Here is a 57,508-nt window from a genome sequence, read left to right on the forward strand (position 1 = left end):
CATCAGCTGGTTTCACCAGTGACCATGCCAGCCATTATTACTCTCAGAGAATGGGGAAAGACAGGAAGAGTTTCCTTAAGAGACCGGTATATCTGCTGACACTAAAAGCCAGTTAATTCTGGTATGCAAAATCAGCAAAACCCCAGTGCACGATGTCAAGCGTGCACGAACCTAGCTGAAAAACACTAACAGAGCTAGGGCCAGCAACACCTAGATTGTGGAAGGGATATGATTCAGAGGATATTCACAAACTTGTGCGGGAAGAACCAGGGTCAAAGTCAGTATGGAGAGGAGGTCAATCAAAGAAAATACCGAAACCAACTCAAAGAAACCCGGATAAAACTCATTATATACAACATAGATAGACATATGAAACAAAGTATTTAATTTATGCTGGGAGGATCTCTACGGAGCCAAATTACCCACTAAGACCTACTAAGGCGCTGTATAGCTAATTTTCTTCAGCCACCCAGGTATAGGCTCAATAATTTTTTCAACAGGTTCTGCAAGCCCTGTATTCAGCAGGGAACCCGGAGCCTTTAGAGTAATCCATAATGCACAGCGAACCTCTTCTCACAGAAGTAGCTGCATTGGTTCCGTCATTCAATTTTTCTTTTGATAGATTAAGATAAGGTAATACTGGGGCTGCATAGCTCTTATAAATGAATATCATAAACTTTGTGAATGGTACAGACCATTCAGGTATTCTTAATGTGGATAGAATGAGGTTATCTTTCCCATTAAAGTCAGCGATATTATGACAGACCGCTGCTGCAAGCAAGCTACAGCATAGAATGCTACCATCCATCCCTGGCTGCCTCCTGCTAGGGCTACTTTTCCTCCAAACCGCTTTTTTGCATAATCAATCACTGCAAGCATATCATCAACAATCTCATTTATGGTATAATCTCCTCCTGAACCGGTGCTGCAGCCGTGTCCATATGTATTTGGAATCCATTTGAATCAATATAGTCCTCTTCTATGGGATTGACATTGATTCCCAATCCTGTGAAGAAGCACTGGTCAATAAACCCGGGGGCATGTCGGTTTAAAAACATGGCTTTGAAAACTTTTTATTACTTCTTCATCAGGAGGTTTTTGAGCCGTGATCAGACGGCTGGTTATATACTAAAAAATGTGAAATAGCACAGCAGCAGGGATGATGAATAACAAGATAGTTCTTTCATAAAAGAGCCGCCTCACATGTTATCACTCTATTATTTAACTTTCCCTATATAAGTATGAATCAAATCATTCGAAGGTCAAGTAAGCTAATAAGAAAAGCTAATAAGAAGGAAATGCATAGAAACATAAGAATGTAAAGAGAGATGTAGGTCTTTGGATTATGGGGGGCCAATATACCTAAGATTTTTTAGTTTTTGATATCCAGATAGAGCAATAAAGCACGGACTGAATAAAAAAGAGGTGGGGATCAGATTAAGCAGTCTATAATCTCTATAATAATACTGGTAATCTTCTTAATCCTGCTCTCTTCATGCGGCTGTATTGCACCTCCGCATGACGATAGCAGTGAAAAAATGAAGGTTGCCGTGAGCATACCTCCTCTCGCAGAATTCGTGGAAAAGGTGGGTGGAGATAAAGTTAAAGTAACCATTCTTATACCTCCTTGTATAAATAAATTGAGTAGGAATTATGAATGTCGGAAAAATAGATCTTAAAAATCCGTTAATTTTGGCATCTGGGATTTTAGGAAGCACAGGATCGTCTCTTAATCGCATTGCTAAATTAGGAGCTGGAGCAGTAGTGACAAAATCGATAGGGGCCACACCAAGAGAGGGGCATCCTGGTCCTGTATTAATAAAAACAGATACAGGATTTTTAAATGCCATCGGATTACCAAACCCATCATACAAATATTTTATAGAAGAACTGAACGATTTTAATAGGTATTGTCCTTTAATAATAAGTGTATTTGGGGCGAATAGATCGGAATTAGTAAAGATCTTGAAGAATCTTGAAGAATATGCAGACGCTTTCGAGCTGAACTTAAGCTGTCCTAACGTGAAAGGTTACGGTATGGATATAGGAAAAGATCCTATCTTCGTTGAAAATATCACCAGAGAGATCAAAAAAATTACTAATAAGCCATTATGGGTAAAACTGACTTCTAACGTGGAGGATATAACAAAAATAGGAGTTGCTGCTGAGAATGGTGGCGCAGATGCCGTTGTTGCTATAAATACAGTAAAAGGATTGGGTATAGATACAGAATCTGGTTATCCTCTGCTTGGAAACGTTTATGGAGGTTTATCTGGAAGAATGATCAGACCAATAGGTCTGATCTCTGTATATTCGCTTTATAAAAAATTAAAGATACCTATAATTGGTGTAGGTGGTATTGAAAATTATAAAGATGCTATAGAATACTTTATGGCAGGTGCAAGAGCGGTGGAGATAGGAAGCGGTGTTTATAATAACATAAACATATTTAATGAAATAAAATCAGAGCTCGATCTGTATCTAAATAAAAAAGGTATAAAATTGGAGGAATTAATTGGATTGGCACATAGAAGAGAGACCGAAGAATGTAATAATCAAAAAAGTGAAGAACGAGAACAAAGATATTAAGACGTTCTTCTTCGATAAAGATACCGCTTTAGGCTCTCCCGGTCAATATCTGATGGTCTGGATAAGAGGTATAGATGAGATACCAATATCTCTCTCTTATAAAAACGCGATAACGATTGAAAAGATTGGATCAGCAACAAGTACTTTGTTTAACCTTGATAAAAATGATTCTTTAGGATTAAGGGGACCTTTCGGGAATGGATTTGAGATTATAAAAGAATCTAAAGTTCTATTAATAGGTGGCGGGATAGGATTGGCTCCTTTATTATATTTGGCAAACGTTTTAAAAGATAATAATAACGATATAACCGTCTTGATTGGATCAAAGAATAAAAGAAAAATTTTTTTTGATAATGAATTTAGAAAGATGGCAAAGGTACATATATCTACAGAAGACGGATCCTTTGGAGTAAAGGGTAATGTTTTGGACTTATTAAAAGGATCGGTAGAAAATGTTAATATTTATGATATGATATATGCATGTGGACCGGATAAAATGATACGATCTCTCTTAGATTTTTTTAATATGGAAAATATATTAGAAAAGACACAGTTCAGTGTATCTAGGATTATAAAATGCGGCCTTGGTATATGCGGGTCTTGTTCTATAGATCCAAAGGGACTTAGAGTCTGCAGAGACGGTCCCGTCTTTTATGGTACAGATATCATAGATTCAGAGATAGGAATCTATAAAAGAAACCACGCCGGAATAAGGTACAAACTTTGATAACAAAAATAAAAAATATTATAAATAAAGGATAGATTATACGTTGGAAGAGTGATTGAATATGGATATCAAACAAGACGATAATGGGGATTTTTATTACAAATTGCCTTTTTCTTTCGATAATTTGAGGCATCCTTACGCGAATTATCATGCTAGGCCTACGTTTGGAGCTATATCTATAGATATGACTAATTCAGATTTATATAAAAAAAAAATGGCTGAAAAATACAAGAGAGATATCACATTCACATCTTTAATTATAAGATCTGCAGCACTGGCATTGAAGAATTATCCCGTATTGGCTGGTGTATGGGAGGGAAAAGACAAAATTAGATATACAAATCCCGATGAGATTAGCATTGTGGGGCCTGTCGAGGTAGGCGAGCAAGGCAGTTTTTTTTTGATAGAGAATGCCAATAAAAAAACGATTTTAGAGATTGCAGATGAATTGAGAGAACAGGTATCAGAGATAAAATCTAAAGGGATAGTAGGGTATCCTTGGCCTAAAGATAAAAAGGGAAGGTTCAGACCATTATTTGAGATAACAAATCCGGGTATGATGGGGGTTGAGTTTGGATTTACCGTTCCACGGCCTATTGCTACTAGTCTCATGATCGTATGTGCAATAAAAGAGAGACCTGTGGCAAAATCTGGTAAGGTCGTCATTAGAAAGATGATGAACTGTATTCTCTCGATAGATCATTATGCCATGTTGGCAAAGATTCCTACAAATTTTATGAATGAATTTAAAAACAATCTGGAAGATCCGTTCAATATGTTATGAAAAAATCACAGGTTTATTAATTATCTCTTCCAGAATGCCGGCATAAATAGTACCAAGACGATGAACAATTCTAACCTACCTGCAAGCATACTAAATATTAGCAACAGTTTTGCAATAGGATTAAAGAATGCAAAATTCTCAAATGGTCCTATTCTACCTAAACCAGGCCCGCAATTCTCCATAGTAGTAGCAACAGCCGAAAGAGATGTTGCTGGATCATATCCCATTAGCATCAAGATAAAGCTTATAGATACAAACAAAAGTAGATAAAGCAATACGAAACTAAAGATCTTGTTTATTATACCGTCCGATATTACCCGCCCGTTGTACTTTAATGGAATAACTGCGTTTGGATGAAGAATATGTTTAAATTCTCTGGCAATAAATTTAAATGTAAGATATACTCTCCCTGCTTTTATACCACCAGATGTAGAGCCCGTACATCCACCCAAAAGCATTAAAATCAGTAAGATAAACATAGATGAATGTGTCCAGAACGTTGTACTGGAAAAATCAACCGTACTAAAACCGGTTGCTGTTACTATACTGATAACATTGAAGGATACATACCTAAGAGATACTAAAAAATCACCGTTATTAATCTTTAATGCCAGGTTAATCGTGGTTATACCTATCGATAGTAAAACAACCGATAAATAAAATCTGAACTCTTCATCTTTAATAAAATCTTTGATTCTGCCGTTTAATGCTCTATAATGCAACGCAAAGTTTATAGACGAGAGGAACATAAAGACCATCACTATAATCTCTACAGTCAGATTATTGTAATATGCGATACTTTCCGCTCTTGGATGAAAACCGCCTGTGGATACCGTAGTAAATGTCGTACATAGAGCATCATAGAGAGGTAATCCACAGAAGAGCAATAATATAGTCTCTATAACAGTAAATAGCATATAAATCCCACAGAATATTCTGGCTGTATCCCTTATTCTTGGCCTTATCTTTTCTATAGTCATGAAAGATGCCTCTTTCTTGATAAGATGCAGACTACTTGGGGATATACTAGGAAGAACAGTAAAAAAAAAGACTATTATTCCCATTCCACCGAGCCACTGGGTCATATTTCTCCAAAAAAGCAGACCTCGAGAATAAGATTCGATATCTAACAATATTGTCGATCCGGTAGTAGTAAAACCAGACATAGCCTCGAATAACGCGTCCAATGGGGAAACAGATGCAAAAAGGTATGGCATGGATCCAAAGATCGATGCAGAAAGCCATCCTATGACAACTATAATTATAGCTTCTTTATCATAAAAACTCTCTTTATTTTGCCTATTTTTAAAAAATAAGATTAAAAATGATCCTGTTATAATAGATATTAGAATAGGGATCACAAAATATTTAATATCCTCTTTATAGTACACGCTTACAAGCAGAGGACATAACATAAATAGACCTATCATGAATATTACATATCCAAGGTCACTGAAGATTACCTTATAATTCATCCTAAAAACCTTCGGTTCTTTTCAAATCTTCGATTTGCAACAGTGTAAAACTGGATTGCATAGTGCAGACAGAAGGTGCTACGAATCTGATGATCCCTCTCAATTTTCTCAATGAATGATATTTTAATTTTTATATATAGTTTGTTATTCTCATCTAAGTAAAGATATATAAGAAAATACCTGGAATGCTCTATATTACAATAGATAACTTTCAGATCTACTAGACTTTTTGTTAAGTCTTAATAGTTAAAAAGAAATACTTATTTAAATGGATGAAAAATAATTAAAAATCGATTTATCTCTCTGATTAACGGCATTTTTAATCCTTTCACACGTCTTCCACGATGTTCTGACTATTTCTGGAAAAGTATTATATTTTTTATAAAAATCAGTCAAAAATTTGATTGTTTTAGGATCAGATGGATACCCGCTTCCAAAATCTCCATATACTCTTTTTAAATCTGCAATATGTCTCTCTCTCCATACTTTAGCTACTATGGATGCTGCGGCAACTAGTGGATATGTCTCATCTGCTTTATGTTTAGATATAATCTTTAAATCTGGTTTTACAAACTTTTCAATCAGCTTTTTTACATACATACCAAATCTATCTTCGTTAACATCCGAAGCATCCAGATAAATCACATCAGCCTCTCTCTCAAATTTTCTAATCAATCCTGCATGAGCTATCACCATAATCTCATTCATGGTATATTTGGTTCTTAATTTATCTATCTCGCTAGCAGATATCTCATAAACTTCTATTTTTGCAAAATCTTTAAATATATTATAAAACTCTTCTCTTTTTTTATTTTTTATCTTTTTAGAATCATTAAAACTGTTTTTTCCAATAAGGAGCTCCTCTATCTTTAGATAATTTATCTTATTGATCAACACTCCACCGATAAACATTGACCCCATTACAGGTCCTTTTCCTGCCTCATCGACACCTAAATAATTCATTTGTATAAACCACTTGCCATTGTACTTTTCTTATGATTATTTATAATTTTTTATACAAAAGATTATATTGTCCAAAAGTTATATTAGACGATTGTATTATCTTCAATCAGTCTTGATATGAATATTATTATAATTGGTGCGGGGTTGGTTGGTAGTTCTCTGGCAGAAGAATTAAGTGAGGATAACGATGTAGTGTTGATAGATACAGATTATGATCTCTGTAATAAACTGGACAATAGATTGGATGTTAAGGTGATAAATGGGAACGGGGCAAACATTGATGTGTTGAACGAGGCAAAAGTGAACGAAGCGGACTTTGTTATATGCACGACGAATAACAATGAGTTAAACATTTTATTATCTATAATTGCAAGATCATTCGGTGCAAAAAAGACTATTGCAAGGGTAAAAGACGTAGAATATACATCGTTGTTTATGAATAAAAAAAGGAGTACCAGCATAGATGCAATAATAAATCCGGAAATAATCACCGCGTATAAGATAATACAACTTCTTTTTATTCCAAATTCGAAGAACTTTACTCTTCTTGCATCCGACCTGATTGGTTTTTTTGAAATAACTCTCTCTAAAGATAACGATTTTGTGGGAAAAGCAATAAAAGATTGTATTTTCCCTAAATACACAATTATAGCAACAATTGGAAGAAAAGATCAGATTATGGTACCCACAGGAGATGATGTCCTACATGAAGGAGATAAACTTATCTTGATGGGCAAAAGGGATAACATCTTTGAAATAATAAAAAACATGGGTCTATTCGATCTTAAAAAAATCTTGATAATAGGCGGCGGAACGGTTGGTTTCTACCTGGCAAAGTATTTAGAAGAGAGCCATATAGATGTAAAACTTATAGAAAAAAATGAACAAAGATGCGAACTTATTGCTTCTAAACTGAATAATACAATTGTGATAAATGGGGATGGAACCGATCTTGATTTGTTAAAACAAGAAAATGCTTTTGATTACGATGTAATAATATCTGTAACGGACAATGATGAGACAAATCTGATATCTTCCCTTTTAATAAAAAAGATGGGGGCTAAAAAAGCCATAGTAAGAACCAATAAGTATAGTTACACAAATCTTTATAAGATACTTGATATAGATTTCGATGTTAGTCCAAAATTAGAAACTATACGTGCCATCAAATTCTATATAACTACGGAATTTAACTCCATTGTTAATATAAACAATAATGTAGAAGTTGTAGATTTTATCGCCAATGAAACTATGCCTATTGTGAAAGATAAATTAAAAGATTTGAAATTACCTGCGAGAATGATTGTTGGTGCGATTATTAGGAAAGGACAAATCATAATACCGAGAGGAAGCGATAAGATAAATGCTGGTGATGAAGTAATTATCTTTACAAATATAGACGAGTTTGAACAGGTTAAAAAGTTTATAAAAGGATAAAATGAATATTAATTTTAGAGAGATCGACAAAAGGCTGACGGAACTAAAGATAAAAGATAAGGATTTAGAATCGCGCAAGATTTGGGAGAGCGTATTAGATGAGAGAACCATTGTAACATTATTTAAGCTCTTAAAACGTGGTTTAATATCTTCTGTAGGTGGACCCATCTCTACCGGGAAAGAGGCAAATCTATTCCATGGGTATGGTGAAGATGATAAAGAGATTGCGATAAAGATATACCGAATAGAGACGGGGGATTTTAGAGATATGTATAAGTATATAATCGGTGATCCAAGGTTTGAAAAGGTAAAGAAATCAAGAGATGGTTTGATATATTTGTGGACGAAAAAAGAGCATAAGAATCTTAAACGAGCTTTTGAAAATGGTGTACGCGTTCCAAAACCGATAGCGTTTATGAATAATATTCTTCTAATGGAATTTATAGGAAATAATGAAAAACCTGCTCCTAAAATTAAAGATATTGAATTGAGTGAGACGGAGTTAGAGAAATCTTTTAGAAAAATAATCGATTATATGAGAACCTTATACCAAGATGCTAAGCTTGTTCATGCTGATCTGAGCGAGTATAACATCTTGTATTATAAGGGTCCTGTTTTAATAGATATGGGTCAGTCCGTTCTGAATTCTCATTTTAATGCAATTAAGTTTTTAAGACGAGATATTAAAAATATAACGCGTTTTTTTAATGATAGTGGATTGAAGAGCCCAGACGAAGAAGAGTTGCTTAAAATAATTATAGGAGAATAAAGATGGAAGCATATAACGTAACAAGTATCAAAATCCCTCTCGATAGAGTCGGAGTAGTGATCGGAAAGAATGGTGAGACTAAAAAGATGATAGAAGATCGGATGAATGTAAAATTAGAGATAGATAGTAACGATGGGATGATAAAAATATTTTATAAGGAAGGAGATCTTAATTTTTTAAAAGCAAGGGATTTTATCTATGCAATAGGAAGAGGTTTTTCGCCTACAAGAGCAATAAGGATACTTGATGACGATATGGTTATGTATGACACCATCAATCTGAGTCACCTATCTAAAAAAAATATTATGCGTATAAAAGGAAGAATAATAGGAAAGAATGGTAGCATGAGGTCTTACATCGAGAATGTGACCGGAGCTATGATATCTGTGTATGGTAGTACCATCCTTATAATCGGCTATCCACAGGAGATAAACACGGCTAAAAAAGCGATAAGTATGTTGATAGAAGGAATGCCACATGGTGTGGTATATAAATTTTTAGATAATGAGAAAATTAGGCTTAGAAAGATTAATATAGAACAGTAGCCATCTTATTTTGAGTCTGGTGCAGCAGGAACAGACATTCTCCAGTAGATGCGCATCGCTCCCTCCTATCTTTGCTAATCAAGGATCATTTTTTTTAAAGCTCACCTGATCTCAGCCCCATCTTCTATCTCTGCGATTATCTGCGCACCGTCCTCTGTTTTTAAAGGAATGTTAAAGGACAAAACCCTTCCCTTCTCTACATGCAAACCTTTCTCTTTGAGCTCTTCTATTCCAACACTTTTCTTCAGTCCAAAATAACCTACTCCAACCCTTGTACCGGGCTTCTTCTCATTCTCCGGATGAATAAGCACAACCTTGTTACTTTTCTCTGCATCTGCAGCAAGCAGCATGCCCTGTGACTCTATGCCTCTAAGCTTTGCATGCTTTAGATTTGATACTAAAACTATGCTTTTACCCAGGAGCTCTTCTGCGCTCAAATAATCCTTAAGACCTGCTACGATCTGTCTTTTTTCGTTGCCTATATTTACTTTTAAAATATATAGCTTGTCAGCCTGTGGGTGATCCTTTACCTCTTCAATTTTACCAACAACGAGCTCTATCCCCTCTAATGAGAACTTTTTATCCTCTATCTTCTTAAACAGGATCTCTGGCTTTTCGAGCGTAAAATCTTCCTTTCTCTCTTCGCAAAATTCAAATCTATCAACATCCCTTATCCCCAGCATCCTTCTTATCTTTCTGGAAGTGAATGGCAGGTAGGGTGCAAGGAGAATAGAGAGAGCATTAACTATCTGCACAGCATTGTAGATTGTATTAGCGCACTCATCTTTATCCTCTTTTATCTTCTTCCATGGCTCCTTTTCGTAAAAGTATAGATTACCGAAAGAGCTGAGAGCCATTATTCTTCTTATCCCCTCCTTAAAATGGAAGGTATCTATACTTTTTTGTACATCCTCAAATGCTTTATCTATCTCCTCTTTTACCCTTAGCTCAAGAAAACCGGAAGGCACGGATCCAAAATTCGATTTGGCAAATGTCAAAACTCTATGCACAAAGTTGCCGAGATTCGCCACAAGTTCGTTGTTGTTCTTGCTTATAAAATCTTCAAAATTAAACTCACTATCCTTTTCTTCAGGCATGTTTGATGAGAGGTAGTAGCGTATGACATCCGGCTCATATACCTTTAAAAGATCCTTTACATTTATGCTTATGCCCCTAGATTTTGATAACTTCTCCCCGCTTGCCAAGAGATACTCATTTGCAGGAACATTATCTGGAAGCTTTAGCCCTCCATGAGCTATAAGCATTCCCGGCCATATTATCGTATGAAAAGGAATGTTGTCTTTGCCAACGAAGTAATAATGTTTTGCATCCTTATCCTTCCAGTACCGCCCCCAATCTCCCCACTCTACAGCTGCTGATAGATAACCTAACACAGCCTCAAACCAGACGTATATGCGCTTATCCTCATAGCCCTCGAGATGCACTTCAATGCCCCAGTTTATATCCCTTGTTATCGCCCTGTCCTTTAACCCTGAACGCAGAAAATTTATTGTGAAATTGTAGACGTTTGGCTTTAGATCTCTCTTTATCGATTCGATGTAATCTATCAATCTCTTTTCAAGAGCACTCAGCCTGAAAAATAGATGCTTGCTCTGTCTTATCTCTGGCGTGCCTCCACAGATCCTACATCTAGGCTTTATAAGATCCTTTGGATCTAAAAGCTTACCACAGTTATCACACTGATCCCCTCTTGCACTTTCATAACTGCAGTAAGGGCATGTGCCTTCAACATAACGATCGGGCAAAAATCGATCTTCGTTTGTGCAGTAGGGCTCATCCATAAAATCCTCATAAGTGTAGCCATTTTCAATGAGCTTTTTTAAAAAATCCTGAACAACTCTTTTATGGTTCTCTGTTGATGTTTCAGTGAAAAGATCAAAGCCGATGTCTAAAGCTTCCATGACCATCGAATTCTCTCTGTGATAGAATTTAGCAACCTCGCTAGGTTTTTTACCCTCTTTTTCTGCTGTTACCATTATCGGTGTACCATGCTCGTCTGACCCGCTTACCATTAAAACATCGTTTCCTTTAAGCCTCTGATATTTAGCGAATATGCTGGCAGGTAGATAAGCTCCGGCTATGTGCCCTAGATGAAGATACGAGTTTGCGTAAGGCCAAGCAACACCTATAAACACTTTCATAGGAACGAAGATGATTTTTGTTTTATTTATAAATTCTGGCTGTTATTTATTTTTGTCGATATTTTTTAAATAAGTGGTTAGCATGGAATTAAACATTCTGCCATGGTTCGGATATCTCAGATGGAGTAGTTCGTGTAAAATTACTTTGAACCTCGCTTCTTTTGGCTCATCGAGTAATTTTTTATCGAATGTTAGTCTGCCTCTGCTTGAACAACTACCCCATTTCTTTTTCATTACACGTATATGAATCTCCTTTGGTTCAATGCCCACCTCTTTAGCCAATGTTAGAACATCTTCCTTGAACTCTGTAGGCGTTACCATTCTCCAACATCACCTCTCAAGAGTTTTATTACATTTTGGACGATCTCTGGTGCTTTATCTGTGTCAGTGAGACCATATTTAAATAAAACCTCGTAAAGTTTGGATCTAATTTTGCTCTCCTGTTTTTCGCTCTTTCGCCAATGTGGATATTTCTTTAACACCTCCAGCATCTGGTTTGCCATGGTTTCTGCAGCCTCAAAACCTTCATTTTTTAAGACCCAGTAAACTGTAAATATGTCCTCAGACATATCTTTTCTAGCCTGTTCCTTCCTATCCGAATTGATCTCCTCGATCATCTTCTTTAGCTCTTCCAGTGTTTCTAGCGTGTTTTTCTGTCTGTTTTCGTATAGTTTTACTATGTGCTCAGCTTTTTCCGCGATCGATATAAGATAGGGAGATTCTTTAGCCCATTGCTCCGCTGCCTTTTCAATACTCTTTAAAAGATTGAATATCTTCTCTATATCTGAGGCTTTACTCTCTTCAAGTTTTCTTAATGTCTCTTCATTGATTTCATAGATATCTATGGTAGGTTTTATCTCCCCGCTCTTAGTATATTCTTGGACTAATTTAGCTGTCTTTCTGGTAAATTCTTTATCAATTGAGATCCCTCTCTCATAACTTTCTTTAAGGATTCTATATATTCTTGCAAGTGTCTCATAGTCTTTGATATAAGGTCTTAAGAACGCATCGGGCGAAATAATCTCGTACATGCTTGATAATTCTTTGAAGAATTTGTAATATTCCTGTCGTTTTTCCTCAGCTCTAAAATGCTCTAGTACTGCCTCAACAGCTTTATCTCCTGTTTTATCCTTGATGAGCACCAGGCAATCCTCTTTTGCCTTTTTCATACACTTAGCAAAGCTCTTTTTTAAAACCTCAACATCATGGACAACCCCCTCAATATCTTCAGAATCAAATGCCAAAGCCTTTTCAAGGTTATCAAATATGCCAACAAAATCGAGAACAAAACCGGATATCTTTTTTCTTCCCTCATCTTCATAAGGTCTATTAACCCTTGCTATAGCTTGTAAAAGGACATGATCCCTCATCGGCTTATCTAGATACATACAATATAAAATAGGGGCATCAAAACCTGTGAGCAATTTCTCTGTTACAATTAATATCTTGGGCAGTTCATCAGGCTTTCTAAATGCTCTTCTTATTCTTCTCTCTTCGCTCTCGGATAGATGGTATTTAGATATCTCAGGAGGATCATTAGCAGAAGGGCTATAAACAACCTTTGAATACTCAGCTGGCAGGTATTTATCCAATTCTTCTTTGTAAAGAGCACAAGCCTCTCTATCTACGGCTACTAGAAAAGCCTTGTATCCCATAGGTTCGATGTATTCTTTGTAATGATCTGCAACATATTTAGCTACTTTCTCAACTCTTTCCTTATTTTTAAGCATATTTTTGAGCGTTACTGCCTTATCTAAAACTTTATTGAGCGTTTCAACATCGTTTATACCCTGCGCATCTGCAAGATCAAAAAATTCTTTTTCTAGCGTCTCTTTATCAACTCTTAATTCATTTGGAGCAAGCGTGTAATGTAAGGGCACAGTTGTACCATCAGCTATAGATTCTGCTATGCTGTATTTATCCAGGTATCCTTTGGGTGGGTCATCCCTGCCAAATACGATAAAGGTCCCTTTGCTATAACTGGTTTTATCGATCGGAGTTCCTGTAAAGCCGATGTATGTCGCATTGGGAAGCGCACCAGTCAAATAATTACCGAGTGTTCCTCCAGTAGTTCTATGCGCTTCATCCACCAGGACAAAAATATTTTCTCGGGTGTTAATGTTCTTGGGTATTCCATCAAACTTGTGGATCATCGTGACAATAAGACCCCTCCTATCACTTTCAAGAAGCTCCTGCAGATGTTTCTTGCTTTCTGCAACCTCAACAGATTCAATACCAAGAGACCGCAGATTCCCGAATAACTGGCTTTCAAGTTCGTTCCTATCCACTAGCATGATGACCGTCGGGTTTTCAAATATGGGATTATCTATGATCTTCTGTGCAGCGACTATCATCGTATAGGTCTTTCCAGAGCCCTGGGTATGCCATATGAGTGCTCTCCGCTTTTCTGTATCCTCTGCTCTTTTTATCACCTTCTCAACAGCCCTCATCTGATGCGGCCTTAGAACAACCTTTTTAAGCTCATTATCCTGTCTGGTAAAGAGTATAAAATCAAGAAGAACTTTGATAATCCTGCTTTTCTCCAAGAAGGTTTTAACGAGATTTTCATAGTTATCTTCCGCTTCTTCTTTCCAGTTAAAAAGAAGCTTTTCCGACTCGTTCCATGTTACACTATAATAGAACTTTGAAAGATTTATTAGAGCATAGATCTGCAGGATCGCTAAAAGCTCGGGGCATTCCCTGTGATATCTCTTAACCTGTTCTAAAGCAATGCTTATACCGTCTAACTTATGAGCAGCTTTTGTTTCAATCAGTAAAACAGGAACGCCGTTTATGAGAAAGACAATATCAGGCCGAATCGTCTTTGTTCCGTTTGTGAATGTAAACTCATCCGTTACCTGGAATATATTCCTGTTTATATTCTCAGTATCAAAAAACTTTACGTTTCGCTCCCGCTTTTCACTCGGAACGAATACAGTTTTGAGACCTTTGAGGTATTCCCATGCAATGAAATTGCCCTCTATATTTGGCGGGATCCTCTCCAAGCTCTTGATGATCTCCTCTGCATGAATATGATTCATGAACGGATTGAGCCTTTGCAATTGGTTTATGAATATGTCTTTAAATATAAAGCCAGTTTTTCCTCCCCTTAACCTTAGCGCCTCGTCCGGGCTTATGTATTCCCATCCGATCTCTGTAGCATACTTTATCAAAGGGTCTTGAACAGCGGTTCTTTCCCCTCCTATCATGCTAATCCTCCAGATTATTAACTCTAACCTTTGCAGTCATTAAATTATGAAGCATTGACTTAAATAGATCTTCAAGGGCTTTCTTTTTGTTCTCTTCGGCTTCGATCTTTTGATCAATAGCAGAGAGGATTGAAGCGATCTTTTTTTGTTCTGAGAGTGGTGGAAGAGGGATTTTAAAGTTTTTTAATTCAGTAGCACTCAGCCCTTTCTTCAATTTTCCCTCTTTTCCTGCATTAACAAGTTCCTGATACTCTCTAGTTTGAGTAAAGTAAAATACATATTTTGGATTCAGTTCTTTGTTAGATATAAATCTTATAAGATAAGAAGCAAAAACAGCGTTTGGAATCTTTCCTTCAATTATGCACGCTTTACCAGTGGTAGCACCTATTCTTGCAAAAAGGATATCATTTTCAAATAACTTGAATTTTTGTAGGTTATCATCAATAATTCCATAAGGAACTGTGTCCCAATTTACAACACCATCTTCTTTTATATCTGTTATCCTAAGAAATTTTGTTCCTGTGTCTTCTTCTGTAGCAGAAGTAGTATATCCATATTGAAAATGCCCTTTATCTCCAAGCCTCACAACTTCCCAATCCTTCGGCAACAAGCCCAGTTCCGTCTCTTTGAGTGGCACATGCTCTGCCTCTTCAATAGGCACAGGCCCATAGGTGAAGAGGTGCTTCATCATGGACTTTTTGAGTTCTTTGGTAGCTTTTATAACGCCTTCAGTCTTCTCTATTGCCTCTTGCACTGTAGAGAGAACAAAGGCGATCTTTTTTTGTTCAGAAAGGGGAGGAAGAGGGATTTTGAAATTCTCAACTATACCCTTATTCACATTTTTCTGCGTACTTTGTATATTTTGCATTTTCAATCTTTCAGCATTAAATTTTAGAAGATATGCCCCAAAAACATTATCAAAATTACTCTTTGGAATTATTGTCAATATTGCTTGATTAGTAGCTACTGGAACGGTATTTATTGCTGTTTCTCCAATTGTTGCATACATGCTTAACAAAAGTGAGTTTTCTGGTACTAACCAAGCATTAGAATTTTTTAATCCTTCTTCCGTAATTGTCTCCTTTGTTTTTGATAAATATAATCCACAAGAAGTCATATCTTCAATTAACACAAAAGGTATTTCTCCATTCCAATATTCCTTAACTCCTTTTTTTGGAGTTCCTCCAGCCCTCATTTTTTTAGCAATATCCCCCAGCCTCACAACCTCCCAATCCTGCGGCAACAAACCCAATTCTGTCTCTTTGTATTCTTCGTTTTGGTTAAGATTTACTTCCATAATCCGATCTCTTTTAAAATAGCCATTAATTTTTCATCAGCTTCTTTTCTCTCTTCCTCAGCCTCTTTTAATTGCACCACAGCATCCTCCAAAGGCAGCGTTTCATCCTCTCCATTCTGGATAACATAGCGTGATGGACTTAAGTTGTAGTCGTTCTTTACGGCTTCTTCTTTCGTTATGATCTTACTTATTCCCTCTTCCTCCTGATAGTTCAAGTAAATACTTGCTATCTTTTCTATGCTTTCATCAGGCAAGAAATTCTTAGGTCTTCCCTTCTCATAGAGCTTTGAAGCGTTTATAAGAAGTATCTGTCCCCTTCTCTCTATGGGTTTTGCCTTATTGATAACGATGATAATCGCCGGTGCGGTAGTATTGTAAAACATGTTTTCAGGCAGCAATAAAACCGCTTCTATAAAATCCCTCTCAACAAACTCCTTTCTTATATCGCGCTCTCTATTCTTTCCTACATTACCGCTTCCCCTTGAAACAGCCCCCGTATCCAACACAACAGCCATCTTTCCATGATCATTTAAAGAGGCAAACATGTGCTGAATCCAGCCCCAGTCTGCGGTGTTTGATGGAGGATAACCAAAAACGAATCTATTGTAAGGATCGTTTTCATAAACAGATTGCACAAATGCTTGATTCCACATAGGATTTGCAGTTACTAAGTCGAATTTTCTGAGTGATCCTTCAGATGTTAAAAATGCTGGTTTGTTCATTGTGTCTCCAAGAGCGATTTCTGCCTCCATATCGTGAATAAAAGCGTTCATCTTTGCCATAGCGTAAGTTGAAGATAAAATCTCCTGTCCGTAGAGTCTGAGAGGCTCGATAGAGGTGTCAGCACCATATTTATCTCTAAACCGTAGATAACATTTAATCAACAGACCGCCAGAGCCGCAACACGGATCATACACTTCATTACCAGGCTCAGGATTTAGAATATAAGACATCAATATAGTTACCTCTTTGGGTGTATAGAACTCTCCCGCACTCTGTCCAGAACCTTCTGCAAACTTTCTTAAAAGGTATTCGTAAGCTCTCCCCAAAATATCTGGCTCAACATCCTTTAATCCTAACCTGTATCTTCCTAAAACATTTATTAGTGCTTTCAACCTCTCATCATCGATGATCCTCTGCCCTGCAGCAGTGGCATTGAAATCTCCTATATCTATTACGTTAGAAAGTTTAGGGTTCTCTCTAGCGATAGCACGGACGGCATCGGTTAAATATTCCCCAACATTTGTAGTTTGTTTTACAATCTCTTTCCACCTTGCTTTCCTAGGGAGATAGAATCGGACTATACTATGATCTTTCATCAATAATTGTTCAACAATATCTTTATTTCCATATCTCTGGGAAAGTGCATTCAATTCATCTTCAAAAACATCAGAAAGTCTCTTTAAGAATATGAGGGGCAAAATGTAATCTTTATATTTTGGTGCGTCAATAGGACCTCTGATCTTACAAGCTGCATCCCAAAGCCAGTTTTCCAGTGCCTTCACGTCGAGTTTATTATTCATTATATTTTTAATCTAAAGATAAGTAAATAATGGTTTCGTTCGTATTTTTGTTTATAATTTTATTATCTGAATATCTTTTTATTTTTTAAGACTGGTCTATATATTTAAGACAAAAGATTTAAATATAATATAAAATATATTTTTAATGAAATATAGTAATATAAGGTTGTAAAGACTATGACTAAGGAAAAAGATAAATCTTTTAATAATTTTGTCAATAAGGACGAAAAGGATGAAGAATTTAATTTTGAAGATGAGGATATTACAAACCAGGGGTTTGTAAACCACGAATCTTCGATTCGTGATATTCCAGAAGAGGATAAAGTTACCATTTTAACAGAAGAGGACTTGGGTTTAGGAGAGAGGATAGATATAGAAGAGATTCTTGATAAGGACATTTTAATAAAAGGTATAAAGACGAGACCATCATCCTTTTATGAAGGGGATTATGCAATCATCCAGGTTGAAAAAGATGGCAAGCTATACGTTGTAACCACTAGCTCCTCCATTTTAATGGATCAAATCAATAAAATAGAAAGTAAAATCCCGTTTAGATGCAGAATAACCAAACGTAAAAATCCTGTTACCAATAGAAGGTATTATACAATATTAGATGAAGATCTAAGTGTAGGAGAGATGTTTGAAGGAGAGAGGATAGACATAGAAGAGATTCTTGATAAGGACATTTTAATAAAAGGTATAAAGACGAGACCATCATCCTTTTATGAAGGGGATTATGCAATCATCCAGGTTGAAAAAGATGGCAAGCTATACGTTGTAACCACTAGCTCCTCTGTCTTAATGGATCAAATCAATAAAATAGAAAGTAAAATCCCGTTTAGATGCAGAATAACCAAACGTAAAAATCCTGCTACCAATAGAAGGTATTATATAATCGTGCCTATTAGGTAATTAATAATAAGGTTTTTAGTCTTTTAAAATCTTATTATTGCCGAGATGGATAATCCATAATCCTTCGTTTTGGCATTTTTGTTATATCGCTATCTTATTCGCTCATAATTCTAAATTATGAGGTTAGTATTTTAATAGGTTTTATATAGTAATGCTTATTAAATACAAGTGGTTAATCATAGAAAAGATATGTATTCAGATAAATTAAATCTGCTTCCACCATACCTTTTTTCATCGTTGGACGAACTAAAACAGGATAAAATTAAAAAAGGAGTCGATGTTATAAATTTGGGTGTAGGGGATCCTGATCTACCAACTTCTTCACATATAATCGATGTTCTTTGTAAAGCGGCAAGAGACCCAAAAAACCATAAATATCCATCATACAACGGTATGCAGGAATTTAGAGAAGCTATTGTAAAATGGTATAAAAATAGGTTTAATGTATCCTTTGATGCAGATAAAGAAGTACTGGCTTTGATAGGATCGAAAGAAGGAATAGCACATTTACCTTTGGCTTTTTTGAATAAAGACGATCTTGCTCTTGTTCCAGATCCTGCTTATACCGTTTATAAAATAGGCACTATCTTGGCTGGCGGAATACCTATTTCGATGCCACTTTTAAAAGAGAATGATTTTAAACCGGATTTATCAAGATTAAATAAGAGAGTGAGAAGATCTGCAAAAATTCTCTTTATAAATTATCCCAATAATCCCACTTCTGCCACTGCAGATGAAAATTTTTATAAAGAAGTGGTAGATTTTGCGATGGATAATGATCTTATCGTCTGTAACGATAATGCATATTCCGAGATTTATTTTGATGGATATAGACCACCAAGTTTTTTAGAAATAAAGAACGCAAAAAATGTCGGAGTAGAGTTCAACTCTTTATCAAAGACCTACAATATGACTGGATGGAGGATAGGATACATAGTTGGTAACGAAGATATCGTCCGAGGATTAGGGAAAGTAAAGACTAATATAGACTCGGGAATATTCAACGTAGTTCAGATAGCCGCTACAGAAGCATTACTAGGTGATCAAAGCTGTGTCGAAGATAACAGAAGGGTTTACAAAGAAAGGAGAGACGTTTTGGTAAAAGGATTGAAGAATCTAAGTTTTGATGTGAAAAATCCTCTTGCAACGTTTTACGTCTGGGCTAAAGTGCCTGATGGATACGATTCGATCTCGTTCTCAAGATTTCTGATCGATAATGCAGGCATCGTCGTTACACCTGGTGTCGGGTTTGGAGAATATGGAGAAGGTTACATAAGATTTGCTCTAACAGAGAGCATAGAACGGATTGAGGAGTGTATTAACCGTATTAACCTTTTAAAAGGTGAAGGTCTTTAATATGAGACAAAACTTCAAGGTCAAATCGGGAAACCTGTTTATCGGTAATATAGATACTATGGACTTGGTAGATCGTTTTGATACACCATTATATGTCACCGATGAACGAATAATAAGAGATAAGATAGAAAAATTTAAAAGATCTTTTCCGTCTGCGGATATTTTTTATGCTACCAAAGCCAATTGGAATATCTCTATATTGAAGATAATGGCTCAAGAAAATCTTGGTGCGGATGTTTTTTCTGACGGAGAGTTGTATATAGCATTGCTTGCCGGAATAAACAGAGAAAAAATCCTATTTAACGGTAATTCAAAGACGCCGGAAGAGTTAAGCATGGCTATTAAAGCAGGCGTAAAGATATCGCTTGATTCAGAAGACGAACTCTTTACACTTTCAGAGATTATTACCGATGATGATAAGGTGGAGGTATTCTTTAGGGTTAACCCAGGTATATCTGTCAATACCCATCCTAAAATAGCAACAGGATTGAAGAAATCCAAGTTTGGTATCCCCACCGAAAAGATCATTGATGCGTATAAAAAAACGTTGGAGTTTGATAATATAATCCCTGTTGGAATTCATTCTCATATAGGTTCCCAAATATTAGATATATCCCCGTATAAAGAGACTATGGAACGAATAATGGATATAGTAGGTAAATTAGAAAAAATAGGTATAGATATAAGATTTATAGATATAGGTGGTGGTTTAGGTATCCCATATAATACGGAAGATGAGAAAAAGGCATCAAATCCGGAAGATCTGTCATCTCTCATCACGCCTATTTTTGAGGATAGATGTAAAGAGATAGGGATAAAACCACGGTTGATTTTAGAACCTGGCAGATACCTTGTAGGAGATTCGACTATACTACTTACAAGGGTAAACGCCGTCAAGGATGCATATAAAAAATTTATTGCGGTGGATGCTGGATTTAACGTACTTATCAGGCCTGCTATGTACGATGCTTATCACGAGATGGCTGTTGCTAACAATATGGACGGTAAGGTAAAGGATAAATATACCATCGTCGGCCCAATTTGCGAGAGTGGTGATATATTGGGCGAGGATAGATGGTTGCCTATAGTAAAGAAAGGGGACGTCATTGTTATATTCGATGTTGGAGCTTATGGGTTTTCTATGTCTTCTCAGTATAATGGAAGAAGGAGACCTGCTGAGGTATTGGTTAACGAAGATAAAATAGATTTGATAAGAAGTAGAGAGACTTATTCGGATATCTATGGTAATATGGTCATTCCTCCACGACTTTTATGATATCTTTTAGCAAACTGCATGGAAATGGTAACGATTTTATCCTGATAGACGAGTTCAACAGGCAGATCGTACCAGATAACGAGAAGAGTAGTTTTTCCTCTAAGATATGCAACAGGCATTTTGGTGTAGGAGGAGACGGAGTACTTTTTCTATCCAAACCGGACTCCTCATCTGCTGATTTAAAGATGAAAATTTTCAACTCAGACGGATCTGAGGCTGAGATGTGTGGAAATGGGATAAGATGCTTGATTAAATATGCTATAGATGCAAGATACACCGATAAAAATCCTCTCTTCGTTGAGACGTTGGCAGGTTGTATAAAGGCTTATTATAATTTTGAGGGAAAAGATCTGGTTGTAAGGGTGAGGTTAAACGTACCAAGATTTATATTTCTAAACAGAGAGTTTGATGATCTTGTTATCTCCTTGGTAAATACAGGCGTCCCTCATGCAGTGATCTTTGTAAACGATGTAAAGAGTGTAGATTTGAAAAAAATTGCACCGAAGATTCGATACTCGATAACAGGTGGGTGTAATGTAAACTTTGCTCAATTGGTTGAGAAAAACAGGATTGTTATACGGACTTACGAACGGGGTGTGGAAGATGAGACTCTTGGTTGCGGTACTGGTGCTGTTGCAGTAGCTGTGGTGGCAAAAAAGTTAAACCTTGTTGATGAAGAGGTAGAAGTTATAAACCTTGGTGGAAAACTTAAGATCTTTATGTATGGTGATCTTGTCTATTTAGAAGGGTATGCGTTTAGAGTTTTTGATGGGTTTCTGGTTGATTTAAGATAATCTAAGATTTGCAGAACCGAAGGTTTTCAAGATGAAAAAAGATAAAAATATTGTTTTATGGCCAATATATTTTGATTCTACAAAAGCAAGAAATGATGGTAGAAGAGTACCAAGAAGATTAAGCGTTAAACGCCCGATTGTCGATGATATAGGTGAAATAGCAAAGAAACTTGGTTTTGACGTAATTTTAGAAAAGGATAAGTTTTATCCTAAATCTTGGTGGGAAAAAAGCGGAAGAGTTATAATCATTAATAATACTCAAAAATCAAAAACAAATATTATTAAAGAGATTGCAGAAGGGCTTAAAAACAAAAATAAGTGATATTTATGTTTGATTATCATACCCATACCATATTCAGCGACGGAGATCTTATACCAAGCGAATTAGTGAAAAGGGCGACAAAACTTGGCAATGAAGGGATAGCTTTGACGGATCATGTTGATTTCTCCAATTATGACTTTATCTTAAGATCTCTTTTAAATGCAAAAAACGAATTAAAAGATGATTGGGAGATATTTGTTTTAGTTGGTGTAGAAATAACACACGTTCCTCCTAATAAAATAGATAAACTAGTTAAAAAGACTAAAAAAGCTGGTGCGGAGATTATAGTAGTTCATGGTGAGAGTATTGTAGAACCTGTTGCTAATGGAACTAATAAAGCCGCCGTCTCCAATGAAAAAGTAGATATTCTCGCTCATCCCGGACTTATAACCGAAGATGAGGTAGAATTAGCCAGAGAAAACGATGTATTGCTCGAGATTACGGCAAGAACAGGTCATTCTTTGACAAATGGGCATGTTGCATCTTTAGCAAAAAAAATAGGTGCTAACGTTGTTATTAATTCAGATGCTCACTCTCCAAACGATTTGATAAATGATGATATGGCAATGATGGTATTAATGGGTGCTGGATTAGACAAAAACACGGCTAAAAAAATTTTAGAGTATGGAAAAGAGTATTATAATAAGATGTAATAATAAATAACAATAAATATGAAAATCGTCGATTTAGATACAAAAGGGCGTATTGATATAGTTAATATCACAAAAGAGGTTGAAGAGGAAGTTAAAAAATCTGGAATTCAAGAGGGATTGGTGAACGTCTATACACGACATACGACCACCGCCATCGTTATAAATGAGGATGAGGAGGGCTTATTAAAAGATTTCATTCAAATACTTCAGCGGCTAATCCCAGACGATATCTTCAATTACAAACATAATAAGATTGATAACAACGCTTCAGCCCATATTAGATCGATTTTTTTATCGCCAGAAGTCACTATTCCTGTTAAAGACGGTAGATTATGGTTGGGACACTGGCAATCCGTCTTTTTCGTCGAATTGGATGGTCCTAGAAAGAGAAGTTTTGCGATAACTATAGCAAATCATAATATTTAAATGCATACTAAAGAGATAATTCCTCTAATGAATTTTGATCGATATTTTAAAAAGCTCTTTGGGGAAGATGCATCTATAATAAACAGAGACGAACTGGGAGGTAAAGATAGCATAAAGGGTTTTGGATATGGAAGACCCTTGCATATAGAGCTCGATATAGATGGAGAGCGGAAAGATGTCGTTCTTTCTACAATGAAAAAAAACACCTTCGGTCATGATCATTTTTCAGACAGGGCACAGATACTTTTATGGCAGCATAATACGTTTAATAAACTTCCTAAACATGTAAAATCCTTTGACGTAGGTTTTTTCACAAATAAAAACGAGTTGATATCTGCAAGAGATGCGGATGAGTTCTTTATAGTGACAGAGATGGTGGAAGGATCGGCTTATGCCAATGATCTGGACAGGATAAAAGATACTGGACGGTTAAAAGGTTTGGATATCGAGAGAACAGAAATTTTGGCATCATACTTGACAGATATTCATTCTGTAAAAGGAAAAGACGAAGATAAGGATCTTTATATACGAAAGGTGAGAGATATAGTGGGGCATGGAGAATGCATCTTTGGTATAATAGACAATTATCCTGATGATTTAGATTATATAACACCAAAAGAGCTCTGTGATATAGAAAAAGGTTGTATCGAGTTGAGATATAAACTCAAAAGACTAAAAAATAGAGTATGTCTTGTTCATGGGGATTTTCATCCGTGGAACATCCTCTTCAAAGAGAATAATGATTTTACCTTATTAGATAGAAGTAGAGGCGAGTGGGGTGAGGCAGCAGACGATGTAACCTCTTTAACGATAAATTATCTGTTTTATTCATTATTACAAGAAGGAGAGATTAAAGGTAGTTTTAAAAGGCTCTTCGATACTTTTTTTAATGTATATCTGGAAAAAACGGGAGATTTAGAAATTTTAGAGACCGTTCAATTATTCTATATATTTAGAACTTTAGTTGTTGCGAGCCCTGTATGGTATCCAAGTATATCCGATCTGGTCCGAAGAAAATTATTTAATTTTATATATAATATGCTTGAATGTGATAGATTCGAGTATGAAGATGCCGGAAGATATTTTGGATAATAAAAAATCGTGGGTAGTATGGATTACAGGGCTTCCTGGGTCTGGTAAAAGTACGATATCCAGAAAAGTTCAAGAAAAATTATTGGATAAAGGAGTAAAATCTAAAATTTTAGAGCTGGATGAGATAAGAAGAGTAATAACGCCAAATCCAAAATATACTGATGAAGAAAGAGATATCGTATATCTTTCGTTGGTATATATGACAAAATTGCTTGCAGATTGTGGAACTAACGTTATTATAGATGCTACGGGAAACAAGCTCGCATATCGAGAGAAAGCAAGAGAACTAATCCCAAACTTTATAGAAGTTTATATAAAATGCCCGTTAGATATATGTATCAAAAGAGAGATGAAGAGAGATACGAGATACTCACCAAAAGATATCTATAAAAAAGGGATAGAAAAAGAATCTGATACTGTTCCAGGCATAAATGTTCCATATGAAGTATCGGCAAACCCGGAGATTATTATAGATACTTCAAAATGTTCTATAGAAGATTCAGCAAAGGCTATTTTAAAATTTATTGAGGAGGTGCAGGAACCTTAGGTTCTGCAATGATATAAAATGCTTTCAATAGAAGATTTGCTTGAGATAACAGAAGAGATAAAGATAAACACACAAAAATTTATGAAAGAAGATCTAAATTTTGGCAGATACGTTCCAGAAGGCAAGAATGATACTAAAAGTATAGACCTTTTCGCAGAAAGAGCGTTAGATAAGGCTTTAGAAAAGCGAGATTTATCTGCAAAGATAATATCTGAAGAGTTTGGTGAAAGAGTTATAGGGGATGATCCAGAATTTATGCTCGTTTTTGACCCGGTAGATGGAACCACAAATGCTGTGCGTGGAATATCGTTTTATTCTACATCTTTGGCATACTCCGATAAGATAGATGATGTCCGGCTTAACGATATAAGTATGGGTGTCGTTGCAAGTTTTTTGGATCATACCTATCATGCAGTAAGAGGTAAAGGTGCATTCATCGACGGTAAAAAGTTAAGTTACAAAAATTACGATGATAAGATACTGATATCTATTCATGCATACGAACTACCACCATTTTCCAGAGAAGATTTAGAAAAAAGGATTATCTTAAGAACTCTCGGTAGTATTGCGTTGGAATTATGTTTGGTTGCTACAGGCGGATTGGATATCGTTTTAGACTCAAGAAACAAACTTTGTGTCTATGATATTGCGGCAGGTCAACTAATCTTAAAAGAAAGCGGTGGTTATCTTATAGGGTTGAATGGTGATGATATAAACGATCTTGTAACTGCCGAAGGGTTGTCTATCATAGCAAGTAGCGATGAAGAGTTTATAAAAAATTATAGAGAGGAGTGTAGATAAAGACCTTCGGTTTTATGAGTGTAAAGATAAATATTGCGGGTATCGTCCCATTTTCCACGGTCGATCTACGTGATAAGACTGCAATTGTATTCTTTCTTGCCGGATGTCCTTTTAGATGTATATACTGCCAAAATTATGAATATTTGGACTATAAAAACCTGGTTGAATTGGATGAGATAAAATCGATGATAGATCGGGCAAAAGAGTTCGTCGAAGGCGTGGTCGTTTCAGGAGGTGAGCCAACCCTTCAAGATAAGCAGCTCTTTAATCTGCTAAAATATTCCAAGCAGAAAGGATTGGATACAGAGATACAGACGAACGGATATAGGTATGGTGTGATAAAAAAATGCTTACCCTATCTAGATGTAATATCAATGGATATAAAAGCACCTTTGAGGAAAGAGACCTATAGCAGGATCTGCGGAATCGATGAAAAAGTTGCAGAAACGGTTATAAAAAGTATCAAAAAGATCTTTGATCTCGTTAATGAGACAAAATTAGAAGTAAAAACGACCATATACAAAGAATTTGTAAATTTTCTTCCCGATATCAAAGAAGATATACCTGAAGGTATAGACTGGATTATACAAAAAGGATATGTGGAAAGGATACCGCCAGGCAATGAGGAAAAAATAACAGAATTAAGAGAGGAAGAAATAAAAAAAGTAGCTGAAGATCTGGCGAACGATAGAAGAAACGTATGGATCCGAACAGAATCTGGAGATAATAAAATATGAAAATATTTAGGATACGTCTTTAAAAAAGAGAAAACAAAGATAAAAATAAATTTGTTAAATTTTTTATTTTAAAATTATATAGGTGGTTACATTAATCGCAGTATTATCAATACAATAATGCCTATGATCAATATAACGATCCATGGAAAACCCCAGAACTTAAGACAATCTTCCCAATCCCAGTATTCTTCTCCTTTTAATTTTTCTCTATCCGTCATTCTATCCTCCTTAGATGGCAAGTATTCCTAAAAAGATTATAACCAGGATTAACATCATGATCAACCCAGTAAGCCAGAACTTTATAATCTCTCCCCAAGACATTGGTTGCATTTATATTCACCTCTTTTTATCTATTTAAAAGCTCATTGGGTACTCTTCCATCCATAAACCAGTTATATAAGCTTTAGCATATATATCAACAGGTGTCTCTATCGTTAACGTGTCTGTACCAAGCATCTCTTTTAATGGTGATGGTAATTCTATAGTTATAGGTAGACCTTTAGCTATTATTATTTCAGTACCAGCATAGTTCTTCTCGAACACCTTTCCGAATATATCGTTGATCAGTCCTATAAGCTGTGGATTGTCTATATAATCCATCGTCTCTAATACAAATTCAGATGTTGCAGGATCGCTTACTAAGGTATTTGCCATAATCCCAGCAGCTTCAGGATCCAAGTATGCCATCAAATCGTTTGCAATTGCAGGATGATCGTTGAATAACATATTGACAGAGGTTGCTAATGGCTTAGGATCCATCCCCCCTACCAAGTTAGACAAGAATTTCGGATTATCATTCAAAAGTGTATTGACAGATGCTGCCAATGGTTTTGTATCAAGTTTACTTACTATATCTGATAGAAGTGCTGGGTTATCTGCTAGTAATGTATTTGCTATCTTTCCTATCGGCTCAGCGTCAAGGTTTCCGACCAATTCAGAAGAGAATCCACTTATGGTATCAACATTCTTATCCAACGTAGAGTTAAGCATATTCGTTAATGCTTCCGTATCCAACCTGTTTAAAAACGTATTCAAGAATTTAGATAGATTATCCACTCCTAGATCTTTAATTATCGTATTTACGGCATCAGCAGATGCTTTTGCATCCATTCTTGATATAAGGTCGACTAATAATCCTGATATAGTATCAGGGTGTGTACTCAATAGATAATTTGTTAAATCTGCTGCAATATCTGGCGGTACCAATTTTAATCCAATATCGATTGTATTTCCTATGACTCTTTCTAAAAATCCATTGCCTGAATTATCACTCTGTGCGACAGCAACCATCAAGATAGGATTTAAAAGACCAAACAACAAAACAACCACCATGATGGTGGCCGATGTTTCTTTTATACTCATTGTATTCCTCCGATTGTATTACAAATATATTGTTCTATATTAATTGTTAATAAAGGTTTTTATTTAACTAAATTTAACAAACTATTAAAAATTATTTTTAAATAATAAAAGATTTTTGTAAAAGATATGATAAAAATACAAAGAGAGGATTTTTCTATAGACGATGTAATTAATACAATGAAAAAAAGGAGCATAGGCGGATTTGCAATATGGTTAGGCGTAGTTCGGGATGATAATATAAAAGGACTCCGTATAACCCCGATAGATTTAACAGAAAAGGTTTTCAACGAAATAGAAGAAGAAGCGTTTAAAAGGTTCGATGTAGAGTTGATAAAGATAATACATCGTATCGGTGACCTTCTTATAGGTGAAAATTTATTGTTAATAGTATGTGGTGCGCCACATCGACGGGGAGCTTTGAATGCATGTACGTTTATATTAGAAGAGATTAAAAAAAGATTTCCATTCAAAAAGGAAGAGATCCCAAAGGGTGTTTAAGATGGGTAGAAGTGAGTTGTAGAATAAGTAAGTAGTTATAGAATCTGTTGGATTATAATAGATAGTGATGATAGGCAGATTTTTAAATATTGTAATAATACAGAAGACATCGTATTAACGATTTAAACTTTATATTCTTTTTATCTCTTCTTCTATCTCTCGATTTTATCTAAATATCTAGAGCATCAATAATCTTTAAGTAAGCAAAACCAACATATTTACATTTATGAGTATTTTAGCATAAAGGTGCTGTGTTGAATAATTCATGGAGAGCGGTAAAATAAATCCTTAAAGACATAAAGAAGCATTGTGATTATTTCTTCTGATTAGAGAAGTATATTTTTGATTGTAAAAAGAGGAAGAGATAATGGTTTTCAAAATTAATTAGCCAACACAGCACATAAAGGAGAAGTTATTTAAAGGCAACAATCGTTTCTTTCAAGATTTGATAAATGATGTTGATTTTTCATTTATTGTATAAAATGGATCGATATAAAGATGAGAAGTAAGAAAAAAAGAGATGAAGGAATATTTTCATTTTATTTAGGGATATTTGGAAATATAGCTCTTTTTATATTTAAGTTTATCATCGGAATGTTTTCAGGGAGTATAGCATTAATCAACGACTCTTTTCACTCGTTATCCGATTTTTTATCTACGATCATTGCATACGTAGGATATATAACCTCAATCAGACCTGCAGATAAATCTCATCCTTATGGTTATGAAAAAGCCGAATCGATAGCTGGTTTTATCGTTGCATTATTCTTGTTAGGTATAGGTATATCATTAGCATATAACTCTATAACAAATATTACTACAAAACAACCAAAAAGCATAGCTCTCTTTGCTGTAGCAGTTTCTATTGTAAGTAAAGAGATTATGGCGAGATACTGTTTCTATATTGCAGATAAACTTAATAGCCCTGCTATTAAAGCAGCCGCATATGAACACAGAAGCGATGCTTTATCTTCTATAGTGGCATTTGTTGGTGTTTTAGGTGCTATTTTAGGTATCTATCTTTTAGATTCTGTAGCTGGGTTTATACTTGCCGTCATGATCTTTTATTATGGTATAAAGGTATGTAGGGAAAACGTAAATATATTAATGGACAAATCTCCCTCTCAGGAGATAATAGATCTGGTTAATAATGAGATAAAAAATATACCTGGCGTTTTAGGCGTTCATAGACTAAGAGCAAGACGTATGGGTAGAAATTTTATAATCGATATGCATATCGATGTAGATCCGTCTATCTCGCTAATTACTGCACACAAAATATCGCATGCGGTAGAGAAAAAACTAGAGGATTCGGGTAGGATAGCATCTGTCATAGTACATGTATGTCCATCCGGTATTAAAATAGGAGAAGAAGATTGATTAATAGATTTATCTTTAAGATAAAATTATAAATGTATTAAATAGCCGGAATTTTATAGTGATTTAATATGTCCAAGAAGATAGGAATTCTTACGATGGAAGGAACCAATTGCGAATATGAGACTTTTTTTGCATTTAAAAGACTGAAAGGAGATGCTGAGTTAGTTCATATAAAACAGATACTTGGAGAAGTAAAGAATGAAAGGTCTATAGGCGATTACACTTGTATAATAATACCAGGCGGATTCTCTTCAGGGGATTATATCCGTGCTGGTGCCATCTTTGCATCGCGATTGAGCAAGATAAAAGACGAGATTATAGAATTTATAGAAGAAGACAAGTTGTTAGGAGGAATATGCAACGGATATCAAGTTTTAGTAGAGTTGGGTGCATTACCTGCCACTAAAAAGACGATATCGGATGAAAAAGAGGTGGCTTTTATAATAAATAGTTCAAATAAATTCGAATGTAGGCCTACGCTGGTAAAACACGTGAATAATGGCAAGTGCCTATTCACTAGAAAATATAAAAAAGATGATGTGTTGTTATTTCCGAGCGCACATGGGGAAGGTAATATTGTTTTTAGGGATGAAGAGACCTTAAATAGATTAATTTCAAACGATCAGATAGTTTTTAGATATGTAGATGATAAAGGGGATTATTCTGGTTATCCTTGGAATCCAAATGGTTCTATATTCAATATTGCAGGAATATGCAACAACAAAGGGAACGTTTTTGGTCTCATGCCCCATCCTGAACGAGTTTTTTATCGTTATATGCATCCTGATTGGACGAGAAACAGAGATATAGATCGTGGAGATGGACTCCTTTTTTTTAAATCTATTATCGATTATGTTGAGAGATATTAAATATGGTATAAAAAGTAGTTGGATTAGGCGAAAAGAAGAGATCCTTTCAAAATTTGATGAAAGTCTAAAAGAAGGATTGATAGATGATAGGATACTTCCAACTTTAAATCTGATAAATGGGTTGCCTCATTACTATACCGTATCGAGTTGCTCTGGTAGAATTATAATCCTTGATCTTCCAGAGGTGGGGGATAAAAAGAGTGCAGTATTCCGGGGAAGATGGCATAGATGTGTGGAAAAAAATGAGGTATTAAACGCTATAAGCGAATGTACCAAAGAAGGATGGTTTATATTAAATCCACCAATAATCCATGTGATATCCGACGATATTATAAATGCGGAAAAGATCCTATCGATCGCCATAAAATGTGGTTTTAAAAGATCTGGGATAAAATCTATCAAGAGAGATAAGATAACAGTAGAGATAAACAGCACCGAGATGATTGAGACGATAATCTCTAAAAATGGTTATGTTCTGGCCGATGATTATTATATTATTACCTTGGTAGAATACGCAAACAAAAAATTTTGTAGGTTTCAACAGAAGATAGAAAGATTGAACGTAAGACTCTACGAGTTATACACAATCCATGATTAATGATATGCTTTTAAAAAAAATGGAATATTTTCGATAATCTATACAGATAGATACAAATATAAACATAAAAGTAAAAAAAATAAACCGATAGAGTTATTATTTAACAAAGAATATGTATCATATGAAAGAGGATACAAATATGGGGACACATCATAAACTAATAATCGGCAACTGTATGGAGATGTCTGAAATTCAAGACAAAAGCGTCCATCTTGCCGTAACATCTCCACCTTACTTTAATGCTCCTTTTGATTACAAGGAGTTATTTAAAAACTATGATCAATATTTAGAGCTTCTTCGAAGAGTCTCAAAAGAACTATTTAGAGTTTTGGCGGAAGGAAGAATTTTCGTTCTAAACATTGATGATATGTTAATTAATGGTGAGAAATTTCCAATTGTTGCAGATGCGACAAAAATCTTTCAAAATGCAGGTTTTAGATATAGAGATAGAATCATTTGGAAAAAGCCAGAGGGATATTTAAGAATTAGCAGAAGAAGCGGTGTTATTTTACAAAACCCCTATCCTATGTATTTTTATCCGGATAATCTTTTGGAGAGTATTATAATTTTTCAAAAAGGTAAATTTGATTACAAATCTGTCCCTAAAGATATTAAAGAAAAATCAAAAGTTGATATAAAAGAGATCCAAGACAAAAAATGGTATATGACTTTGTGGGAAATGACGAATGTTCTTCCAAATCAGGTTTTAGAAAAGGACATAGCGGCATTTCCAGAAGAATTGCCATACAGGGTCATAAAATTATTTTCTTATGTGGATGAAACTGTTTTAGATCCATTCGTTGGTTCTGGAACAACTATGAAAGTAGCCAGACAATTAGGAAGAAACAGTATAGGAATTGAGATCAAAAAATCACTAATTCCTATAATAAAAGAAAAAATCGGTTTTAATGGGCAACAAAGTTTATTCAAAAATGATGATACTTTTGAATTGATAGAAAGAGAGAAAGGATGGATAGAATGAATAGCATAACTGCAAAAATCAAAGGCATAAAATACACTCCTCTTTTATGTAGAAAGTTGCATACCTTCAATTTTAGCGATTTGGATAAAGCACTCTCAAAAGAAGCAACATTTATTCTAAAGATTGACGATAAAAATCAAATCGCTGTAAGTTGGTGGGTATCTGCAAAAAGAACAAGGTCGTATCCGTATGCAAGAGTTTATGACTCATTATCTTTTGCTGGTAAAAAGGTAACGATAATTCCGATCGTCAAAGATGAAGGCAAAGATGGTGATAGAGATTTTTTGCAATGGGATACAGTTTCGTTAATGAGTTTGCTCGGTGTTTATGTAATAATTGCTTATTATAACGATGCTACCAAAAAATCAAGATATGAAAATAAGATAACAGAACAGAGATTTGACATTGATTATTTGAAAAATCAGATAAAGGAACTGCTTTCTTATCAATCTGATGCATTACATTGGAATTTATCGCAAATTGATAATATTGCTGAAATTGGAAAGAAAGCATTAGATTCTTACATTAAAATTTCTCAAAAATTAGGAGTCGAGATGCACTCAAAAGAATCAGCAGAAAAAAGAATAGCCGAACTGAAAAAAGGTAAAAATACATTTATGGAGTTATCCAGAAATCTCGCAAAAATGGCCCAAAAAAGGGAAAGTGTAACAATACAACCCAAAGAACATTTAGAAGGGATAAAAGGCACAATAACGATAACCAATTATCTTGGTGGAAATTATTACTTTACTTCTGATGAGGTTGAGTTATACGATAAAAATATTTATCTGATTGATGCAAAACATACCAAAGAGAATAAACTTCCATCTTTAGAGGATATTAAAGATGGGCTGTTAAAGATGATTCTTTTTACCAATCTTGAAGATGTAAAAATTGGCAATGAAAAATTTACTCCTATTCCAATATTAAAACTTACAACAGCAGAGACATTCAAAATTGTGGATATGAATAAATCCCAGAAAGAAATGTTTGAGGTTTTAAAGAAAGAAGCACAAATAAATAATTTTAATATATTACTTAACAAACATAAGATTTTATAGAAGGAATAGATCAAATGACTACTAAAAAAGATCCAAAAACAATTTCAGAGAAAATATTTAGCCGGGCTAGTAATTCAGATGTTTTTGCAGGAGATTTCGTGTATGCAAAGGTTGATAAAGCTATGATGAATGATATAACAGGACCTCTGGCAGTTAAGGCGTTTTATAAAATAACAGATAAGGTTTTTGACCCTGGTAAGATAATCATTGTATACGATCATCAATCCCCTGCAGACTCTTTGAACGCAGCAGAAAATCATATATTGCTCAGAACTTTTTCTAAAAAGCAAGGTGTCGTAAACTATGATATAAAAGAGGGAGTATGCCATCAGGTAATGCCTGAACATGGCCATGTAAAACCTGGAGATCTAATAATAGGAGCAGATAGCCATACATGTGCTTATGGATCGCTAGGAGCATTTTCTACAGGTGTTGGTTCTACAGATATGGCTGCTGTTTTAGCAACAGGAAAACTCTGGTTTAAAGTTCCAGAGACGTTTCAAATAGAGCTGATGGGAAATATGCCAAAAGGTGTTTATTCTAAAGATATAATCCTGCATATAATCGGCAAGATGGGGTCGTCTGGGGCAAGGTACAAAACAGTAGAGTTTTGTGGTGATACGATAAAAGAGCTTACCATCAGCGATAGGATGACTATATGCAATATGGTAATAGAGATGGGTGGCAAATCAGGCATTATCGCTGCGGATAAGATAACAGAGAGATACATACAAGAGCGTTTGGGCAATTTTAAACTGGATCCGTATTATAAAACAGATGATTCTGCCAATTTTAAAAGGTTTGAATTTGATATCTCCGATCTATCTCCACAGATCTCTTGTCCACACAGCGTGGATAATGTTAAACCCATCGAAGAGGTGGAAGGGACAAAGATAGATCAAATATTTATCGGATCTTGTACCAACGGTAGATTTGAAGATTTTAAAGTAGTATCTGAGCTGATGGGTAATAATAAGATAAACAAGAATGTTAGAGTTATAATAATTCCTGCTTCCCGAACGGAGTATCTAAAATTATTAGATACAGGATTGATAAATCGGTTTATAAAGGCGGGCGCGTTGGTTGAGGCACCTTGTTGTGGACCTTGTTTTGGTGGAAGCTTCGGGCTTTTAGGCGATGGTGAAGTGGGACTTTCTACGTCTAACAGAAACTTTAGAGGCAGACAAGGAAGTGCTAATGCCGAGATATATCTCTGTTCACCGGCGGTCGCTGCAGTCTCAGCAATAAAAGGTGAGATTACAGATCCAAGGAGGTTTAGATCATGTTAAACCCTAACGAGACGGCAATGATCGTCGAACATATGCAGAACGACTTCTGTGAAAGAGGTGGGGCTTTATATATAGATGAAGTGGAAAGTATATTAGAAAATGTAAAACGAGCATTAAAAAAGGCAAGAGATTCTGGTGTAACTGTAGTATTTACGAAAGACTGGCATAGGAAGGATGATCCTGAGTTTAAAATCTGGCCTGAACATTGTGTTAAAGATACATGGGGATCTGATATAATAGAGATACTATCAAAGAAAGAAGATGAATACGAAGTAAAAGGGAGAAGATACAGTTCTTTCTATGCTACAGATCTCGACCTATTTTTGAGAGAGTTAGGGATAAAGAATGTTGTGATATTGGGCGTTATGGCAAATATCTGCGTTCTTCATACCACAGCAGACGCTTCTATGCTGGGATATCGTACCATAGTCTTATCAGACTGTGTTAAATCTCCATCACCTTATGAGGAAAAATATGCCTTATACCATATGAAAAACGTTTTCAATACAGAGATAATAACATCGGACCGTTTAAAATTTGATTAAGAATAAAAATTTGTTTCAAGGAAAGACTTCACTATTTAATGATATTTTTATTCTCAAGCCAAAAAGATAGCTTTATTCCTAAAATTGAGACTAATAAACATCCAATGATCGATATAATCAGAATTTTTAGTGCCGTTGGTTGAGTATAACTTCCATAATTTTCTAATAATATTATATATCTGCTCATACCCCATAATATTATACCTATAGCCAGAGCAAAAAACGGAAATACTAATTTTCTTCCAAATTTACCTTCTTTAAAGTAATAATCCAGTATGCTTCCTATAATCAAAAAAATGGCACCAACGACAAACCACCATATAGAAGAACTGATGAACATCATCACAATAAGCAGAGTACTGCCTGAAATATCGATCGTCGATATAGCGCCTTGAATCAATCCCATGAAAAATAGTATAATGCCTAAAACATAGATTACGAATGGCACCCTACCCTCAATAAAAGAGTCACTTATAGATTTCCAAAACGATTCAAAGTATACACTCCAACCATAATTTATAGATAAAATATAAATTGCCAATACACAGATCACGCCTCCAAATGCAAGCTCTTGTCTCCCAAATAATAGAGATATTCCATAAACAAGCAAAATCAAAGCAATTGGAACAAAAACTCTTTTAGTAATTTTTGGATCCATAAAAAGTTTTTTCAGAATATAATAAGCACTCTCTATATTTTTAGCCTGTTTTACAATAATTCTTTTTATATAATCTATTTTTACCCTTGATTCTATTATAGGGAGTATAAACTCGTCTTCTATCCCATCTGAGACAAGAATAACACTTTCTATATCATATTCCTTTAATATACTATCAAGCTGATCCTTTATCTTCTTATCTGATTTATACCCAACATCCTGATCACCGGCTATCGTAATCAATATTACATCTTTTTCATCATTTACCAGCTCATCATAGATCTTGATAGCCCCATATAAAGCATTTAAGTCAGACTCTTCTGGATCTGCGAGCCCTAACCTCTCTGCAAGAATTAAGTTGTTCTCTCTTCCGATTACAGGTGTTTTAAACCCTGCCTTGATACCTATATCGTCATCACGATCTATACATAAAATCGCAACGCTCATTATCTTTTAGTCGTAATAATTTCTCTGAAATAATAGAATATCGTCTGTGGTAATCTTTTCTCCTCGTTTGAAATTTTCAAAGACACTTTCTGTAATTTTGTTAGCTCTATATCTTTCACGTTCTTTTTTAGAATAAGTTTTCTTTTTATTTAAAGAGTTTATTATCTCCTCAAGATCTTTTAAATCCTTCTCGGCTGATATATATTTATGATGATAATAATCAGCCATCTTTTGTGCATTGATAAAAGCATCGTGTAATACGTCCGCCTCGTTTCGTATAGCTTCTGCTTCCTTGAAAGAGGTTATCATTTCTTGATGAAGTTCCTGTGCTTTGCTTACATCTTCGGATAAAATCTTGTTATACTGATCCAGTTCATTTTTAATGTTTTTATAATTGCTTAATAAAGATTTTAGCTCTTCGTTATCTTCTATCTCTTTTCTTCTTTGTGAATATTCATTCTCTAGCTCACTTATTCTCTTTACTACCCCTCGCTCTTTTTCAATTGTCATGACTCTTGTCTGTTGCTCAAATTTGAGCCGTTCTATCTCTGTTTTAATCTGATTAATATCCTTTCCATCCATATTATTTACATTTTTAAATTTATCAATCTTTTTTGAAACAACGCTCAATTCCTTTAACAGATCATACTTTTTATTTTTATACATCTGTACTTCATCATTGACTTTATCTCTATCCTCTCTCAAATTTTTTGCCTTTTTTAATAATTCTACTCTCCTTTTGTTCAATTCGTCTCTTTTTTCGGCATATATTCTTTTTTCGGCATTATATTGATCTCGTTTTCGTTTGAAAGTTTCTAATTCAATTTCAAGTGCTTTTTTATGTTGAATTAAATTATCAATAACTTTTTGCTGCTCTCTCTCTAAGAAAGGGATAATTTTAGTTAGATTCTTGTCTCTTATGATTATGTCGGCTACTTTATTCAAAGATGGTACAGCATTAAACGCTATTGATAAACCAGCTATCTTAAATAATTCTATATCGTTTGCTCCATCTCCAACAACGATACATTCTTCCGGAGATATTCCCTCTTTTTTACAAAGATCTTCTAATATTCTATCTTTAAACTCTCCAACAATAGGCTGTCTTAATTTCCCCGTTACAACGCCGTTTTTCATTATAAGATCGTTAGATATGATATAATCTGCACCTAACAACCTTCCAAAATAATCTGCAGCGATTTTAAAGCTACCTGTTATGATAGCTACCTTATAATCTGCTTTTTTAGCCTCTTGTATAACCTCTTTTACGCCAGGCATCAATGGAATGTTTTTTATAGCCTTGATTAGATCCTCCTCTTTCAGACCTTTTAACATCCCTACTCTTTTTTTAAGAGCTATCTCATAATTTGTATCTCCGTCCATCGCCTCTTTAGTTATATCTGCAACATCTTTTCCTTTATTAACCATTTTAGCAAACTCATTTATTATCTCGCCATCTATTAAAGTTCCGTCTAAGTCAAATACGATCATTCTCAACTGATGACCGCCCCCATTTTTATTTTTAACATTATCTTGACTAATACCATAATAAAACTCACAATAATTATATCTTTAGTTTAAAAAGATCAAAACTATAAGCATTATCTTTACCAAAATCGAAACAATAAAAGACATTTTGGTATTTTTTCTTCATCTCTGTTACTTCTTCTTTAAGAATAGAAGGTTTTTCTCCTAATAATAACACCCGTTCTATAAATTCTGCCACCATTTTCATCTCTTTCTCTCTCATACCAAGACGGGTAAGCTCCTGTACACCAATTCTTATACCAGATACGTCATCTACATTAGAGTTGACATCTTTTGGAAGCAAATTGGCATTCACAACAATACCAGCATCTTCAAGCTTTGTAGCCGCATCTTTCCCGCTAAATATAGAAGAAATATCTATAACAACCTGGTGAGATTCGGTAAAGCCATGCTTTTTACAGAGTACATCAAATCCACGATTATATAAATCTTTCGCAATATATTTTGCATTATTAACAACTTGCTCAGCATACTCTTTGCCAAAATTTATCATCTCTGCAGTTGTTATAGCCAACGCAGCCAGATGATGAAGATGGTGGTTACTCACAGTACCTGGAAAGACGGCTAAATCGATCTCGTTAGCATATTTTTTCTTGCAAAAAATTATTCCACCCTGAGGTCCTGGAAAAGTCTTGTGTGTCGATGCGGTCATAATATCTGCTCCCTCTCTCAAAGGGTCTTGAAATTTTCCCCCTGCAATCAGACCTAATACGTGTGCAGCATCATAAATAATATCTGCACCTACTTCTCTAGCAGCTTCTACTGCCTCTTTAACAGGATGAGGAAATAAAAACAGGCTTGCTCCGAAGAGTATTATTCTTGGTCTTACCTTTAATATTGTATCTACCATCTTTTCTTCATCTATATTCATTCTCTCGTTATCAAACGGATGATTATATACTTTCAATCCTCTTAAACCAGCAGCAGAATATTTTGCATGGCTTATATGACCACCATCAGATACTTTTAATGAAAGAATCTTATCTCCTGGTTTTGATAGAGCAAAAAAAGCAGATATGTTCGCGTTTACTCCAGATATTGGCTGAACATTCACATATTCTGCTTTAAAAAGTTCTTTACTAAGCTCTATTGTTTTTGATTCTATCTCATCGATGTATCTGCAACCTTGATAAAACCTGTGACCGACCTTGCCTTCTGCGTATCTATGTGATAGATCGGTAATGAGCATACATCTCGCAAGCGGGCTGGTAATATTCTCGCTTGCGATCATCGGAAGGGCATCTCGCCAGTATGATTGATGAGAATTTACTGCATCCAGAATATCTTGGATATTTTTATCAAAGATCTTAATCCACCTAATCATTGAGATACAATACGTAAATTTAAACTTTATCATTGATATAGTGTGTTGAAATATACTTTTTGAATTCTAGGTGAATACAAAAAATAGATTGATATAGAGGTTTTAAATAGTCGACACAACATTTAGAACAGAAGGTTCAAATAGCCAAAAAAAGGAGAGCAAACTATGCGTAAATTAAGCCTATAATTTTGAAATTATGCAAACTTGAGTCAACCTTTCGGAAGAATACCTTAAGGACGCTTTTTTATTTTTTGATCTTATCTTTTATAGTAATCTTTTTATTTCTGCCGGTAGATCTCATTAATCCTATTCATAAACCTTTTTTTAATAGCTACCGGATCCAAAGGAATATTAGGTACGTCTTTATTACCTGGTTTTATGATAATATGGACCAGTTTTGCACCTTTCACCTCTTTTAATTCGTTAAGAACAAGATTAATATCATCTTTTGTAGAAACCTTCCAAGTGTTTTTAATACCAAAAGATTTAGCTACTAGCTCTAGATCTATGGTACTGTATGCGGATGTAACCTGGTCTCCAGTAGATCCATGTACTCCATTATCCAAAAGAAATATTGTTAAGTTTGGCTGATAATTAGCAGTATCTATCAAGGCGTTAGGATTCATAAGAATGCTTCCATCTCCATCAAGAGATATAGTCTCTCTATCCAAATAAAGTGAAATACCAAATCCAATACTCGATGCAAGCCCTAAACTCCCCAACATATAAAAATTGGTCGGCTGATCTTTGATAAAGTATAACTCTTTGCTAGGAATCCCTATATTAGATACAACCGGTTTTTCATTAAAATACTCGGATAAAATAGATATTGCATCATACCGAGTCATCTCGGGTTTTTTTACTCGACTTTTGTAATTAAGTGATACGTTTATCTCTCTTTCAGGTTTTTGCTCTCTTTTGTTGAGACTCAACATCTCGAGATCAGTTTTTTTAGAATCTTCCCAAACTTTAGGGGAGATTAATGTAACATACGGTGTATTATTATCATACGCATCTCTTATAGCATCTTTAATCTTATCTATATCGTTTATATTATTTATTGTTTCGTAAGGTATATTTGCAGCAGTTAAAATTGCTGGAAGAGCCCGCCCAAACGGTATTTGAGCTTGAATTTTCTCATTATAAACACCTCGCCAGCTTGCCAGTATCGGCAAAGGTATCTCATAAGTCTTGCAGAGAGACATAATAGCATTAATAGAGTTGCCTAATCCTGTACTTTGAATTACCATTGCGCAGCGCCCTCCTGCAAGATGTACCCCAGAACATATCCCTATTCCGTTCTCTTCTCTCGTTAATTTTATCTCTTTGAAGAAAGAAGGTAGAAGCCATAGCAAATTTTTGATTTTTTCGCATGGTAAGGTGGCAACGTATTCTATTCTCTCATCTTTCAATATCTGAATCACATATCGTTCTGCATTTAGATTGGAAAAATTTTCTTTCATACTCTATTCTTACCTTTAACTTATAAAATCTTTATCCGTATCTTCATACCGTTTTATAACACCATTTACCATTATAGGAACTATATCATACATATTTATATTGGATATGAACTCTATATCCTTTAAATATCCGATACTACTCAAATATCTTGCATTTTTAGAATTGGATAAGCAATCTTTTAAAAATTCGTAATTTATTGAAATATCATCGTTTAAAAAGGCATATATAGAAAATACGAGCGATAAATCTTCTGTAAATCCGTTTCTTCCACCGACAGCCATTAAATTAATCTTAACATCCTTATAAAGGCTAGATAAAAGATCGACCGTGGCAAACATATTCAGCGTAGACGAAAATATGAAAATCCCACCTGTATTAGCCAGCTTCTTTGTTGTATTCGTCGTCTTTAACGCAATTTTTGTATAATTTCCTTTGCTTATCGCATCCAACAGCTCGACAGGAGAATTATTTATATCAAATTTTGGAAGTTTTAAACCTTTGTATTCTCCAACTAGCAAAAATCCTTCATTTTTTAATTTTAACAAATCTTTCTCATTATCCAAAAATATTATCTCGTCTATTTCATTTGCCAATGCTGTGATTATAGTACTCGATGCCCTAAGAACGTCTACAATCACGTTTAATCTATTTTTTTTAGGATAACCTATCGTTATCGATAAATTATCATCATAATCTGCCGAATGTATCACCCCTAAACCCCCGTCGCAAAGTTTCCAACCCAAGAATATCATCCGATCTTATGTTACCGAGATTTACATCAGGTCCAAAATTAAGGATAAAATATACCTGTTGATTCTTTAACGGTGCCTCAAAGAGGATGTTTTCCAGCCCGATACCTGTTACTAGATCTTTTACCATATCCTCTTTTATATTTCCATTCTGGTCGAATACACCTATCCCTTTTCCCCCCTCTCTTGCTTCTATTATAATTTTAGATACACCTAATTCTATATCCATCTTTGCTTCGTCTATTCTTTGTTTCATTGTTAGTTTTATATCTTTTTCTGGATCTTTTTTACCAATCTCGGCGAATACATTAAATTCCAACTCTTTAGCTTTTTTAATATACTTCTCTTTGTCTTCTTTTGAGATCTCGGTTATTCCAGAAGATATCTCTAACAGAGTAAGACCAATTTTTTTTGCATAATTCAGGAATTGGTCAAATTTGTTTAAAGAATGTGCTATCTCAAATAATGTACCTCCATTGCTCACCAATATCCCATTCTTCGTGTAAAGTTTTATCCTTTCTTTGATCTTTTCCTCAGAACAAAATCTAGGAGTACCCCATCCAAGTTTTATAATATCGATATAATCTGCATACTCCATTAGATCTTTTGCGGCATTAAATCCCATCCCTTTATCTAATACCATTGTAATACCTTTATTTCTCGGTTTTTCCACTCTATCAATACTATCCAAAAAATCAAAAGCTTTTTTCATAAGGTTGGTATCTTCTATTTCACAATGATTCTTAAGTTTTTTCTCTATCTTAAATTTAAATTTATCTTATTTTATTCTTATATATATTGCGATCATATTACGATCAACTTTGCAGTATATTATCAAAAATTTCTAATTAAAATGGATAATTATAAAAAGACAAGAACGATAAATGTTAAACCAGACCATGAGATACGAAAAATTACTTAGAAAGGATATGGCTAAACAAAGAATAGAAATACTATTCAATCTGGCTGAAAAAATATATCCACAATCTATGTCTCTTGCAAATCGTTATGTAGAGATCGCAAGGAACATTTCAATGAGATGTAATGTTCGATTGGATAAGAGAGAACGGAGGAAGTTTTGTCATCATTGTTACAGCTTTTTAGTTCCGAGTGTAAATTGTCGTGTAAGGCTTCGTGGAAGGTATGCTGTTGTAACTTGTCTCAACTGTGGTAATCATATGCGATACAGATATAAATAGAAAGTTAATTATTTTAATTATTAAAGTTGAAAGATATTACAAAATGGAATGATCAAGATGGAATTGACTATATTTGAAAATATATTGCTAAAACCGAACTCCGAAGTTTTTTCTGATCCTATAGATGTGTTTTACTTTGACGAGATGTCTATAATAGTTAATTATTTTATTGAGGAAGATCAGGATGACAAATTTATAATCGATATTTATAACCACGAGAATGAAGAGTTTGTGCAATATTATCGTATAGACAGCAATAGAAGAATAGGTAAAAAAGAGATAGTTGATGCTAAAAAGACTGGAAAGAGTATTAAAAAACCAAAAACAAGAATTGGTACTTCTATCGGTCTGTGGGGAACGGATAAAATAAAGATAAAATTAATCAATGAGGGCTCTAATAGAGATATAAAACTGGTAAATCTAATATTGATCTTTTAAAAGGTATAGGAACAATATTAATCAATATTTATTTTATAAAATCTTATTATTGATTTGAACATTTAAAATTTTTAATTATAATCCAATATTTTCATATCTAATGATCGCATTCGATATCTCATCTTCCTTGTTATATGCCTCCTCTTCAAAGGATATCCTTTGATATGCTATTATAAAGCTCTTATAAATTATTAAATTTCGTATAAACTCTCCTATATATCTCAAAAGGAACAAAATCATGCCATTTTTTTTATATTGTTCTACATGAGCCAATTCATGAGCTATTAAAAGGATAGCACTTGGATCGTTTTGATTTAATGATTTGGAGAGATAAATCCTCTTACCAAATGTTATTGCACTTGCATCAAACAATTTTAATATCAATCCTGCAAAGATTGATACCCCATCTATCAAAACTATCTCGTCTAGATCTAGGTCGATAAAAAAGGGTTTTAACAAATCTTTTATCTCATCAGAAATAATCTTTCCCATATAGCCTTAAAAATTAATATAAAAAATTAAAAAAATATTGTAAATAATTTTTTAGATCGTTTCTTGCTTTATAATTTTATTTTTTTCAGGAGAGGCACCAGTTTTGTCGATTGCATCACGTTTCCTTTTATAGAATACTTCTTCTGCATAAAGCCTTTCATCGGATCTTCCTCTCCTTTCATTACTTTTATCCAATACGAGCCATCAGCAATTACCGTAAAGATCGGGTTTTCTATCTTTCCATCAACAAACTCTGCCTTTGTACCTGCGGAATCAAATGCTACCGAAAACTGTTCTCCATCTATCTCAAAACCGATACTCTTTCCTGCCCATCCTTTAAAAGATGCTTTTGTTGCGTCATCCAGTTGGTTAGCCGCATCTGCAAATTTTTTTATCATGTCTTTTACTTCACTCATTTAAGTCACCTGTTAAATATCTTTTAACTACTATTATTTATAGATTTTGATAAGCTTCAACCTTTTTATATTAGAAAGATTATATTGTAAAGATAAAAATTGAGAAATAAAATGAAAAGAGAGAACGGTTTTCTACTTCTTTATGGAAGTAGCTACTCTGATCAAAATATTTATTATATGACGAAATTTTTATCCAACGATCCATTTTTATGTATCGTATCCAACAATTTTAAGAGAAAATTTGTCTATTTACCTGAGATGGAGATAGATAGAGCAAAAAAAGAGGCGAAATTTGATAAAATAAGCAGCTACAATAATTATAACTTGGATGAATTATTTAAAAAATATAAAGATGCTGATGTTGCATTCGGAAAGATGATAACAGACATTCTGCATGAAGAAGGTATATATATCGTCTCTGTTATGAGGAATTTTCCATCTTTTTTGTATAAGATATTAGAAAAAGAAGGCATCTCTATAGATACAATAAAAAATCCATTTGAAATGATAAGACGAAAAAAAACAAAACAGGAGGTAGAATATATTTTAAAAGCACAAAAAGCTGCAGAAGATGCTTTAATTACTGTTAAAAAAATATTAGAACGATCAATTATCAAGAAAGATTATATTTATTATAACCATAGCAGATTAACTTCAGAATATATTAAAGCTGTCATAGAGAAGAGACTTTTAGATAACGATGCCTTTTGCGAAGGACTCATATGTTCTTCTGGTGTAGATTCGGCCGATCCTCATTCTGTCGGAAGAGGACCCATAAAATGTGGAAAACCTATCGTTATAGATATCTTTCCTAGATTAATGACTGAAAGGTATTTTTCAGATATGACAAGAACTTTTGTAAAAGGTGAGGCGGACGATAGATTTATAGAGATGTATAACGTGGTATTAGACGCTCAAAATATAGCTTTTAAAATGCTAAAACCTAATGCGAGTTGTAGGGATATTCATCTATCCGTCTGTGAATATTTTGAATCTTTGGGATACGATACAATAAAAAAGAATAAAAAAATAAATGAAGGTTTTATTCATACCACTGGGCACGGAGTTGGTCTGGATATCCATGAGCCACCATTTATAGGAGATAATGACAATTTTTTGATCGAGGGAGACGTTGTGACGATAGAACCCGGCCTTTATTATAAGAATATTGGTGGTATTAGAATAGAAGATATAGTATTCATAAAAAAAGAAGGTTTCGTTAACCTGTCAAATGCAAGCAAAGATTTTGTTATACCATAGGGTGATTTGATTGAAAGAGGAGGATGAGATTTTAGATAAATACAGAGAGGCAGGCAAGATATTATCGTCTGTCGTGAACGATGCGGTTAAATTAATTAAACCTGGTGAGAAACTCTTATCAGTAGCTACGTTTCTAGAAGAAGAAATTGAAAGAAAAGGGGCAAATCCGGCTTTTCCATGTAATTTATCGTTAAATGATGAGGCGGCGCACAGAACACCTTCTTTGGAGGAAGAGACCGTCTTCAACGATGAGGTTGTTAAGTTAGATGCCGGTGCACATATAGATGGCTATATTGCAGATATGGCAGTAACGATAGATTTATCTGGAAAAGCGGAAGATTTAAAAAAATCTGCAGAAAATGCATTGAATGAGGCGATAAAGATTGTTCGTGCTGGTATAACCACTAAAGAGATATCCCGTGTTATAGATGAGACTATATCGAGTTATGGGTATAAACCAGTATCAGATCTGACCGGTCATGGTTTAGAACAATACAATGCTCATGCTGATCCCAGCATACCCAACAAACGCATTAAAGATGGTGTTATTTTAAAATCTGGGCAGGTAATAGCTATAGAACCATTCGCAACAGATGGTATCGGAAAAACAAAAAAAAGCAGTTCTATAGAGATTTATCAATTAATCAGGCCTAAACCTGTAAGGCTTGAGAGTATGAGACAGATAATGAATGAGATAGAGAAAAAATACAAGACGTTACCTTTTGCAAGAAGATGGTTGAGTTCTTCCTCCGATCCATTGATCAATAGATTAGTAAACGAAGGTATATTACATCCTTTTAATCTTTTAAAGGAGAAGAGTGGAGGGTTAGTCGCGCAGGCGGAACATACTATGATCGTGTTAGAAGATGGTTGTGAGGTAACGACAAGAATATTGTAAATATGATCTTACTTAATTTTTTAAGCAATCGGGAGGTATTTTGGAATTGAGTAAACCTTCGGTTAATATTGGATTGGTAGGGCATGTAGATCACGGAAAGACCACTATTGTTAACGCGCTTACCAATACTTGGACTGATCGTCATAGTGAAGAGATAAAAAGAGGAATATCTATAAGATTAGGGTATGCAAACGCAACGTTTAGAAAATGCCCAAATTGTGAAGATGGATATACTGTCGAAGAAAACTGTCCTATATGTGGATCACCGACTGTTGAATCAAGAACGGTCTCTTTCGTTGATGCCCCAGGTCACGAGACATTGATGGCAACGATGCTTTGCGGGGCTGCTATAATGGATGGTGCTCTTTTGGTTATAGCTGCAGACGAGCCATGTCCACAACTGCAGACTGAGGAACATCTAATGGCACTCAGTATCGTTGGTATAAAGAACATAGTCATTGCTCAAAATAAGATTGATTTGGTATCTAAAAAGGAGGTTTACGAGAATTATACACAGATTAAAAGTTTTTTAACAAGCATGGGATTTTCTCCGAAAGATATTCCAATAATACCGATCTCTGCACAACAAAAGATAAATTTAGAGTACCTAATCAAAGCGATAGAAGAACATATTCCCACCCCACAACGTAGACTTGATGCCTCGGCAAGATTGTTTATAGCCAGATCGTTCGATGTTAATAGACCAGGTCAACCAATAGAGGATCTAGTTGGTGGTGTTATTGGAGGATCTTTAAGTTTTGGTGTTTTAAAAAGTGGAGATGAGATTGAGATAAGGCCTGGGTATTTTTTAAAATCCGGTAGAAAAGGAAGATGGATACCTTTACGCACGAAAATATGCAAGATTATGTCTGATAAAATGCAATTAGAAGAGGCTACTCCGGGTGGATTGTTAGGTATATCTACTATGCTTGATCCAGCCATAGTCAAGAGCGATGCCCTTGTTGGTCAGGTAGCAGGAGAGGTTGGAACATTACCACCTGTATGGGAAAGATTTTCTATAGAAACGGAGCTTTTTGATAGGGTTATCGGATCCAAAGATGATCATATTGTAGAAAATATTAAAATAGGCGAACCTCTGATGTTGAATGTAGGTACCGCAACAACGGTAGGTATCGTCCAAAAAGTTAAAAAAAATTTATTGGAAGTAGAATTAAAAAGACCTGTATGTGCGGAAGAAGGTTCTAGAATTGCGATAAGTAAAAGAGTTTCAGGGATATGGCGATTGATAGGCGTAGGTAGATTAAAAAATGATGAAAACCTGCCGATATGAAAATCATATTGGACACCAATATCTTCTTGATACCCGGCAAGTATAAGATAGATATATTTGATGAGCTTATAAGGTTAGGATATACCGAATTTATCACAACAGAATCTGTGATACATGAACTTTTAATATTAAGCAAAAAATACAAGAGAAAAAAAGAGATCATGTCAGTGAATGTAGCAATGTCTTTGGCTGATCGTTGTAAAATTATAAAGAGAAAAGATGATATAGAACTTGGACAATTAAAGAAAAATGCAATCGCAGATGATGACATACTATATTTGGCAGATGATATTGGGGCTGTTGCTACTAACGATAAAAAGTTAATCGAAGATCTTAAAAAAAGAGGGATCAAAGTGATTAGATTAAGACAAAAAAAATTTTTAATAGAGGAATAGATTATACATGTATAAAAAGCTCATACTCTTGGACGCAATAAGAGTCCCTCCAGATCGAATATATGGTGATACAAGGACCGCAATTAAAGAAGAGTTAAAAAAGAAGTTGGAAGGGAGGATTGAACAGAACGCTGGATTGATACTGACGATAAATGAGATCTTAGATATAGATAACGGGCATATATTGTTTGGTGATGCAGGGGTATATTTCAACGTTAAGTTTTCTGCCTTGGCATACGAACCGCTCGAGCAAGAGATCGTAGAGGGTGAGGTCATAGATGTCGTGAAATTTGGTATTTTTGTGAATATAGGACCCTTTGATGGTCTTGTACATATTAGTCAGATCTCGGGTGGCTACATTTCGTACGATGAGAAGAATGCCCGATTGATTGAGAAAGATAGCAAAAGGTCTATTACTGTGAGAGATATCGTTCGAGCGAGGATCACAACAGTTAGCATAAACGAATTCGATGTAAGGAGTACAAAGATAAATTTAACAATGAGACAACCCTATTTAGGAAAATTAGAATGGATACAAGAAGAGTTGGAAAAAGATGCCAGCATGCAAGATATGTCATAGGATTATAGAGGGTAATATCTGTCCTTTTTGCCATTCAACCGATTTAAGTAATGAATGGCAAGGATATCTAATAATTATCGATCCTTCCAGATCTAACATATCAAAAAAATTGAATATCGATAGTCCTGGAAGGTATGCTATCCGAGTAAGATGATCGAGTTACCCGAATCGGTTAGACCGTTATTAAAAGATCCTTTTGGTATTTTATATAGAGGAGATGCTGGAGAAGAACTTGAATGCATCTTTAAAGTGAGGAAAGATATCAAAGAATATACCAAATTAATAGTAGTAGGTGATATTACCTCTTACTATTCGTTCATGGCAGATCTTTCGCCGGATCTTTATATCATAGATGAAAGTACCAAACGAGGGTCGGTATCAGAGAATCTAGATAAAATTTTGGAAAAAGAGGAGTATAAATACATTAAAGTTAAAAATCCTCCTGCAATGATATCCAAAGATCTGGTAGATGCGATCGAGGATGGATTAAATAAAAAGACAGGTATTATTGTAGAAGGAGAAGAGGATCTAGCGGTGATACCTGTTATCATTCTTGCACCTATATCTTCTATCGTTCTATATGGTCAACCAGATGAGGGTGTTGTATTGGTAAGGATAGATAAAGATTTAAAGGAGAGAGTTAAGAGTATATTAAAACTTATGAAAGGTTCTGAATTAAAAGATTATTTACTGAGTAGGTGAGATAAAATGGAGATAGAGCTATTGGATAGGAAAAAAAACAAGTTATTAAGCAGAGAAGAGATCAAATTCAAGGTAAAACAAAATGGGCCAACGCCTAAAAAGGATGAGATGGCTAAAAAATTAGCATCACGATTGAACATAGATAACGAGCAACTATTGGTTATCTCTTCGTTGAGATCAAGAAAAGGACTGAGTGAGACTATAGGATACGCAAAACTATATGATGATTTAAATGTCTTAAAAAGAATAGAAGGATCAAAGACAGAGGAAAGATAATAATGGCTATAAATAAGTATTACAATATAACAAAAGATAATAAGATAGAACGTCTTAAAAAGATATGTCCTAGATGCGGAGAAGGTGTCTTTTTATCTGAGCATAAAGATAGATTTTCCTGCGGCAAATGCGGTTATACTGAATATAAAAATAAGTAAAAAATGTCGGATAAATAATAAGCACATATCATAGTCAAATACCAAAGTAACAATGCCGTCTCATAGAGATCAAGGGGCATTCTGTTGATAAATCATCTATAAAACGTAACTCAGTTTTGCCAGAAGATGGATAAAAAGCAATTTTAATTTATTAGGTTCTTAATTATAATATTATTTATATATTTTAAATACTGTATTAAATATTGTGCAGATTAAAACAGTTATAACAGTCTTGGTAGTAATTTTTACTCTTATCCCAGGATTAACTGTAGGAATTTCAGTCTATATGTATGTGGCAGATATGGTTGAAGAACTCAGCAAGAAGGATCTTGAGGAAAGGACTCAAGCAGTTATTCACGGAATGGATGCAATTGATAGGTTGAAGTAAGAGGGAAAATTAAGCGATCAGGAAGCTCTTAAGCTAGTGAAGGATATTTTTATAGGATATGAAGTTGGAGATGAAAGAAATTACAAGGAAGCTTTGCATAAGGGGGAGAGTGGCTTTATCTGGATAATGGACCTTGAGGGGGAACGAAATAGGAAACCGATACTTGGATCTGGAAGGTAAAAATGTCTTTGATACAATCACGGACGAGAAAGTTATTGAGACAGTTAAGCATGAGATTAATACACGGAGCGGTGTTTATGAATCTACCTGGATAGATCCCGTCGCTGGCGAATTCTATCATGAAGTGACCGTTTATGATTTTTATGAGCCTAGAGAGTTGATCGTGGGCAGTGCAATAAATCTTGATGAGTTTACTAAACCTATGAAATTGATAGGTGGTTTTACTCTTATTACACTTGCTATATCGGTAGGAATAGCGTTTTTTATCGAGCATTATTTATCTGTTAGAATTGTTAAACCAGTTACTGAAATTTCGGATGTTGCTAAGAAAATCGATGCAGGCGATCTTTCTTCGAGAATAGAACTTGAAATTGATATAACGAAGTTTGATGCCGTGGGAAAAACCTTTAACAGAATGATTGATACAATTCAGAATAATATAGAACAGCTTGAAGAAGCAATCTCTGTTTTTGGTTCTGTTCTTTCTTCAGTTGCTTCTGGAGATCTAAAAGCAGAGGTTGATCTAAATGCTGTCAGTAGTGAATATTGACAGATTGGAGAGAATATAAACAAAATGATCTCTACTACAAAAGAGCGGGAAGAAGAGCTCAAAAAATTAGAATCGTTTAATCGTGAGCTGGTAAGAAAAGTTCCTGTACCTATGTCTATTTCAGATCCAAACGGAAAACGCTTAGATGTGAACGAGGCATTCGAGCGCTTCCATATGTGTTCAAGAGAAGAAGTGATAGGATCATCAGTAGAAAAATCACATACAGAGGATTCTATATCAGCCATAAGGGAGGCTCTAGAGCGTTGTAGAAAAGAAGAATACTCGAGTTGTGAGGTAGTAAGCATACGTGGGGATGGAGTTGAGATGCCTGTTATTCTTAACTTCTCAGCACTGAAGGATGAAAAAGGAAACGTAACAAATATTATAATGACTGCCACGGATGTAACAGAGCTCAAAAAGAGGGAAAAAGATCAAAAGGATGGTAAACTATCTTGAATCTGTTTTAGAATTTTATCCTGATACTTTATTAGTATTGGATGAAAAAGATACAATCCGATTCATAAGTCCACTTTTTGAGGAAGATTTTGGATACGATATGGATACGTTCAAAAAATTAGATGCGGAAAGATTAATAGAGAAAATTGTCCCGTCTGAAGAGAGGTATATAGTAGAAAATATAAAAAAGTCGATAAAATTGGGTAAGAATACAGAGTATATGAAATATGCAAAAAAGTTTGTAGATGAATACGACAAAAATAAGAGGTACGATGTATGAATCTTATCGGATAACAATATAGATAAATATAGAGGAAAAAATATGAAAGAAGAGATCAAATCTATGTGTGCAAAATGTTTAAAAAATCCATGTTATTCGGATCCAGATGCAAAGAAACCAAAATTTTGTCCGATGATAAACAAGAAAGAAGTAATAGAAGAAGCGATGAAAGAATACAGTGGAGAGTTATTAAAATTTTACCAAGCATCTGCAAAGCAAGAAAAGGATGGATACTTAAGACCATCCGATGTGATCCATCCTATCAAGTGCAGGATTGAAGAGATCATGGAATTTGCGGAGAAGATGGGATATAAGAGGTTGGGGATCGCATTTTGTATCGGGCTAAAGGAGGAGACATCGAATTTTACAAAGATTTTGGAAGATAGGGGTTTTGACGTCCTATCCGTCTGTTGTAAATGTGGTGCGTTTGATAAAGAATACGTTGGTTTGAACGATGAAGATAAGATAGTACCTGGAAGACATGAATCGATGTGTAACCCCATAACACAGGCGGCTATACTTAATAATGAAAAAAGCGAATTTAACATCGTTTTAGGGCTTTGCGTCGGGCATGATTCTTTGTTCTTTAAGTATAGCAATGCGCCAACGACGGTTCTTGCAGCAAAAGATAGATTATTAGGTCACAATCCTCTTGCCGCTCTATACACCCACCACTCTTACTATTTTAGATTATAATCCTCGATAAGAATAACAAAGGAAGATTTTGATATAATATGCAAGGCAATTATGAAGAGCTGACTCGCGACACGTTCACTTACTATGTTACGTCGAATAGTTAGATATTATTAGATTGGAAATCATCAAAAACGTTCATAATGTAATCAGAGACGCTTTTTGCGACCTCTTCTATGAATCCTAAATAAAAATGGTCTGTATCATAGACAATACATCGTTTTTCTCCAGCAGCTTCCTTATATAACTCTAAAAATTCTTCGAAAGGGGCTATGTTATCTTTATTACCGTGTATAAACAATTTTCTATAATATGTATCAATTTTCGCCTCGATATCTCCTATCTTTTTTACTATCGAGATTAAGACGAGAGACTTTATTCTATCATCTACTATATTAGAGACGACAGTCGCTCCAAAAGAGTATCCTACTAAAGATATCTCTTTCCATCCAACGAAATCTATCGCAGATTTAACATCTTTAATTTCACCTAAACCTCCGCTATATTCTGATCTATAATCGATCGCCAATACCGATATACCTTCATCATAAAGGTTTCCTGCTATCTCTACAAGACGCATATCACACCGGCATCCTCCTAAGAGAGGATGAGGGGGGGCAAGAATTACCCCTTTGTCTGAAGACCTCTCATAAAGTGTAGCATGAATTATATCGTTCTCACCTAAAAATTTCAAATCTCGATTAATCATTTTACTCCGAACGAGTTTAATATTATATCCTGATTTAATCGTCCAAAATGGTACACTTCACCCGTTTTTTTATCGTTTACCACGATATTCGCTGGTGCAAATAAGAATTCGTCTATTTTGAAGAAGTCATACCCGGCATCTTTGAATATTTTAGCAAACGGTTTACCGTAGTCTTTAGAATTGATGGATGGAACCTTTGAAAAGACCTCATCGTAACCATCTACAGTTATATAAACAGATCCGTAGTAGATGTTACAATCGTTTGTAACACCCATCGCATCTTTTTTAATAGGAGCTATAGGAGAAAAACCTACACCGTTCTCTACTTTCGTCACATCGTATCCAAACTCGTCAAGTATATGAAGAGCATTCTCTACCACCCGACCAGATATTTGTATAGATCCGACAAGGCTTCTTGTAGGTGCAACTATCGCATAAAGGTTAGACGGATCTATATCACAGGCATCTGCAATGTATCTCATAACATCATCATCTGGCAATGCATCCGCTTCCAAAGCTATAATACCATAATCTGAATCGTCTTCATAATCTATCCGTTCATAAACGTCTTTTGGTTTTAAAGCCAATGCTCTGGCAGGTCCTGAACCCATAGTAGAATAATTACCGACTTTTATGCTCCATCCTGCCTTTTGAGATGCCAAACATGATATAGCAGGATGATTTACAGTTACATTAATAAAAGGAAAAGGTATATCTTTTATCTTATCCATGACGATGTTTGCAGTTCCAAGTCCGCCCATACATATCTCGGTGAACATAGTACCAAGCTGGTAGCTCCCTTTTACGTTTACACCACAATCTATAACTATAGATCCACTTTTCATCTCATTTACTGAAAGATTGAGTTCTTCTTCCCAATCTAACATAGATTCGACTATCTCCAATGCACCTTCGTTTACACTGATCATATTATCTACATCCTTCGTTTTTTACTCCCATTCTATCGTTATACTTATTTTTTCAGGGATTTTTCCTTGTTTAAATGTCTCTTTCTGTATATACGCTGTTTTCATAATTAATGGAGACCCTTCCGTCTCGATCTCCTTGTATCGTATCGTATTTTTAGTCTCTTTCTCCTTTTCTAACGTAATTATTCTCTTATCACTCATAATATATCACTTTTTAAACCGATTAAATATCTCTATCTTTATATAATATTTGCGACTTACATAATCTCAGGTGAAGATATACCAAGAAGGCTTAGAGAATCCTTTATCACAATTCTAAAAGCGTCTACTAAGGCTAACCGTGCAGACCTTAATTCTTCGGTGGCAGCATTAAGTACTGGTACATCCTTATAAAACTGGTTGAATTGTTCTGCCAATTCTCTGGAATAATTGGCAAGGATATTTGGTCTCAGGTTATCTGTAGCCTCTTTTATAATTAAAGGATAACGTGATATGAGTTTTATAAGATCGATCTCGTTTTGATCTCTTAATAGATCAAAATTAGGATTACTGAAATCTCCACCTTTTTTAAGTATGCTACAAGCCCTGGTATGAGAATACTGAATGAATGGTGCCCCTCTTTTATCAAAGTTTAAAGCATCCCGCCAATCAAATGTAGTTGGTTTATCCGGAGAAATTTTAATGATATCATACCTTACCGCACCGATAGCTACCATATTAGCGATCTCTTTTTTTTCTAATTCTGTTATATCTTCTCTTCTCTTACTAACCTCTAAATACGCCTGCTCCCTTACTTTCTCTAATAATTCATCAACTGATACGAATTTTCCTCTTCTTGTACTCATAGATCCTTCAGGTAGCGAGATGAATTCAAATATTACTACTTTCGGCTCTTTATATCCTAAAATACGCAATACCGTCTTTAATTGGCTTGATATCAATTTATGATCGGCTCCCAATATATCGATCATATCGTCGTATCGTCTTGCTTTCCAGGCGTGATATGCAAGGTCTCGAGTAGAATACAGCGATGTTCCGTTGCTTCGTGTAACAACAAAATCCTTCTCAAATCCAAAAGAACTTAAATCTAACAATAAAGCACCATTATCAAAATAAGCATACTCCGTATCTTTTAAACGAGATATTATCCTTTCAACATCGCCATTGAATATAAATTGGCTCTCTCGTACGTACTCATCTATATATATTTCCAGCTCGTTCAATGTCTGCTCGATTCCTCTTAAACACTGAACAACGACAAAATCAAACTTTTCAATAACATCTTTATCTCCGTCCTCAAACTTTCTTAAGAGGATATCTATATCTTTATTATTATTGCTGAAGTCATTGTCTTCTTCGATTAATCTGTTTGCCTTGATATAAATCTGTGATATCCAATGATCTACCTTTATATTATTGTTCGTGATCTTTAAATTCTCGATACCCCATACCACCACTGCAACCTGTCTTCCCAGATCGTTAACGTAGTATTGAACGTCGACCGAATAACCAGCTTTTTTTAAAATTCTTCTAAGAGAGTCGCCAAGTATAGAATTACGTAAATGGCCTATATGGAGAGGACCGTCTGGATTTGCAGAAGTATGTTCGAGTACGATGGACCCTTTGTAATTTAAAGAGCCGTAATCATCTCTTCTATTCAAGACCTCTTTTAAAGTATCCGATATAAATTTATCACCAACATAAAAATTTATGTAAGGACCGATGAGTTTTATATCGCCTATTAAATCATATTTGTCCTTTAAAAGAGATAATCTTTGATAAATCTCTTCTGCCACACTTTTTGGATTTTTTTTATCTTTTCTAGATATCTTGAATGCTAAAGAGGAAGATACATCCGAAATCTTGTCATAATAATCGAGCGAAAGATCTTCACCACTCCAACCCATATCCCTGGCAACCGTCTTGAGAATGTCGCATACCTCTTCAATGAATTTTTGAAACATCATCCCTCCGTTTGATATCGCAGGATTGCTGCTATACCCCCAAACGCATTTAAAAATTGTGCACCTTCTTCTGATTCAGAAGATATTATCTCAACATCAGTACTAACCGAGCTAGCAAGATTTATCAGCTCTTCAATCAGATCTATTCTATCTTTAATCACCATATTAGAACCACATTCGCATATTTTTGACTCTACAACAGATTGATACGGCACCGTCTCAGTAACCTCTTTACCACAGTTACTACATTTAAACGTTACTTTCTCCTTCTTCAATCCTTCCGAAAGCAATAGAGTATCTACTGAACCTAGCAATAGATTCCTTCTTACTTCTTTCTCACCGTATGTTGCTAATCCTTTCTCTTTTATAACCTCCTTCAAGAACCTATTGACGATCTTCTTATCTTTTGCTATCTCTAATCCTTCTATACTATCTGTTATTTTGTCCACAAGCTCATAGATTCCGGACTCGTCGGTGTACGCAACGTCAAACACGCCTAAAATCTTCTGTTGGAGCTCATAATGCAAGTGCTCACCATTTATAAAATCTTCTTTGGTAGGACTCGGACCACCTATAAAGATCCCTTGAAAATTTTCTAAGCTCTCGTTAAGATAGATCTCGCTTGCTGCATCGCCTATCCTCTTGTAAAACTCATTTATCGCGATAACTCTCAATCTTGAGAACCTTACAGAACTCTGTCCTCCTTTACGCTGTTTTCCAGGTACATTTGATGTTAAATATCTTAATATCTCGACTTTTTTGCCTTTTAAGATACCGATGGTTGCCTCCCGCCTATCCAAAACTAGAAGCTCGTATGTCTTCTTATCTTTTAGCATATCCTTTAAAGGCTCGATATAAAATTCAGAACTGCATTGATAGCTATATGATGTTATAGGCTCAGGAGGTTCTATAATTATGGTTTTCATATCCGTCTTATCTCCTCCAAGTTGGATTGTACCACAAAATATAACCATCCCATTTTTTGGAGGTGTTCTATGGTATTTAAGCCTAGATATAACGGATGATAAAGCAGATTGAACGTTTGTTCTAGTTGATTTTGATTTTATATTAGAGGCAGATCCCATCTCATCCTTCAATTGGGATGTAACGTCCGAGATTTGTTTGTTTGGAGGGATATAAATGGATAATAACTCTGTTCCTTGCCCTTTCATATCTTCTAACTCTTCTAAAGTCCTTTTAAACCTATATCTCTCAGTATCCGAAAATTCTTCCATTATTATAACCTCAAATTAATTTTAAAATATTCCATCTCATACAGCTACGATATTTTCCTAATTCGCATGATTACCGTTATAAACCAACTTTTAAGCGCTATAATTACGCAAAAGGTCTAATACATCAAGAATTCGTCGTTCAACTATATTTATCTATCTTGATCTGTCAAATATTGCATATAAAGAATTTATTTAAAAAGTTTGCTAACGTAAAAGAGAACGGTTTATGATCATTAATAGATTTATTCAGAATTTATTAAATATTCTGATCATCGTTCATCTTTTTAATACTAATATTAATCATCTCTCTGATATACTCCTTAAAAAAATCTATATTGCTGTATCTTACCCTCATCTTATTTAATATCTTCTTATCCTTTTTAATCAATTTAAGATATAATCTTTCTATATTTGTAAAAAATCTAGTTATATTATCTAATATAACAATATTAAAGTAATAATAATCATTTGAGAACAAATTTAAACCAAAATATATCTTTTTAACATTTTTTAAATTCTTTAACGACCCGTCCATTTTATGACAAAATAATAGGTCGATACCCAGATCAAATATATCTTCTGTACTCGAATATTTGAAATAAGGAAGATCTACTCTTTTGAATAATCTTTCATTAAAATTGTTCTCATTAAAACCTAATAAAAGCGTATCGCCCCAAAAAGACTTTGTAGAAGCAGACTTTACGATGATATCTTCTGCCAATATAAAAGATACATTATCCAAGATCAAAGCAGGCTTTCTAGCCAATATCATATCAATGATAGCAACAATATAGGATATATATGCTATCTTTGTTGTTTTTTCACCTAAAAAATAATCCACTGCCTCTT

65 protein-coding genes and 1 pseudogene (1 of these 66 running past the window's edge) are annotated in these 57,508 nt (G+C 34.8%); 41 read left to right on the forward strand and 25 right to left on the reverse strand.

Annotation, left to right across the window (positions count from 1 at the left end):
- Positions 1-493: 493 nt before the first annotated feature.
- Positions 494-808, reverse strand: coding sequence for a hypothetical protein (locus LPC15_RS01290; protein WP_229234903.1), 315 nt, complete (start codon positions 806-808; stop codon positions 494-496).
- A gap of 845 nt (positions 809-1,653) precedes the next feature.
- On the opposite strand from LPC15_RS01290, the gene LPC15_RS01295 reads away from it, so the two are divergent.
- The 3 genes from LPC15_RS01295 (at position 1,654) to LPC15_RS01305 (ending at position 4,100) form a co-directional block, all read left to right on the forward strand.
- Complete coding sequence (locus tag LPC15_RS01295; RefSeq protein WP_229234904.1) at positions 1,654-2,589, forward strand: dihydroorotate dehydrogenase; 936 nt, start codon at positions 1,654-1,656, stop codon at positions 2,587-2,589.
- Positions 2,516-3,316: a dihydroorotate dehydrogenase electron transfer subunit gene (locus LPC15_RS01300; RefSeq protein ID WP_229234905.1), complete on the forward strand. Its 801-nt coding sequence runs from the start codon at positions 2,516-2,518 to the stop codon at positions 3,314-3,316. The genes LPC15_RS01295 and LPC15_RS01300 overlap by 74 nt, the downstream gene beginning before the upstream one ends.
- 61 nt (positions 3,317-3,377) lie before the next feature.
- Positions 3,378-4,100 carry a 2-oxo acid dehydrogenase subunit E2 gene (locus tag LPC15_RS01305; RefSeq protein WP_229234906.1) on the forward strand — a complete coding sequence of 241 codons (723 nt, stop codon included), beginning with the start codon at positions 3,378-3,380 and terminating at the stop codon, positions 4,098-4,100.
- Positions 4,101-4,120: 20 nt separating this feature from the next.
- On the opposite strand, the gene LPC15_RS01310 is transcribed toward LPC15_RS01305, so the two are convergent.
- Positions 4,121-5,575, reverse strand: a complete 1,455-nt coding sequence (locus LPC15_RS01310; RefSeq protein ID WP_229234907.1) for a TrkH family potassium uptake protein — start codon at positions 5,573-5,575, stop codon at positions 4,121-4,123.
- Positions 5,576-5,839: 264 nt separating this feature from the next.
- Positions 5,840-6,538, reverse strand: a complete 699-nt coding sequence (rnhB, locus tag LPC15_RS01315) for a ribonuclease HII (RefSeq protein WP_229234908.1) — start codon at positions 6,536-6,538, stop codon at positions 5,840-5,842.
- A gap of 117 nt (positions 6,539-6,655) precedes the next feature.
- On the opposite strand from rnhB, the gene trkA reads away from it, so the two are divergent.
- From trkA to LPC15_RS01330, 3 genes are read left to right on the forward strand one after another with little or no spacing between them, the layout of a single operon-like run.
- A complete protein-coding gene (gene trkA, locus LPC15_RS01320) occupies positions 6,656-7,975 on the forward strand; it encodes a Trk system potassium transporter TrkA (protein ID WP_229234909.1) in 1,320 nt (439 codons plus the stop codon).
- A 1-nt stretch (position 7,976) separates the two neighbouring features.
- Positions 7,977-8,744 (forward strand): serine protein kinase RIO, encoded by a 768-nt coding sequence (locus LPC15_RS01325; RefSeq protein WP_229234910.1) that lies wholly within the window; start codon positions 7,977-7,979, stop codon positions 8,742-8,744.
- Between the two features lie 2 nt (positions 8,745-8,746).
- Positions 8,747-9,289: a KH domain-containing protein gene (locus LPC15_RS01330; protein WP_229234911.1), complete on the forward strand. Its 543-nt coding sequence runs from the start codon at positions 8,747-8,749 to the stop codon at positions 9,287-9,289.
- Here LPC15_RS01330 and LPC15_RS06980 read toward each other — a convergent pair.
- The 6 genes and pseudogenes from LPC15_RS06980 to LPC15_RS01355 form a co-directional block, all read right to left on the reverse strand.
- A pseudogene (locus LPC15_RS06980) lies at positions 9,242-9,361 on the reverse strand (hypothetical protein); the annotation flags it as partial. The gene LPC15_RS01330 and the pseudogene LPC15_RS06980 sit on opposite strands and share 48 nt — an antisense overlap.
- A gap of 29 nt (positions 9,362-9,390) precedes the next feature.
- The gene (gene metG, locus LPC15_RS01335) at positions 9,391-11,451 is read right to left on the reverse strand and encodes a methionine--tRNA ligase (protein WP_229234912.1); all 2,061 of its coding nucleotides are present in this window, start codon (positions 11,449-11,451) and stop codon (positions 9,391-9,393) included.
- A gap of 42 nt (positions 11,452-11,493) precedes the next feature.
- Entirely contained in the window at positions 11,494-11,772 is a 279-nt protein-coding gene (locus LPC15_RS01340) for a M48 family metallopeptidase (RefSeq protein WP_229234913.1), read from the reverse strand.
- Positions 11,766-14,660, reverse strand: a complete 2,895-nt coding sequence (locus LPC15_RS01345) for a type I restriction endonuclease subunit R (protein ID WP_229234914.1) — start codon at positions 14,658-14,660, stop codon at positions 11,766-11,768. The genes LPC15_RS01340 and LPC15_RS01345 overlap by 7 nt, the downstream gene beginning before the upstream one ends.
- A 1-nt stretch (position 14,661) precedes the next feature.
- On the reverse strand, positions 14,662-15,957 hold the full coding sequence (locus LPC15_RS01350; RefSeq protein ID WP_229234915.1) for a restriction endonuclease subunit S: 1,296 nt from the start codon (positions 15,955-15,957) through the stop codon (positions 14,662-14,664).
- A complete protein-coding gene (locus LPC15_RS01355) occupies positions 15,948-17,480 on the reverse strand; it encodes a type I restriction-modification system subunit M (protein WP_229234916.1) in 1,533 nt (510 codons plus the stop codon). Before LPC15_RS01355 ends, LPC15_RS01350 begins: the two co-directional genes overlap by 10 nt.
- 177 nt (positions 17,481-17,657) lie before the next feature.
- On the opposite strand from LPC15_RS01355, the gene LPC15_RS01360 reads away from it, so the two are divergent.
- From LPC15_RS01360 to LPC15_RS01410, 11 genes are all read left to right on the forward strand, one after another.
- Positions 17,658-18,392 (forward strand): hypothetical protein, encoded by a 735-nt coding sequence (locus LPC15_RS01360; RefSeq protein ID WP_229234917.1) that lies wholly within the window; start codon positions 17,658-17,660, stop codon positions 18,390-18,392.
- A 168-nt stretch (positions 18,393-18,560) separates the two neighbouring features.
- A complete protein-coding gene (locus LPC15_RS01365) occupies positions 18,561-19,748 on the forward strand; it encodes an LL-diaminopimelate aminotransferase (RefSeq protein WP_229234918.1) in 1,188 nt (395 codons plus the stop codon).
- Between the two features lies 1 nt (position 19,749).
- The gene (gene lysA, locus LPC15_RS01370) at positions 19,750-21,024 is read left to right on the forward strand and encodes a diaminopimelate decarboxylase (protein WP_229234919.1); all 1,275 of its coding nucleotides are present in this window, start codon (positions 19,750-19,752) and stop codon (positions 21,022-21,024) included.
- Positions 21,021-21,818 carry a diaminopimelate epimerase gene (dapF, locus tag LPC15_RS01375; RefSeq protein WP_229234920.1) on the forward strand — a complete coding sequence of 266 codons (798 nt, stop codon included), beginning with the start codon at positions 21,021-21,023 and terminating at the stop codon, positions 21,816-21,818. Before lysA ends, dapF begins: the two co-directional genes overlap by 4 nt.
- Positions 21,819-21,849: 31 nt before the next feature.
- Complete coding sequence (locus LPC15_RS01380) at positions 21,850-22,140, forward strand: signal recognition particle subunit SRP19/SEC65 family protein (RefSeq protein ID WP_229234921.1); 291 nt, start codon at positions 21,850-21,852, stop codon at positions 22,138-22,140.
- Between the two features lie 5 nt (positions 22,141-22,145).
- Positions 22,146-22,793 (forward strand): histidinol phosphate phosphatase domain-containing protein, encoded by a 648-nt coding sequence (locus LPC15_RS01385; protein WP_229234922.1) that lies wholly within the window; start codon positions 22,146-22,148, stop codon positions 22,791-22,793.
- 18 nt (positions 22,794-22,811) lie between these two features.
- Positions 22,812-23,219: a secondary thiamine-phosphate synthase enzyme YjbQ gene (locus LPC15_RS01390; RefSeq protein ID WP_229234923.1), complete on the forward strand. Its 408-nt coding sequence runs from the start codon at positions 22,812-22,814 to the stop codon at positions 23,217-23,219.
- 27 nt (positions 23,220-23,246) lie between these two features.
- The gene (locus LPC15_RS01395; protein WP_229234924.1) at positions 23,247-24,311 is read left to right on the forward strand and encodes a phosphotransferase; all 1,065 of its coding nucleotides are present in this window, start codon (positions 23,247-23,249) and stop codon (positions 24,309-24,311) included.
- A complete protein-coding gene (locus tag LPC15_RS01400; RefSeq protein WP_229235326.1) occupies positions 24,268-24,858 on the forward strand; it encodes an adenylyl-sulfate kinase in 591 nt (196 codons plus the stop codon). The genes LPC15_RS01395 and LPC15_RS01400 overlap by 44 nt, the downstream gene beginning before the upstream one ends.
- An 18-nt stretch (positions 24,859-24,876) precedes the next feature.
- On the forward strand, positions 24,877-25,659 hold the full coding sequence (locus LPC15_RS01405) for an inositol monophosphatase family protein (protein ID WP_229234925.1): 783 nt from the start codon (positions 24,877-24,879) through the stop codon (positions 25,657-25,659).
- Positions 25,660-25,673: 14 nt separating this feature from the next.
- Positions 25,674-26,396 carry an anaerobic ribonucleoside-triphosphate reductase activating protein gene (locus LPC15_RS01410; protein ID WP_229234926.1) on the forward strand — a complete coding sequence of 241 codons (723 nt, stop codon included), beginning with the start codon at positions 25,674-25,676 and terminating at the stop codon, positions 26,394-26,396.
- Between the two features lie 86 nt (positions 26,397-26,482).
- Here LPC15_RS01410 and LPC15_RS06895 read toward each other — a convergent pair whose 3' ends face one another.
- Together LPC15_RS06895 and LPC15_RS01415 are read right to left on the reverse strand one after the other, a co-directional pair.
- On the reverse strand, positions 26,483-26,614 hold the full coding sequence (locus LPC15_RS06895) for a hypothetical protein (protein ID WP_267496953.1): 132 nt from the start codon (positions 26,612-26,614) through the stop codon (positions 26,483-26,485).
- Between the two features lie 136 nt (positions 26,615-26,750).
- On the reverse strand, positions 26,751-27,758 hold the full coding sequence (locus LPC15_RS01415) for a hypothetical protein (RefSeq protein ID WP_229234927.1): 1,008 nt from the start codon (positions 27,756-27,758) through the stop codon (positions 26,751-26,753).
- A 126-nt stretch (positions 27,759-27,884) separates the two neighbouring features.
- Here LPC15_RS01415 and LPC15_RS01420 point away from each other — a divergent pair, with 126 nt between their 5' ends.
- The 8 genes from LPC15_RS01420 (at position 27,885) to LPC15_RS01455 (ending at position 34,980) form a co-directional block, all read left to right on the forward strand.
- The gene (locus tag LPC15_RS01420; RefSeq protein ID WP_229234928.1) at positions 27,885-28,256 is read left to right on the forward strand and encodes a molybdenum cofactor biosynthesis protein MoaE; all 372 of its coding nucleotides are present in this window, start codon (positions 27,885-27,887) and stop codon (positions 28,254-28,256) included.
- Between the two features lie 498 nt (positions 28,257-28,754).
- Complete coding sequence (locus LPC15_RS01425) at positions 28,755-29,636, forward strand: cation diffusion facilitator family transporter (protein ID WP_229234929.1); 882 nt, start codon at positions 28,755-28,757, stop codon at positions 29,634-29,636.
- Between the two features lie 68 nt (positions 29,637-29,704).
- Positions 29,705-30,505 (forward strand): phosphoribosylformylglycinamidine synthase subunit PurQ, encoded by an 801-nt coding sequence (purQ, locus tag LPC15_RS01430; RefSeq protein WP_229234930.1) that lies wholly within the window; start codon positions 29,705-29,707, stop codon positions 30,503-30,505.
- Entirely contained in the window at positions 30,489-31,103 is a 615-nt protein-coding gene (locus LPC15_RS01435; RefSeq protein ID WP_229234931.1) for a tRNA-wybutosine modification methyltransferase TYW3, read from the forward strand. Before purQ ends, LPC15_RS01435 begins: the two co-directional genes overlap by 17 nt.
- 121 nt (positions 31,104-31,224) lie before the next feature.
- A complete protein-coding gene (locus LPC15_RS01440) occupies positions 31,225-32,085 on the forward strand; it encodes a DNA-methyltransferase (protein ID WP_229234932.1) in 861 nt (286 codons plus the stop codon).
- Between the two features lie 80 nt (positions 32,086-32,165).
- On the forward strand, positions 32,166-33,146 hold the full coding sequence (locus tag LPC15_RS01445; protein ID WP_229234933.1) for a hypothetical protein: 981 nt from the start codon (positions 32,166-32,168) through the stop codon (positions 33,144-33,146).
- 14 nt (positions 33,147-33,160) lie between these two features.
- Positions 33,161-34,435, forward strand: coding sequence for a 3-isopropylmalate dehydratase large subunit (locus LPC15_RS01450; protein WP_229234934.1), 1,275 nt, complete (start codon positions 33,161-33,163; stop codon positions 34,433-34,435).
- Positions 34,429-34,980: a cysteine hydrolase family protein gene (locus LPC15_RS01455; protein ID WP_229234935.1), complete on the forward strand. Its 552-nt coding sequence runs from the start codon at positions 34,429-34,431 to the stop codon at positions 34,978-34,980. Before LPC15_RS01450 ends, LPC15_RS01455 begins: the two co-directional genes overlap by 7 nt.
- A 31-nt stretch (positions 34,981-35,011) precedes the next feature.
- On the opposite strand, the gene LPC15_RS01460 is transcribed toward LPC15_RS01455, so the two are convergent.
- The 6 genes from LPC15_RS01460 to LPC15_RS01485 form a co-directional block, all read right to left on the reverse strand.
- Positions 35,012-36,085 (reverse strand): DUF373 family protein, encoded by a 1,074-nt coding sequence (locus LPC15_RS01460; RefSeq protein ID WP_229234936.1) that lies wholly within the window; start codon positions 36,083-36,085, stop codon positions 35,012-35,014.
- 6 nt (positions 36,086-36,091) lie between these two features.
- Entirely contained in the window at positions 36,092-37,576 is a 1,485-nt protein-coding gene (gene serB, locus LPC15_RS01465; protein WP_229235327.1) for a phosphoserine phosphatase SerB, read from the reverse strand.
- A 73-nt stretch (positions 37,577-37,649) separates the two neighbouring features.
- Positions 37,650-38,957: a serine hydroxymethyltransferase gene (gene glyA / locus LPC15_RS01470; RefSeq protein ID WP_229234937.1), complete on the reverse strand. Its 1,308-nt coding sequence runs from the start codon at positions 38,955-38,957 to the stop codon at positions 37,650-37,652.
- Between the two features lie 278 nt (positions 38,958-39,235).
- Positions 39,236-40,420: a sulfopyruvate decarboxylase subunit alpha gene (gene comD, locus LPC15_RS01475; protein ID WP_229234938.1), complete on the reverse strand. Its 1,185-nt coding sequence runs from the start codon at positions 40,418-40,420 to the stop codon at positions 39,236-39,238.
- Between the two features lie 15 nt (positions 40,421-40,435).
- Complete coding sequence (locus LPC15_RS01480) at positions 40,436-41,131, reverse strand: 2-phosphosulfolactate phosphatase (protein WP_229234939.1); 696 nt, start codon at positions 41,129-41,131, stop codon at positions 40,436-40,438.
- A complete protein-coding gene (locus LPC15_RS01485; protein WP_229234940.1) occupies positions 41,109-41,882 on the reverse strand; it encodes a phosphosulfolactate synthase in 774 nt (257 codons plus the stop codon). The genes LPC15_RS01480 and LPC15_RS01485 overlap by 23 nt, the downstream gene beginning before the upstream one ends.
- 187 nt (positions 41,883-42,069) lie before the next feature.
- Here LPC15_RS01485 and LPC15_RS01490 point away from each other — a divergent pair, with 187 nt between their 5' ends.
- Both LPC15_RS01490 and LPC15_RS01495 read left to right on the forward strand, forming a co-directional pair.
- Positions 42,070-42,369 (forward strand): ribonuclease P protein component 4, encoded by a 300-nt coding sequence (locus tag LPC15_RS01490; protein WP_229234941.1) that lies wholly within the window; start codon positions 42,070-42,072, stop codon positions 42,367-42,369.
- Between the two features lie 57 nt (positions 42,370-42,426).
- Positions 42,427-42,807, forward strand: a complete 381-nt coding sequence (locus tag LPC15_RS01495; RefSeq protein WP_229234942.1) for a hypothetical protein — start codon at positions 42,427-42,429, stop codon at positions 42,805-42,807.
- Positions 42,808-42,882: 75 nt separating this feature from the next.
- Here LPC15_RS01495 and LPC15_RS01500 read toward each other — a convergent pair whose 3' ends face one another.
- Both LPC15_RS01500 and LPC15_RS01505 read right to left on the reverse strand, forming a co-directional pair.
- Complete coding sequence (locus LPC15_RS01500) at positions 42,883-43,299, reverse strand: eCIS core domain-containing protein (RefSeq protein ID WP_229234943.1); 417 nt, start codon at positions 43,297-43,299, stop codon at positions 42,883-42,885.
- Between the two features lie 68 nt (positions 43,300-43,367).
- Positions 43,368-43,715 carry an SCP2 sterol-binding domain-containing protein gene (locus LPC15_RS01505; protein ID WP_229234944.1) on the reverse strand — a complete coding sequence of 116 codons (348 nt, stop codon included), beginning with the start codon at positions 43,713-43,715 and terminating at the stop codon, positions 43,368-43,370.
- A 111-nt stretch (positions 43,716-43,826) separates the two neighbouring features.
- Here LPC15_RS01505 and LPC15_RS01510 point away from each other — a divergent pair, with 111 nt between their 5' ends.
- The 14 genes from LPC15_RS01510 to LPC15_RS01570 all read left to right on the forward strand — a co-directional run bounded on the left by LPC15_RS01510 (position 43,827) and on the right by LPC15_RS01570 (position 51,825).
- The gene (locus LPC15_RS01510) at positions 43,827-44,975 is read left to right on the forward strand and encodes a M24 family metallopeptidase (RefSeq protein WP_229234945.1); all 1,149 of its coding nucleotides are present in this window, start codon (positions 43,827-43,829) and stop codon (positions 44,973-44,975) included.
- Between the two features lie 10 nt (positions 44,976-44,985).
- Entirely contained in the window at positions 44,986-45,873 is an 888-nt protein-coding gene (gene map, locus LPC15_RS01515; protein WP_229234946.1) for a type II methionyl aminopeptidase, read from the forward strand.
- A gap of 40 nt (positions 45,874-45,913) precedes the next feature.
- Positions 45,914-47,164 carry a translation initiation factor IF-2 subunit gamma gene (locus LPC15_RS01520; RefSeq protein WP_229234947.1) on the forward strand — a complete coding sequence of 417 codons (1,251 nt, stop codon included), beginning with the start codon at positions 45,914-45,916 and terminating at the stop codon, positions 47,162-47,164.
- Positions 47,161-47,559, forward strand: coding sequence for a PIN domain-containing protein (locus LPC15_RS01525; protein WP_229234948.1), 399 nt, complete (start codon positions 47,161-47,163; stop codon positions 47,557-47,559). The genes LPC15_RS01520 and LPC15_RS01525 overlap by 4 nt, the downstream gene beginning before the upstream one ends.
- Positions 47,560-47,566: 7 nt before the next feature.
- Positions 47,567-48,139, forward strand: a complete 573-nt coding sequence (locus LPC15_RS01530) for a DNA-directed RNA polymerase (RefSeq protein WP_229234949.1) — start codon at positions 47,567-47,569, stop codon at positions 48,137-48,139.
- On the forward strand, positions 48,114-48,293 hold the full coding sequence (gene spt4, locus LPC15_RS06985; RefSeq protein WP_420709483.1) for a transcription elongation factor subunit Spt4: 180 nt from the start codon (positions 48,114-48,116) through the stop codon (positions 48,291-48,293). The genes LPC15_RS01530 and spt4 overlap by 26 nt, the downstream gene beginning before the upstream one ends.
- Positions 48,290-48,841 carry a GTP-dependent dephospho-CoA kinase family protein gene (locus tag LPC15_RS01535; RefSeq protein ID WP_229234950.1) on the forward strand — a complete coding sequence of 184 codons (552 nt, stop codon included), beginning with the start codon at positions 48,290-48,292 and terminating at the stop codon, positions 48,839-48,841. The genes spt4 and LPC15_RS01535 overlap by 4 nt, the downstream gene beginning before the upstream one ends.
- A gap of 6 nt (positions 48,842-48,847) precedes the next feature.
- A complete protein-coding gene (gene rps24e / locus LPC15_RS01540) occupies positions 48,848-49,117 on the forward strand; it encodes a hypothetical protein (RefSeq protein WP_229234951.1) in 270 nt (89 codons plus the stop codon).
- Between the two features lie 2 nt (positions 49,118-49,119).
- Positions 49,120-49,275 (forward strand): 30S ribosomal protein S27ae, encoded by a 156-nt coding sequence (locus tag LPC15_RS01545; protein WP_229234952.1) that lies wholly within the window; start codon positions 49,120-49,122, stop codon positions 49,273-49,275.
- Between the two features lie 205 nt (positions 49,276-49,480).
- Complete coding sequence (locus LPC15_RS01550; RefSeq protein WP_229234953.1) at positions 49,481-49,663, forward strand: hypothetical protein; 183 nt, start codon at positions 49,481-49,483, stop codon at positions 49,661-49,663.
- 133 nt (positions 49,664-49,796) lie between these two features.
- Positions 49,797-50,393, forward strand: coding sequence for a HAMP domain-containing protein (locus LPC15_RS01555; protein ID WP_229234954.1), 597 nt, complete (start codon positions 49,797-49,799; stop codon positions 50,391-50,393).
- A 24-nt stretch (positions 50,394-50,417) separates the two neighbouring features.
- Entirely contained in the window at positions 50,418-50,849 is a 432-nt protein-coding gene (locus LPC15_RS01560; protein ID WP_229234955.1) for a PAS domain-containing protein, read from the forward strand.
- Positions 50,833-51,129, forward strand: a complete 297-nt coding sequence (locus LPC15_RS01565) for a hypothetical protein (protein ID WP_229234956.1) — start codon at positions 50,833-50,835, stop codon at positions 51,127-51,129. The genes LPC15_RS01560 and LPC15_RS01565 overlap by 17 nt, the downstream gene beginning before the upstream one ends.
- Before the next feature lie 42 nt (positions 51,130-51,171).
- Positions 51,172-51,825: a DUF1847 domain-containing protein gene (locus LPC15_RS01570; protein WP_229234957.1), complete on the forward strand. Its 654-nt coding sequence runs from the start codon at positions 51,172-51,174 to the stop codon at positions 51,823-51,825.
- A gap of 100 nt (positions 51,826-51,925) precedes the next feature.
- On the opposite strand, the gene LPC15_RS01575 is transcribed toward LPC15_RS01570, so the two are convergent.
- From LPC15_RS01575 to LPC15_RS01600, 6 genes are all read right to left on the reverse strand, one after another.
- Positions 51,926-52,531 (reverse strand): hypothetical protein, encoded by a 606-nt coding sequence (locus LPC15_RS01575; RefSeq protein ID WP_229234958.1) that lies wholly within the window; start codon positions 52,529-52,531, stop codon positions 51,926-51,928.
- Entirely contained in the window at positions 52,528-53,460 is a 933-nt protein-coding gene (gene mch, locus LPC15_RS01580) for a methenyltetrahydromethanopterin cyclohydrolase (protein ID WP_229234959.1), read from the reverse strand. Before mch ends, LPC15_RS01575 begins: the two co-directional genes overlap by 4 nt.
- A 21-nt stretch (positions 53,461-53,481) precedes the next feature.
- On the reverse strand, positions 53,482-53,661 hold the full coding sequence (locus LPC15_RS01585; protein ID WP_229234960.1) for a hypothetical protein: 180 nt from the start codon (positions 53,659-53,661) through the stop codon (positions 53,482-53,484).
- Between the two features lie 56 nt (positions 53,662-53,717).
- The gene (argS, locus tag LPC15_RS01590; protein WP_229234961.1) at positions 53,718-55,427 is read right to left on the reverse strand and encodes an arginine--tRNA ligase; all 1,710 of its coding nucleotides are present in this window, start codon (positions 55,425-55,427) and stop codon (positions 53,718-53,720) included.
- The gene (gene prf1, locus LPC15_RS01595; protein ID WP_229234962.1) at positions 55,424-56,659 is read right to left on the reverse strand and encodes a peptide chain release factor aRF-1; all 1,236 of its coding nucleotides are present in this window, start codon (positions 56,657-56,659) and stop codon (positions 55,424-55,426) included. Before prf1 ends, argS begins: the two co-directional genes overlap by 4 nt.
- A 256-nt stretch (positions 56,660-56,915) precedes the next feature.
- Positions 56,916-57,508 carry the 3' portion of a hypothetical protein gene (locus LPC15_RS01600; protein ID WP_229234963.1) on the reverse strand. 118 nt of this gene lie beyond the right edge of the window, so only the last 593 of its 711 coding nucleotides appear in the window; its start codon lies off the right edge, out of view; it ends in the stop codon at positions 56,916-56,918.

The sequence above is a fragment of the Candidatus Methanoliparum sp. LAM-1 genome (assembly GCF_020885915.1).
Lineage (GTDB): Archaea > Halobacteriota > Methanoliparia > Methanoliparales > Methanoliparaceae > Methanoliparum > Methanoliparum thermophilum.

Excerpts from the sequence above, each read along its gene's own strand:
- LPC15_RS01290 (WP_229234903.1), bottom strand. The coding sequence starts at position 808 with ATGGATGGTAGCATTCTATGCTGTAGCTTGCTTGCAGCAGCGGTCTGT.
- LPC15_RS01295 (WP_229234904.1), top strand. The coding sequence starts at position 1,654 with ATGAATGTCGGAAAAATAGATCTTAAAAATCCGTTAATTTTGGCATCT.
- LPC15_RS01305 (WP_229234906.1), top strand. The coding sequence starts at position 3,378 with ATGGATATCAAACAAGACGATAATGGGGATTTTTATTACAAATTGCCT.
- LPC15_RS01310 (WP_229234907.1), bottom strand. The coding sequence starts at position 5,575 with ATGAATTATAAGGTAATCTTCAGTGACCTTGGATATGTAATATTCATG.
- rnhB (WP_229234908.1), bottom strand. The coding sequence starts at position 6,538 with ATGAATTATTTAGGTGTCGATGAGGCAGGAAAAGGACCTGTAATGGGG.
- trkA (WP_229234909.1), top strand. The coding sequence starts at position 6,656 with ATGAATATTATTATAATTGGTGCGGGGTTGGTTGGTAGTTCTCTGGCA.
- LPC15_RS01325 (WP_229234910.1), top strand. The coding sequence starts at position 7,977 with ATGAATATTAATTTTAGAGAGATCGACAAAAGGCTGACGGAACTAAAG.
- LPC15_RS01330 (WP_229234911.1), top strand. The coding sequence starts at position 8,747 with ATGGAAGCATATAACGTAACAAGTATCAAAATCCCTCTCGATAGAGTC.
- metG (WP_229234912.1), bottom strand. The coding sequence starts at position 11,451 with ATGAAAGTGTTTATAGGTGTTGCTTGGCCTTACGCAAACTCGTATCTT.
- LPC15_RS01340 (WP_229234913.1), bottom strand. The coding sequence starts at position 11,772 with ATGGTAACGCCTACAGAGTTCAAGGAAGATGTTCTAACATTGGCTAAA.
- LPC15_RS01345 (WP_229234914.1), bottom strand. The coding sequence starts at position 14,660 with ATGATAGGAGGGGAAAGAACCGCTGTTCAAGACCCTTTGATAAAGTAT.
- LPC15_RS01350 (WP_229234915.1), bottom strand. The coding sequence starts at position 15,957 with ATGGAAGTAAATCTTAACCAAAACGAAGAATACAAAGAGACAGAATTG.
- LPC15_RS01355 (WP_229234916.1), bottom strand. The coding sequence starts at position 17,480 with ATGAATAATAAACTCGACGTGAAGGCACTGGAAAACTGGCTTTGGGAT.
- LPC15_RS01360 (WP_229234917.1), top strand. The coding sequence starts at position 17,658 with ATGACTAAGGAAAAAGATAAATCTTTTAATAATTTTGTCAATAAGGAC.
- lysA (WP_229234919.1), top strand. The coding sequence starts at position 19,750 with ATGAGACAAAACTTCAAGGTCAAATCGGGAAACCTGTTTATCGGTAAT.
- dapF (WP_229234920.1), top strand. The coding sequence starts at position 21,021 with ATGATATCTTTTAGCAAACTGCATGGAAATGGTAACGATTTTATCCTG.
- LPC15_RS01380 (WP_229234921.1), top strand. The coding sequence starts at position 21,850 with ATGAAAAAAGATAAAAATATTGTTTTATGGCCAATATATTTTGATTCT.
- LPC15_RS01385 (WP_229234922.1), top strand. The coding sequence starts at position 22,146 with ATGTTTGATTATCATACCCATACCATATTCAGCGACGGAGATCTTATA.
- LPC15_RS01390 (WP_229234923.1), top strand. The coding sequence starts at position 22,812 with ATGAAAATCGTCGATTTAGATACAAAAGGGCGTATTGATATAGTTAAT.
- LPC15_RS01395 (WP_229234924.1), top strand. The coding sequence starts at position 23,247 with ATGAATTTTGATCGATATTTTAAAAAGCTCTTTGGGGAAGATGCATCT.
- LPC15_RS01405 (WP_229234925.1), top strand. The coding sequence starts at position 24,877 with ATGCTTTCAATAGAAGATTTGCTTGAGATAACAGAAGAGATAAAGATA.
- LPC15_RS01410 (WP_229234926.1), top strand. The coding sequence starts at position 25,674 with ATGAGTGTAAAGATAAATATTGCGGGTATCGTCCCATTTTCCACGGTC.
- LPC15_RS06895 (WP_267496953.1), bottom strand. The coding sequence starts at position 26,614 with ATGACGGATAGAGAAAAATTAAAAGGAGAAGAATACTGGGATTGGGAA.
- LPC15_RS01415 (WP_229234927.1), bottom strand. The coding sequence starts at position 27,758 with ATGAGTATAAAAGAAACATCGGCCACCATCATGGTGGTTGTTTTGTTG.
- LPC15_RS01420 (WP_229234928.1), top strand. The coding sequence starts at position 27,885 with ATGATAAAAATACAAAGAGAGGATTTTTCTATAGACGATGTAATTAAT.
- LPC15_RS01425 (WP_229234929.1), top strand. The coding sequence starts at position 28,755 with ATGAGAAGTAAGAAAAAAAGAGATGAAGGAATATTTTCATTTTATTTA.
- purQ (WP_229234930.1), top strand. The coding sequence starts at position 29,705 with ATGTCCAAGAAGATAGGAATTCTTACGATGGAAGGAACCAATTGCGAA.
- LPC15_RS01435 (WP_229234931.1), top strand. The coding sequence starts at position 30,489 with ATGTTGAGAGATATTAAATATGGTATAAAAAGTAGTTGGATTAGGCGA.
- LPC15_RS01440 (WP_229234932.1), top strand. The coding sequence starts at position 31,225 with ATGAAAGAGGATACAAATATGGGGACACATCATAAACTAATAATCGGC.
- LPC15_RS01450 (WP_229234934.1), top strand. The coding sequence starts at position 33,161 with ATGACTACTAAAAAAGATCCAAAAACAATTTCAGAGAAAATATTTAGC.
- LPC15_RS01455 (WP_229234935.1), top strand. The coding sequence starts at position 34,429 with ATGTTAAACCCTAACGAGACGGCAATGATCGTCGAACATATGCAGAAC.
- LPC15_RS01460 (WP_229234936.1), bottom strand. The coding sequence starts at position 36,085 with ATGAGCGTTGCGATTTTATGTATAGATCGTGATGACGATATAGGTATC.
- serB (WP_229235327.1), bottom strand. The coding sequence starts at position 37,576 with ATGATCGTATTTGACTTAGACGGAACTTTAATAGATGGCGAGATAATA.
- glyA (WP_229234937.1), bottom strand. The coding sequence starts at position 38,957 with ATGATTAGGTGGATTAAGATCTTTGATAAAAATATCCAAGATATTCTG.
- comD (WP_229234938.1), bottom strand. The coding sequence starts at position 40,420 with ATGAAAGAAAATTTTTCCAATCTAAATGCAGAACGATATGTGATTCAG.
- LPC15_RS01485 (WP_229234940.1), bottom strand. The coding sequence starts at position 41,882 with ATGAAAAAAGCTTTTGATTTTTTGGATAGTATTGATAGAGTGGAAAAA.
- LPC15_RS01490 (WP_229234941.1), top strand. The coding sequence starts at position 42,070 with ATGAGATACGAAAAATTACTTAGAAAGGATATGGCTAAACAAAGAATA.
- LPC15_RS01495 (WP_229234942.1), top strand. The coding sequence starts at position 42,427 with ATGGAATTGACTATATTTGAAAATATATTGCTAAAACCGAACTCCGAA.
- LPC15_RS01500 (WP_229234943.1), bottom strand. The coding sequence starts at position 43,299 with ATGGGAAAGATTATTTCTGATGAGATAAAAGATTTGTTAAAACCCTTT.
- LPC15_RS01505 (WP_229234944.1), bottom strand. The coding sequence starts at position 43,715 with ATGAGTGAAGTAAAAGACATGATAAAAAAATTTGCAGATGCGGCTAAC.
- LPC15_RS01510 (WP_229234945.1), top strand. The coding sequence starts at position 43,827 with ATGAAAAGAGAGAACGGTTTTCTACTTCTTTATGGAAGTAGCTACTCT.
- LPC15_RS01525 (WP_229234948.1), top strand. The coding sequence starts at position 47,161 with ATGAAAATCATATTGGACACCAATATCTTCTTGATACCCGGCAAGTAT.
- LPC15_RS01530 (WP_229234949.1), top strand. The coding sequence starts at position 47,567 with ATGTATAAAAAGCTCATACTCTTGGACGCAATAAGAGTCCCTCCAGAT.
- spt4 (WP_420709483.1), top strand. The coding sequence starts at position 48,114 with ATGCCAGCATGCAAGATATGTCATAGGATTATAGAGGGTAATATCTGT.
- LPC15_RS01535 (WP_229234950.1), top strand. The coding sequence starts at position 48,290 with ATGATCGAGTTACCCGAATCGGTTAGACCGTTATTAAAAGATCCTTTT.
- rps24e (WP_229234951.1), top strand. The coding sequence starts at position 48,848 with ATGGAGATAGAGCTATTGGATAGGAAAAAAAACAAGTTATTAAGCAGA.
- LPC15_RS01545 (WP_229234952.1), top strand. The coding sequence starts at position 49,120 with ATGGCTATAAATAAGTATTACAATATAACAAAAGATAATAAGATAGAA.
- LPC15_RS01560 (WP_229234955.1), top strand. The coding sequence starts at position 50,418 with ATGATCTCTACTACAAAAGAGCGGGAAGAAGAGCTCAAAAAATTAGAA.
- LPC15_RS01565 (WP_229234956.1), top strand. The coding sequence starts at position 50,833 with ATGGTAAACTATCTTGAATCTGTTTTAGAATTTTATCCTGATACTTTA.
- LPC15_RS01570 (WP_229234957.1), top strand. The coding sequence starts at position 51,172 with ATGAAAGAAGAGATCAAATCTATGTGTGCAAAATGTTTAAAAAATCCA.
- LPC15_RS01575 (WP_229234958.1), bottom strand. The coding sequence starts at position 52,531 with ATGATTAATCGAGATTTGAAATTTTTAGGTGAGAACGATATAATTCAT.
- mch (WP_229234959.1), bottom strand. The coding sequence starts at position 53,460 with ATGATCAGTGTAAACGAAGGTGCATTGGAGATAGTCGAATCTATGTTA.
- LPC15_RS01585 (WP_229234960.1), bottom strand. The coding sequence starts at position 53,661 with ATGAGTGATAAGAGAATAATTACGTTAGAAAAGGAGAAAGAGACTAAA.
- argS (WP_229234961.1), bottom strand. The coding sequence starts at position 55,427 with ATGATGTTTCAAAAATTCATTGAAGAGGTATGCGACATTCTCAAGACG.
- prf1 (WP_229234962.1), bottom strand. The coding sequence starts at position 56,659 with ATGGAAGAATTTTCGGATACTGAGAGATATAGGTTTAAAAGGACTTTA.